Source organism: Chryseobacterium taklimakanense (assembly GCF_900187185.1).
Lineage (GTDB): Bacteria > Bacteroidota > Bacteroidia > Flavobacteriales > Weeksellaceae > Planobacterium > Planobacterium taklimakanense.
This window is the reverse complement of the sequence record NZ_LT906465.1, coordinates 2,187,149-2,244,819: the sequence shown is the minus strand read 5'-3', so window position 1 is coordinate 2,244,819 and position 57,671 is coordinate 2,187,149. Positions and strand designations below refer to the sequence as shown.

The 57,671-nt window shown below is 41.6% G+C and carries 48 protein-coding genes and 2 pseudogenes (2 of these 50 running past the window's edge); 32 read left to right on the top strand and 18 right to left on the bottom strand.

Annotated elements, in window-relative coordinates:
- The 4 genes in view from CKV81_RS10690 to CKV81_RS10675 are tightly spaced (at most 35 nt apart) and all read right to left on the bottom strand, a layout consistent with a single transcriptional unit that may run on beyond the window.
- Positions 1–94, bottom strand: the start of a protein-coding gene (locus CKV81_RS10690; RefSeq protein ID WP_095073110.1) for a DUF3408 domain-containing protein. 356 nt of this gene lie to the left of the window's left edge; the window shows 94 of its 450 coding nt (coding positions 1–94); its start codon is at positions 92–94; its stop codon lies beyond the left edge, outside the window.
- A gap of 4 nt (positions 95–98) precedes the next feature.
- Positions 99–866 (bottom strand): ParA family protein, encoded by a 768-nt coding sequence (locus tag CKV81_RS10685; RefSeq protein ID WP_095073108.1) that lies wholly within the window; start codon positions 864–866, stop codon positions 99–101.
- 35 nt (positions 867–901) lie between these two features.
- Positions 902–1,090 (bottom strand): hypothetical protein, encoded by a 189-nt coding sequence (locus CKV81_RS10680; protein ID WP_095073106.1) that lies wholly within the window; start codon positions 1,088–1,090, stop codon positions 902–904.
- Positions 1,081–1,272: a hypothetical protein gene (locus CKV81_RS10675; protein WP_157727409.1), complete on the bottom strand. Its 192-nt coding sequence runs from the start codon at positions 1,270–1,272 to the stop codon at positions 1,081–1,083. The genes CKV81_RS10680 and CKV81_RS10675 overlap by 10 nt, the downstream gene beginning before the upstream one ends.
- Positions 1,273–1,631: 359 nt before the next feature.
- On the opposite strand from CKV81_RS10675, the gene mobA reads away from it, so the two are divergent.
- From mobA to CKV81_RS10655, 4 genes are all read left to right on the top strand, one after another.
- Positions 1,632–2,063, top strand: coding sequence for a conjugal transfer protein MobA (gene mobA, locus CKV81_RS10670; protein WP_095073101.1), 432 nt, complete (start codon positions 1,632–1,634; stop codon positions 2,061–2,063).
- An 8-nt stretch (positions 2,064–2,071) separates the two neighbouring features.
- Positions 2,072–3,358: a conjugal transfer protein MobB gene (mobB, locus tag CKV81_RS10665; RefSeq protein ID WP_095073099.1), complete on the top strand. Its 1,287-nt coding sequence runs from the start codon at positions 2,072–2,074 to the stop codon at positions 3,356–3,358.
- 101 nt (positions 3,359–3,459) lie between these two features.
- Positions 3,460–5,460, top strand: a complete 2,001-nt coding sequence (gene mobC / locus CKV81_RS10660) for a conjugal transfer protein MobC (protein WP_095073097.1) — start codon at positions 3,460–3,462, stop codon at positions 5,458–5,460.
- 163 nt (positions 5,461–5,623) lie between these two features.
- Positions 5,624–6,841, top strand: a complete 1,218-nt coding sequence (locus CKV81_RS10655; RefSeq protein WP_059153755.1) for an IS4 family transposase — start codon at positions 5,624–5,626, stop codon at positions 6,839–6,841.
- Positions 6,842–6,913: 72 nt separating this feature from the next.
- Here CKV81_RS10655 and CKV81_RS10650 read toward each other — a convergent pair whose 3' ends face one another.
- On the bottom strand, positions 6,914–12,358 hold the full coding sequence (locus CKV81_RS10650) for an N-6 DNA methylase (RefSeq protein WP_095073096.1): 5,445 nt from the start codon (positions 12,356–12,358) through the stop codon (positions 6,914–6,916).
- The gene (locus CKV81_RS10645; RefSeq protein WP_027384299.1) at positions 12,345–12,782 is read right to left on the bottom strand and encodes a DUF1896 domain-containing protein; all 438 of its coding nucleotides are present in this window, start codon (positions 12,780–12,782) and stop codon (positions 12,345–12,347) included. The genes CKV81_RS10650 and CKV81_RS10645 overlap by 14 nt, the downstream gene beginning before the upstream one ends.
- Positions 12,783–12,967: 185 nt before the next feature.
- Between CKV81_RS10645 and CKV81_RS10640 the strand changes: the two genes are divergently transcribed.
- Complete coding sequence (locus CKV81_RS10640) at positions 12,968–15,097, top strand: DUF262 domain-containing protein (RefSeq protein WP_027384300.1); 2,130 nt, start codon at positions 12,968–12,970, stop codon at positions 15,095–15,097.
- Positions 15,098–15,116: 19 nt separating this feature from the next.
- Positions 15,117–15,875, top strand: coding sequence for a Swt1 family HEPN domain-containing protein (locus CKV81_RS10635; protein WP_027384301.1), 759 nt, complete (start codon positions 15,117–15,119; stop codon positions 15,873–15,875).
- Positions 15,876–15,904: 29 nt separating this feature from the next.
- On the opposite strand, the gene CKV81_RS10630 is transcribed toward CKV81_RS10635, so the two are convergent.
- The 6 genes from CKV81_RS10630 to CKV81_RS10605 all read right to left on the bottom strand — a co-directional run bounded on the left by CKV81_RS10630 (position 15,905) and on the right by CKV81_RS10605 (position 22,209).
- Complete coding sequence (locus CKV81_RS10630; protein ID WP_027384302.1) at positions 15,905–16,786, bottom strand: ORF6N domain-containing protein; 882 nt, start codon at positions 16,784–16,786, stop codon at positions 15,905–15,907.
- Positions 16,776–18,869, bottom strand: coding sequence for a type IA DNA topoisomerase (locus CKV81_RS10625; protein WP_027384303.1), 2,094 nt, complete (start codon positions 18,867–18,869; stop codon positions 16,776–16,778). Before CKV81_RS10625 ends, CKV81_RS10630 begins: the two co-directional genes overlap by 11 nt.
- Before the next feature lie 6 nt (positions 18,870–18,875).
- Positions 18,876–20,342, bottom strand: a complete 1,467-nt coding sequence (locus CKV81_RS10620) for a DUF3945 domain-containing protein (protein WP_027384304.1) — start codon at positions 20,340–20,342, stop codon at positions 18,876–18,878.
- 85 nt (positions 20,343–20,427) lie between these two features.
- Positions 20,428–20,736 (bottom strand): helix-turn-helix domain-containing protein, encoded by a 309-nt coding sequence (locus tag CKV81_RS10615; protein ID WP_002978404.1) that lies wholly within the window; start codon positions 20,734–20,736, stop codon positions 20,428–20,430.
- An 11-nt stretch (positions 20,737–20,747) separates the two neighbouring features.
- Positions 20,748–21,101 (bottom strand): helix-turn-helix domain-containing protein, encoded by a 354-nt coding sequence (locus CKV81_RS10610; RefSeq protein WP_027384305.1) that lies wholly within the window; start codon positions 21,099–21,101, stop codon positions 20,748–20,750.
- A gap of 262 nt (positions 21,102–21,363) precedes the next feature.
- The gene (locus CKV81_RS10605) at positions 21,364–22,209 is read right to left on the bottom strand and encodes an RteC domain-containing protein (RefSeq protein ID WP_095073094.1); all 846 of its coding nucleotides are present in this window, start codon (positions 22,207–22,209) and stop codon (positions 21,364–21,366) included.
- Between the two features lie 240 nt (positions 22,210–22,449).
- Between CKV81_RS10605 and CKV81_RS10600 the strand changes: the two genes are divergently transcribed.
- The 10 genes from CKV81_RS10600 (at position 22,450) to CKV81_RS10555 (ending at position 30,687) form a co-directional block, all read left to right on the top strand.
- The gene (locus CKV81_RS10600) at positions 22,450–23,013 is read left to right on the top strand and encodes a helix-turn-helix domain-containing protein (RefSeq protein ID WP_027384307.1); all 564 of its coding nucleotides are present in this window, start codon (positions 22,450–22,452) and stop codon (positions 23,011–23,013) included.
- Positions 23,014–23,103: 90 nt separating this feature from the next.
- Positions 23,104–25,515, top strand: a complete 2,412-nt coding sequence (locus CKV81_RS10595; RefSeq protein WP_027384308.1) for a heavy metal translocating P-type ATPase — start codon at positions 23,104–23,106, stop codon at positions 25,513–25,515.
- Between the two features lie 3 nt (positions 25,516–25,518).
- Positions 25,519–26,469, top strand: a complete 951-nt coding sequence (locus CKV81_RS10590) for a cation diffusion facilitator family transporter (protein ID WP_027384309.1) — start codon at positions 25,519–25,521, stop codon at positions 26,467–26,469.
- A 45-nt stretch (positions 26,470–26,514) separates the two neighbouring features.
- Positions 26,515–26,901 carry a hypothetical protein gene (locus CKV81_RS10585; protein ID WP_027384310.1) on the top strand — a complete coding sequence of 129 codons (387 nt, stop codon included), beginning with the start codon at positions 26,515–26,517 and terminating at the stop codon, positions 26,899–26,901.
- A 174-nt stretch (positions 26,902–27,075) separates the two neighbouring features.
- Positions 27,076–27,546 carry a hypothetical protein gene (locus CKV81_RS10580; RefSeq protein WP_027384311.1) on the top strand — a complete coding sequence of 157 codons (471 nt, stop codon included), beginning with the start codon at positions 27,076–27,078 and terminating at the stop codon, positions 27,544–27,546.
- Between the two features lie 68 nt (positions 27,547–27,614).
- Positions 27,615–27,953: a four-helix bundle copper-binding protein gene (locus tag CKV81_RS10575; RefSeq protein ID WP_027384312.1), complete on the top strand. Its 339-nt coding sequence runs from the start codon at positions 27,615–27,617 to the stop codon at positions 27,951–27,953.
- A gap of 169 nt (positions 27,954–28,122) precedes the next feature.
- Positions 28,123–28,632 carry a plastocyanin/azurin family copper-binding protein gene (locus CKV81_RS10570; protein ID WP_095073092.1) on the top strand — a complete coding sequence of 170 codons (510 nt, stop codon included), beginning with the start codon at positions 28,123–28,125 and terminating at the stop codon, positions 28,630–28,632.
- A gap of 107 nt (positions 28,633–28,739) precedes the next feature.
- Positions 28,740–28,982, top strand: coding sequence for a heavy-metal-associated domain-containing protein (locus CKV81_RS10565; protein ID WP_051230726.1), 243 nt, complete (start codon positions 28,740–28,742; stop codon positions 28,980–28,982).
- Between the two features lie 108 nt (positions 28,983–29,090).
- Positions 29,091–29,507 (top strand): helix-turn-helix domain-containing protein, encoded by a 417-nt coding sequence (locus CKV81_RS10560; protein ID WP_143095588.1) that lies wholly within the window; start codon positions 29,091–29,093, stop codon positions 29,505–29,507.
- A gap of 109 nt (positions 29,508–29,616) precedes the next feature.
- Positions 29,617–30,687 (top strand): flavin reductase family protein, encoded by a 1,071-nt coding sequence (locus CKV81_RS10555; RefSeq protein ID WP_095073090.1) that lies wholly within the window; start codon positions 29,617–29,619, stop codon positions 30,685–30,687.
- A gap of 63 nt (positions 30,688–30,750) precedes the next feature.
- On the opposite strand, the gene CKV81_RS10550 is transcribed toward CKV81_RS10555, so the two are convergent.
- Positions 30,751–31,062 (bottom strand): hypothetical protein, encoded by a 312-nt coding sequence (locus tag CKV81_RS10550; protein ID WP_027384315.1) that lies wholly within the window; start codon positions 31,060–31,062, stop codon positions 30,751–30,753.
- Between the two features lie 45 nt (positions 31,063–31,107).
- On the bottom strand, positions 31,108–31,374 hold the full coding sequence (locus CKV81_RS10545; protein ID WP_027384316.1) for a hypothetical protein: 267 nt from the start codon (positions 31,372–31,374) through the stop codon (positions 31,108–31,110).
- A gap of 206 nt (positions 31,375–31,580) precedes the next feature.
- Here CKV81_RS10545 and CKV81_RS10540 point away from each other — a divergent pair, with 206 nt between their 5' ends.
- The gene (locus CKV81_RS10540) at positions 31,581–32,135 is read left to right on the top strand and encodes a helix-turn-helix domain-containing protein (protein WP_027384317.1); all 555 of its coding nucleotides are present in this window, start codon (positions 31,581–31,583) and stop codon (positions 32,133–32,135) included.
- Positions 32,136–32,210: 75 nt separating this feature from the next.
- Here CKV81_RS10540 and CKV81_RS10535 read toward each other — a convergent pair whose 3' ends face one another.
- Positions 32,211–33,062 (bottom strand): AraC family transcriptional regulator, encoded by an 852-nt coding sequence (locus CKV81_RS10535; RefSeq protein ID WP_027384318.1) that lies wholly within the window; start codon positions 33,060–33,062, stop codon positions 32,211–32,213.
- Between the two features lie 172 nt (positions 33,063–33,234).
- Between CKV81_RS10535 and CKV81_RS10530 the strand changes: the two genes are divergently transcribed.
- Positions 33,235–33,507 carry an amino acid permease gene (locus CKV81_RS10530; RefSeq protein WP_157727408.1) on the top strand — a complete coding sequence of 91 codons (273 nt, stop codon included), beginning with the start codon at positions 33,235–33,237 and terminating at the stop codon, positions 33,505–33,507.
- Here the strand turns inward: CKV81_RS10530 and CKV81_RS10525 are convergent.
- A protein-coding gene (locus CKV81_RS10525) for an IS3 family transposase (RefSeq protein ID WP_407641666.1) occupies positions 33,504–34,666 on the bottom strand; the annotation gives its coding sequence in 2 pieces (ribosomal slippage) (positions 33,504–34,405 and positions 34,405–34,666; 1,164 coding nt in all). The two genes, CKV81_RS10530 and CKV81_RS10525, sit on opposite strands and share 4 nt — an antisense overlap.
- 133 nt (positions 34,667–34,799) lie before the next feature.
- On the opposite strand from CKV81_RS10525, the gene CKV81_RS10520 reads away from it, so the two are divergent.
- The 6 genes from CKV81_RS10520 (at position 34,800) to lpdA (CKV81_RS10495) (ending at position 43,086) form a co-directional block, all read left to right on the top strand.
- Positions 34,800–35,870, top strand: a complete 1,071-nt coding sequence (locus tag CKV81_RS10520; protein WP_051230732.1) for an efflux RND transporter periplasmic adaptor subunit — start codon at positions 34,800–34,802, stop codon at positions 35,868–35,870.
- 3 nt (positions 35,871–35,873) lie between these two features.
- On the top strand, positions 35,874–39,005 hold the full coding sequence (locus CKV81_RS10515; RefSeq protein WP_051230734.1) for an efflux RND transporter permease subunit: 3,132 nt from the start codon (positions 35,874–35,876) through the stop codon (positions 39,003–39,005).
- A gap of 9 nt (positions 39,006–39,014) precedes the next feature.
- On the top strand, positions 39,015–40,310 hold the full coding sequence (locus CKV81_RS10510; protein ID WP_027384321.1) for a TolC family protein: 1,296 nt from the start codon (positions 39,015–39,017) through the stop codon (positions 40,308–40,310).
- 100 nt (positions 40,311–40,410) lie between these two features.
- Positions 40,411–40,977, top strand: a complete 567-nt coding sequence (locus CKV81_RS10505) for a DUF2652 domain-containing protein (protein WP_027384322.1) — start codon at positions 40,411–40,413, stop codon at positions 40,975–40,977.
- Positions 40,978–41,092: 115 nt separating this feature from the next.
- Positions 41,093–41,518, top strand: a complete 426-nt coding sequence (locus CKV81_RS13715; protein WP_027384323.1) for a Fur family transcriptional regulator — start codon at positions 41,093–41,095, stop codon at positions 41,516–41,518.
- A gap of 164 nt (positions 41,519–41,682) precedes the next feature.
- The gene (gene lpdA, locus CKV81_RS10495) at positions 41,683–43,086 is read left to right on the top strand and encodes a dihydrolipoyl dehydrogenase (RefSeq protein ID WP_095073086.1); all 1,404 of its coding nucleotides are present in this window, start codon (positions 41,683–41,685) and stop codon (positions 43,084–43,086) included.
- Between the two features lie 114 nt (positions 43,087–43,200).
- Here lpdA (CKV81_RS10495) and CKV81_RS10490 read toward each other — a convergent pair whose 3' ends face one another.
- Positions 43,201–44,745 carry an IS1182 family transposase gene (locus tag CKV81_RS10490; RefSeq protein WP_095072002.1) on the bottom strand — a complete coding sequence of 515 codons (1,545 nt, stop codon included), beginning with the start codon at positions 44,743–44,745 and terminating at the stop codon, positions 43,201–43,203.
- Between the two features lie 152 nt (positions 44,746–44,897).
- Here CKV81_RS10490 and CKV81_RS10485 point away from each other — a divergent pair, with 152 nt between their 5' ends.
- The 3 genes and pseudogenes from CKV81_RS10485 to CKV81_RS10480 all read left to right on the top strand — a co-directional run.
- Positions 44,898–45,314, top strand: a complete 417-nt coding sequence (locus CKV81_RS10485) for a hypothetical protein (protein WP_027384325.1) — start codon at positions 44,898–44,900, stop codon at positions 45,312–45,314.
- Between the two features lie 193 nt (positions 45,315–45,507).
- Positions 45,508–45,810 (top strand): DUF6660 family protein, encoded by a 303-nt coding sequence (locus CKV81_RS13710; RefSeq protein ID WP_407641689.1) that lies wholly within the window; start codon positions 45,508–45,510, stop codon positions 45,808–45,810.
- Between the two features lie 120 nt (positions 45,811–45,930).
- Positions 45,931–46,686: pseudogene (locus CKV81_RS10480) on the top strand (efflux RND transporter permease subunit); the annotation flags it as partial.
- A gap of 50 nt (positions 46,687–46,736) precedes the next feature.
- Here CKV81_RS10480 and CKV81_RS10475 read toward each other — a convergent pair.
- Positions 46,737–47,954, bottom strand: coding sequence for an IS4 family transposase (locus tag CKV81_RS10475; protein WP_059153755.1), 1,218 nt, complete (start codon positions 47,952–47,954; stop codon positions 46,737–46,739).
- Between the two features lie 143 nt (positions 47,955–48,097).
- Between CKV81_RS10475 and CKV81_RS10470 the strand changes: the two are divergent.
- From CKV81_RS10470 to lpdA (CKV81_RS10450), 5 genes and pseudogenes are all read left to right on the top strand, one after another.
- Positions 48,098–51,646: pseudogene (locus CKV81_RS10470) on the top strand (CusA/CzcA family heavy metal efflux RND transporter); the annotation flags it as partial.
- 1 nt (position 51,647) lies between these two features.
- Positions 51,648–52,958, top strand: a complete 1,311-nt coding sequence (locus CKV81_RS10465; protein WP_027384837.1) for an efflux RND transporter periplasmic adaptor subunit — start codon at positions 51,648–51,650, stop codon at positions 52,956–52,958.
- 177 nt (positions 52,959–53,135) lie between these two features.
- Entirely contained in the window at positions 53,136–55,382 is a 2,247-nt protein-coding gene (locus tag CKV81_RS10460) for a heavy metal translocating P-type ATPase (protein ID WP_051230782.1), read from the top strand.
- A 65-nt stretch (positions 55,383–55,447) separates the two neighbouring features.
- A complete protein-coding gene (locus CKV81_RS10455) occupies positions 55,448–57,346 on the top strand; it encodes an Nramp family divalent metal transporter (protein WP_027384835.1) in 1,899 nt (632 codons plus the stop codon).
- Positions 57,347–57,367: 21 nt separating this feature from the next.
- Positions 57,368–57,671: the 5' end (the start) of a dihydrolipoyl dehydrogenase gene (gene lpdA / locus CKV81_RS10450; protein ID WP_034672041.1), read on the top strand. The gene runs 1,109 nt beyond the window's last position; only the first 304 of its 1,413 coding nucleotides appear in the window; its start codon is at positions 57,368–57,370; its stop codon lies off the right edge, out of view.

The window sequence follows — 57,671 nt, the reverse complement described above, 5'->3', positions numbered from 1 at the left end:
GCAAGCCGTCCTTTTTAACGCCGTCCACCATTAGGTTCATCATCAATTCCTCGTTAATGTCCGGCGTGACTTTCTTTTTATTGTCTTTTTCCATAGCACTACAATTGAATGATGTTTAAAAATTCGCTGATGAACAGGTCTAACTGGCAGGCTTTCATCAAACGCTCGTCAGGCGGCATTACGGTAGAACGGAAAACCGTTTTGCTGTCCGCTTCGCTTTCCTTGCGAAAACGGGTACTGTTCTTGATTTGGCTTTGCATCAGGCTTAATCCCAGTTGCTCAATAAGCTGATTGTACACATCGTATAGGGGTGTGCTTTCCCTGCCGTCCACCTGGTTCCAAAACAGGTTAATGGTCTGTATGGAAGTTTCACCCTTTTTCATAATTACGTCCTGTAAAAGCTGCGTGAAAATGAGCGTACTTTCCATTACCACACGGTCTGCTGTAATGGGCGTAAAGATGTGGTGCATACCTGCCAATGCTTTTAGGATGCCGGGCGTGTTCACAGTTCCGGGCAGGTCGAAGAACAGCACATCAACCGGAACGGGAGAAGTGTTTACAAATTCGTGCGCCGCATCGAGTACGCTATCCGCTTTGTGCTGCATAATGGGATAGGCTTTTTTGTTGATGGTGGTAAACTGCTTATACGCCAGTTTTTTCAAAGCCTCATTTTCCATTACCATTGCCAAATCACGGGTTTTCATTTTCATCAAACTGTGCTGCGGAAAATCCGCATCAAATACGGCTACGTTGTAGCCCAACCGATAGTGCATTGTGCTTGCAACAAGCGTAGTAAATGTGCTTTTGCCAACACCGCCTTTTTGAGAAGAAAAGGCGACAAACAGAGGTTTCTTTTTTGTGTCCATATTTTTAAAATTTAAAGTTTACATCTTATTGCTTCTCAGTCCTGCAGGCTTTCAGCCGTGCAGTCCTGATTTCGTGCTGTCTTTCTTGCAGGATAGCTATCAGGCTTGCCTGCGGGAATTACCGATTGCCTGCTTTCCTGCCGTACAGCAGCAATGCTTTCATTCAGGCATCTTATCAGGCGGGATTGCGTTCTTGCATTCTTTCCGTCCTGCATTATATCCATCCGGCAGGCGTGATTGTCTGATAGCAGGCTGTCACGCTTTCCGTCATTCCTGCGCTCTTGCTTTCTTGCATTCCTGCAATCTTGCAGGCAGGATAACCTGCCATCCTGAATGTGTGCCGTCTGCTCGTCCTGAAGTACGGGCTGTCTGCCTGCCTGCCAACATTCAGGGGCAAAGAACTCATCAAATTCATTCGGTTGTATAGCGGTGGCAGTGTTTGGCGTTCAGAGGCAGCATTTGGCACTGTGGTACAGTGCAACGCTATCGTAAACAGGGCTTTACTTTGTATTGTGATTTTTATTAACGGATTTATGCAAAAGTCTTTTGACATATCAGGACGTAACGGGAACGGCATTGAGCCGTTTTTCCCTGTTACATTCAATCCGTCCCGGAGGGCGGATTTTTGTGTTCACCGGAACACGGCAAGTTGTGTTTTGAGCATCTCGGAATGATTTCCGATGCTCAAAACAACTTGCCCTTTGCAGGGGGCAGAAAACACCTTCCGAAGTCAGGGTTTTGTATGGATTTTAAAATGGATTAGTGATGAACGATAACAACAAAAAGCAATTGAAAAAGACCGGACGCCGCCCTAAAGAAGACCCGGCGACAATCCGCTATACAATTTCCTTTAATGCGCAGGAACACTCCCGCTTTCTTGCTCTTTTTGATAAATCAGGTATGCAGGTAAAAGCGCATTTTATAACGTCCTGCATCTTTGACAAGACCATAAAGACCATTAAGATTGACAAGGGAACGGTTGATTTCTATATGCGGCTGACCTCTTTTCACAGCCAGTTCCGTTCCATTGGCGTGAACTATAACCAAATTGTAAAGCTGCTCTACAAGAATTTTTCCGAGAAAAAAGCCGCAGCATTTCTGTACAAACTGGAAAAACAGACGGCAGAAATGGCGGTGCTATGTCAAAAAATTATCCAAATAAGCGAGGAATTTGAAGCCAAACACCTGAAAAAATAGCGGTAGAAATGATAGCAAAAATTGGAAGAAGTGCAAATTTATACGGGGCGTTGGCGTACAATCAGCTTAAAGTAGAGAAAGAAAACGGACAGATTTTATTCGCCAATAAGATGATTGAAAACGCAAGCGGTCATTATTCTGTTGCACAATTAGCCCAGTCTTTTGCGCCTTACCTAATAGCCAACCGCAATACCGAGAAACATACTTTGCATATTTCGCTCAATCCTGACCCAAACGACAAGGTAAGTGATGATAAGTTTCGGGAAATGGCAGAACAGTATATGCGGGAAATGGGTTACGGCGAACAGCCTTTTGTCGTATTCAAACATACCGATATTGACCGCAGCCATATACATATTGTATCGGTTTGCGTGGACGAGCAGGGCAAAAAGATTTCGGACAAATTCGAGAAAATGCGGTCTATGAATGTATGCCGCGAACTGGAAAGTAATTACGGATTGATACCCGCAACGGATAAGGAGCGCAGCCAAACAGATAAGGTTTTCCGTCCGGTAGATTATCGGGCAGGCGATGTAAAAAGTCAAATCGCTTCAGTTGTTCGCCACCTGCCGAACTATTACCAATACCAAACGTTGGGCGAATACAATGCCCTGCTTTCCCTGTTCAATATTACCACCGAGAAAATCGAGGGCGAATTACAGGGAAAAATGCAGCAGGGCTTATTATATATTCCATTGAATGAAAAAGGCGAAAGAGCCGGGCATCCGTTCAAGGCTTCGCTGTTTGGAAAGAGCGCAGGGCTTCCGGCTTTGGAATTGCATTTTGCGAAATGCAAAACCGCTTTGAAAGATAGCCCAACTAAGCAAACACTAAAATCTGCTGTTACCATTGCCCTGAAAACCACGGGCAATGAGCAGGCTTTTAAGAAGCAATTAGTAGAACAGGGTATTAACGTAGTGGTACGCCGGAATGATACAGGGCGCATTTATGGTATCACATTTATTGACCACAATGCCAAAGCGGTTTGGAACGGTTCACGTTTGGCAACAGAACTTTCTGCCAACACCTTTAATGATTATTGGAACAATAACATCAAACCCGATATTAAGGAACCTATCGTTTCACAACCCAAACTATCCACATCAAATGATGCGGATCTTCCTGCGGAAGAACCACACCATTTGTTCGACTTCTTAACTACGGACAAACACGAAGACGGTTTGATTGAAGCACTGGGCGGCTTATTGCCCGAAGCCCAGGGCGAAGATTACGAAGAACAGGACTTTGCCAATAAGATGAAGAAGAAGCGCAAACGCCAAAGAGGTCAGCAATAATATTTAGCCAAACACTGCCACAGAACGCCAATGGCAACCACATTCTTAGAGCCACTCCATAGAGCCTTTAAATTCACGCCCGAACATTAAAACTTAAAATAATGCAGGGAGAAGACGATTTAAGAGGGCTTGCCAAGATAATGGCTTTTATGCGGGCAGTCAGTATTCTTTTGGTGCTGATGCACCTTTATTGGTTCTGCTACGGTTTCTTTTTAGAACGGAGTTGGACGTTGGAAGTAATCAACAAGATATTAGGCAATTTCGACCGGACGGCGGGCTTGTTTTCACACACCCTTTATACCAAAGCATTCGCTTTGGTTCTACTGGCTTTGAGTTGCTTAGGCACAAAAGGCGTAAAAAACGAGAAGATAACCTGGTCTAAAATTTACGTGGCTTTGGGCGTTGGGTTTGTGCTGTTTTTCCTGAACACCCCGTTGCTAAAACTACCTCCGGCAACAGGTACATTCCTTTATATGCTTACTATTTCATTAGGTTATATCGCTTTGCTGATGGCAGGCGTATGGATGAGCAGATTGCTGAAAAATAATTTAATGGACGATGTTTTCAATAACGAAAACGAGAGCTTTCAGCAAGAAACCAAGCTGATGGAAAATGAGTATTCCGTCAATCTACCCACCAAATTTTATTACAAAGACAAATGGAACAACGGTTGGATAAACATTGTAAATCCATTTAGGGCATCAATCGTTTTGGGTACTCCGGGTTCCGGTAAATCCTATGCAATCGTAAACAACTACATCAAGCAGCAGATTGAGAAAGGCTTTAGTATGTACATCTACGATTTCAAGTTCGACGACCTTTCCACCATTGCCTACAACCACTTACTAAAGCATCGGGATAAGTACAAGGTACAGCCGAAATTTTACGTGATAAATTTCGACGACCCACGCAAGAGCCACCGATGTAATCCACTCAATCCCGACTTTATGACTGACATTTCTGATGCTTACGAAGCGGCATATACCATAATGCTAAACCTTAACAGGTCGTGGATACAGAAGCAGGGCGATTTCTTCGTGGAAAGCCCAATTATTCTTTTAGCTGCCATTATTTGGTATCTGAAAATCTATGAGGATGGCAAGTATTGTACGTTCCCACACGCTATTGAATTACTGAATAAAAAGTATTCGGACGTATTCACTATTTTAACCTCATACCCCGATTTGGAAAATTATTTGTCGCCTTTTATGGATGCGTGGCAAGGCGGAGCGCAAGACCAGTTACAAGGTCAGATAGCATCGGCAAAAATTCCATTGTCAAGAATGATTAGCCCCCAACTGTACTGGGTAATGACAGGCGATGATTTTACGCTTGACATTAATAATCCTAAAGAGCCTAAAATTTTATGCGTGGGCAATAACCCCGACCGTCAAAATATCTATTCCGCAGCATTAGGTTTGTATAATTCGAGGATTGTAAAGCTGATTAATAAAAAAGGACAGTTAAAGAGTTCTGTTATCATAGATGAGTTGCCAACAATCTATTTCAGGGGACTGGATAACCTCATCGCAACGGCGAGAAGTAATAAGGTAGCGGTATGTTTAGGCTTTCAGGACTTTTCGCAATTAACGAGGGATTACGGCGACAAAGAGAGCAAGGTAATACAGAACACCGTCGGTAATATATTCAGTGGTCAGGTGGTTGGAGAAACGGCAAAAAGCCTTTCGGAACGCTTCGGTAAAGTGTTGCAGAAACGTCAGAGTATGACCATTAACCGCAATGATAAATCTACGTCTATCTCCACACAGTTAGACAGCCTTATTCCGGCTTCCAAAATTTCTACCCTTACACAAGGTATGTTTGTCGGTTCTGTATCGGATAACTTCGATGAGCGTATCGAGCAAAAGATTTTCCACGCCGAAATTGTGGTGGATAATGAAAAGGTAGCGGCTGAAACCAAAGCCTATCAGCAGATACCGCAAATCCTTTCTTTTGTAAATGAGCAAGGCGAGGACAAAATGAAACAGGAAATTGAGGGCAATTACAAACAGATAAAATCAGACATCCTGAATATTGTAGTCAGCGAAATGGAGCGCATCAAGAACGACCCGAACTTACAGCATTTGGTGCAGGAGGGATAAAAATAAAAGGGAGGTTTTAATGCTAGTCATGGTCGGAAGATTTTCTTCCGACTTTTTTGTTTTTATATGCGCAAAAAATAATTTTACAATTACCTGATAATCAAATAATTAACTTGTTTTTGTCGTTTAAATTTTGTATATTTATACTGATAATCAAACATTTATGTCAGTATTCAATGACCACAAAGTTTCCCTTAGTCAGGTTCTGGATTTCATTCCCGAGGCGCTTTTAAGCCATCTATCAGCGACCACCAATGTTGACCACTATAGTAAAGTGCTCCATGGGAGGAAAATGTTCTATCTGCTTTTATTCTGCGTCTTTGACAACGATAGATTGAGCCAGAGGACACTTGAGGACACTTTTAACAGCAGCGGCTTTAAGGCCCTGTTTGGATTGGGGGAAGAAGAAAAAGTTCGCAGGAGTTCTATCTCCGAGAGACTTTCCAAGATCGACCCCAGTTATTTCAAAGAAATCTATGAGCAGATGTATTTGCGGCTTGCGAAATCTTATAATAAAACGGAGATAGCCAAGTACAACCTGATACGAGTTGACAGCACTATTGTTGCCGATGCCTGCTCTAAGTTAAAAGAGGGGATTGACCAGAAAAGCGGCAAGAAATTAGTGAAATTCAGTTTTTCATTTGATGGCATCTTACCTTCGGGAGTAGAGGTATTTACAGGCCAGAAATACTCTTCCGAAGAGTCCGCACTCCCGGAAGCTGTTTTAAAACAAGTAAGAAAAGAAGAGCATCACGACAATGTTTATGTCATGGACAGGGGCCTGCAATCAACACGGTCAATGAAAGAATTTGAGGAAGGGTCTGTGAAATTCATCATTCGTTCGAAAGATAACAGAAAATTTGAAGAGATTGAATCATTTCTTGACGAGAAAGAATCTCCCAAATGGGATGATTGGGAAGTGCTGAAAGACAGCAAGGTAAAGCTTTACACTGGAAGCCCCGTCCAGAACAAACGGGGCAAACTGCATTACCGGCAAGAGAAAGTAGAAACCTTATTCCGTTTGGTGGTCATCAGGAACCAAAAAACGAACAAAGAATTCTGGTTTCTGACCAACGAATTTAAACTCTCTGCCAAGGAAATTTCTGATTATTACAGAAAGCGGTGGGACATTGAAGTGTTTTTCAGGTTCCTGAAACAGGAACTCAACCTAAGTCACCTGGTTTCAATGAACAAGAACGGGATTGAAGTGATGGTCTATATGACAATGATTGCAGCGATGCTTTTGTTGATCTACAAAAAAGCCAATAATCTGGGCTACAAAACCGCTAAAAGACGAATAGCCATGGAGCTCCGGGATATGATAACTGCTATTCTAATCATATTTGCAGGAGGCGACCCAGGTAAAGTTTTTAAAACATAAAAAATGGTCGGAATTTCTTCCGACCATGACTAGTTTTAATGCCTCCCTTTTTTATTGTCTATCCGTTCAGGCTTACAATACGCCACGGGGCATATGTACACCTTTTACACGCACAATGCTTTCCTGAACCTTTGGGGTTTTTTTCTGTTTTTCTGCCTGTTCCGCAGGTTCTTCTTTCGCTTCCGGCGTAATAGATAGCTGTATTTTCCTTTCTACGGCAGCCAGTTCCGTTTTGAGTTCGCTCAATCGGTTTTCCTTAGACCACGTACCATTAACGACCTCCTGAAGTATCGGTATATCCTTTTGGTAGTTGGCAATGTTTTCCTGTTCTTTTGCGATATACGACGGTAGCTTTTCCAATGCCCTCAAAAAGTTTAAAGAAGCGGTTTCCGGGTCTTTTGCAATTAGCCCGAAATTGTGGTTGTATTTAATGTTTCCCTCGCCCTGTATAAAAAATCGGTTTACCCGTATATCCGCTCCGTCTTTTTGCGACATTTCCGTTTTGACCAAAAGCTGAAATCCGTACAAACTGCCGATTTCCTGATAATCCCCGCCTGTACGGGATTTTTCTGCAATCTCATTGAGCTTTGCACCGACTTGTTTTGCATCAGCATTGGGCGATACGCCGTCCAACTGAACAGGGTTTACAATTCTGCCGTCCTGCCGTTTTTGTATGCGTTGCTGTAAATTATCCCAATCGGTTGTCATTCGGTTCAGGCGGGATTGGGCTTGGTTAAATTCTTCCGTATAGTTTTCCAGCTTGGATTTAGCACTGTACTTGGAGCGGTTGAACGCTTGCTTTTCGCTTTCCAATCCGGCAATCTGTTTTTCAACCCTCGCTTTGTCCAGCAGGTCTGTATTCCCCGACAGGATTGCCACATATTCCGAGAAATTCATTCCTGATTTTTCGTCTATACTACCCTCGTCAATGGTTCGTTTACCGAGCTTATTGGATTTTAATTGGTCGATAAAAAGCTGTTTGTTAAACAGCAGGTTGAATTTATAGCTATCCAGCGATTTTTCAACGGCATAGATGATAACATCTACTTTGTTATCGGCAAAATGCTTGGCGATTTCATTGCCCTTGCGGATTGCCCGACCGTCACGTTGCGCAAGGTCAGACGGTCGCCACGGCGTATCCAAATGATGAACGGCAACCGCTCTTTTCTGTGCATTCACCCCTGTACCGAGCATACTTGTTGAGCCGAACAGCACACGGATTTTGCCCTCGTTCATTCCCTTGATAAGTTCCTTGCGTTGCTTATCCGTTTTGGCTTCCTGAATAAACCGGATTTCGTTCGCAGGGATGTTGTGGTCTTCCACGAGCTTGCGTTTGATTTCCGAGTACACATTCCATTCGCCCGGCTTATAGGTTCCCAAATCCGAGAAAACGAACTGCGTTCCTTTCTGTGCGTTGAATTTGTTGTAGTATTTTGCAATATTACTGGCACAGTGAGAGGCTTTGTTGTCGGGATGGTCTTCATACATCCCGCTTACCATCCGCATATCCAACGACATCTTACGGGCGTAGTCCGTAGCGATGAGCATCTTTGCCTTTTCCTCTGATTTTGATAGCGGTGGTCTGCCGAGTAATTCCCCATTGCCTGTTTTGGCAAACTCCATTAAGTTTTGAATAAACTCCTTTTGGTCAGGTGTAGGCGGAATGTTATACAGGATTTCGTTTTTTTCAGGTCGGTCAATGCCTATATCCTTTGCGGTGCGGTAGTCCGTGATTTCAGAATAGAACTGCGCCAGTTCAGGCACTTTGATAAAGTACCGGAAACGCTCTTTTGCCACGATATTATTAGCGATAGAAAACTCGTAATCGGTCGTCTTTCTTGCGTAGATAGCCGCCCACGCATCAAAACAGTTAATGCCCTGTTTTTCCAATGCTCTTGGACGTAGATACTTAAACAGGAGGTACAATTCCGTTAAGGAGTTGCTTATCGTTGTTCCCGAAAGAAAGGTTGCTCCCATATCCGCATCAATGCGCTCCTGAATGGTACGGATGGCAAAAAGCAGGTTTAAGGCTTTCTGGCTGCCGTCCACATTTCCCAATCCGGCAACCCGGCTGTGGCGGGTATTGAATAGTAAGTTCTTGAATTGATGGCTTTCGTCGATAAACAAATGGTCGATGCCCATCATTTTAAAATCAACCACATCATCTTTGCGGTTTTCAATATCGTGTTGCAGGGTTTTGAGCTTGACTTCGAGATTGTCTTTTCGTTTGATAGCTCCGGCAAGCATACCCCTCGTTACTTCCGCACCCTCGGTCTGCATTGCATCAAGGTTTCGTTCTACATTATCCAGTTCTATTTTGAGGATTTCCTTTTGGATTTCGGGCGATTGGGGTATCATACCGAATTGGTCGTGAGTGAGGATAACGCAATCCCAATCATTGTTCTTAATATCCCCGAAAATCCGCAGGCGTTTTTGAGGTGTGAAATCCTCTTTTCCTGGAAACAGTATTTTGGCGTATGGATAGGCTGTCCGGTAGGCTTCGGCGATTTCGTGAACATTGCTTTTCAAACCGATAATCATTGGTTTGTGCGCCAACCCCAAACGCTTCATTTCCTGTGCGGCAGTACACATAACCAGCGTTTTGCCTGCACCTACTTCGTGGTCGCAGATAGCACCGTTGTTGAGCTTAATCATCCAAACGGTGTCCTTTTGGCTGGAATACAAATCCTCAATGCCTAATGCCTTGTGGTCAAGCCCCGGAAAGTCCTGATGGCTGCCGTCATAATCCGGTCGGACGAAACAGTTAAAGGTGTCGTTGTATTGGTCGGTCAGCCGGGTTTTAAATTCATCGCTTTGGGCGTATAGCCAGTCGGTAAAGGCGCTACGGATTTCATCAATCTTTGTGTTCGCCATTTGTATGGCTTCCATATCCCGTACCTTGACCTCTTGGTCATCTACGATTATTTTCTTGGTAATATCCGGTGTGGTATTGACGAGGGCGTGTTTGAGCAGGGCAATACCGTCAAACGTGCGGCTTTCCGCTTTGACGGCGTATTTTTCCCAAATGTGCATATTACCTTGACTACACTTTACCGAAAAATCATCGGCACTGTCGGAGTAATGAATGTGCACATCTGCATCGAACAGGTGCGAAGCAAAGCGGGCATACAGCCCGGTAGGTATCCACCGTTCGCCGAGGTTAAAATCCAGTTCCTCAAATTCAATCCGTCTTGGTCGGGCTTCCTCTAAAGCGGTAAGGCTTTCTTCGGCTTCGGTATCATCGGGATTGTTTTCGAGATAGGCTCTTACTTCGTTGGCTTTCTCAACCACGTTGCCCGCAATCCATCGTTCCGCTATTTCGTATTCCTGTTGTAGCGGGTTGTAGAACAACCGTCCTTGCAAGGCTTCTTTCAGCGTATCGGCAGGCAGGCTGCTGATTTCGGACATAAAATCCAAATCAACATTGCCGTACTTGTTCAGCGATGCCGCCAAAGCCTCTTCGGGATTGTCGGTTGCTAAGGTGGTGGTAGAAAAACTAACAGGGCGGCTGAAAATATCCGCTTTGTGTATGACACCGCCAATGATACGCTCCAGATACGGGATTTCCTTACCTGAGCTGTCTGTCTTTATCAGCTTGGTATTGTCGGCAGTATTGAGATTGCCATACTTTTTGGTAAAGGTATCGTACAGGCGGTTCAGGGTTTCCCGTTCTTCTTTGTGCTCGCTCTGCTTTTCCGCTTCTTTTTGGTACAGGTCGATATAGCAGTCCCTTACGGCAATATAGGCTTCAGCTCTTGCTTTCTGTGCCGATGGTAATTGCAACGGATGAAAGGTTGCCGTTGCTTTTTCTTTGTTTCTATCTACATCTTGCAGGTAACCGACCCAACCATTATCCACGACAAGGCAATCGTTACGGTGGAACCGTTGCACTTCGCCACTGTACGGCGCAGGTTCGGGAATGGTATTGATATTGGTATCAGGAACGGCAGACTTATCCGTCTGGCCATTCCCATTGCTTTGTGAAAAAAGGTCGCCGATTACTTCCTGACGTTTGCCGTTTATTTTGGGCGTATTCTTAGCAGTATCATTGGTTTTTGGCGGTATATACGTTTGCTGCATTGCGCCATTGAACAGGTCTGTTTGGCGACCTAATGCAGCTTTTCTTTTTCGTGGGCTTTGCCTTGTGCTCCGGGTGGCTCTTTTGGGTAAGGCAATGACGGCAATAGGTTCCCCCGCATTTTCAAACAGGTCAAAAATGCTAAGCTGCTTTAATTCCTGTGGGCTTTCCCGATGGATTACCGGAGTAGGTTCGGGCTGCGGTTGTTGCCGGATGGTTACAGGTTCTATAACCGGAGGTATTACGGGCGGTGGAAGCGGGATTTGTATTACAGGTTCATCGTTTTGTTCACCTTTGTATAAACCTACATTCAGGTGCTTTCCAAAATCTTCGGAAAGCATTTGTTTCAAATCTCTGGCAATCCCATCAATACCGCCTTTATGGGTATAGATTAAGGCAGGTTTTCCATATGGGTCTGTATCTACCTTGCTATCGGTATGCACAATTCTTTTGCTGTACTGAAAGAGCGCACTGCCAGGTGTATTGTATTCCGTTGGCAAACTTTGGCAAAACAGATCTTCCCTTTCGGTCAGACCTTGCTTCGCCAAATTCTTTTGCAGGATAATCAAGTCGCTGCCGACTTCCGTACCTGCATATTCGGTAAACAGGTTGTTAGGTAAGCGAACAACGGAAACCAAATTATTATCCTGCATTAACGCTCTGCGTATCGGCTCGTTCTTAGGGCTGTTTAGAATGCCTTGTGAAGTAATGAAAGCCAATATACCGCCATCACGGAGCATATCAGCCCCTTTCAGGAAAAAGTAATTGTGTATGCTTCGGGCTGCCTGTTCCTTTGCGCTGTTCCTGCTGCGGGAATAAGAAAGGTCAAATATGGAAGTATCGCCGAACGGGATATTACTGGCAACTACATCGTAGCTGTTTTGTTCCCTTTCGGGAATTTCCTCAAAACCACTTATACGGATATTGCTGTCGGTATAAAGCTGCTTTAAAATCTTGCCTGTCAGCAAGTCCTTTTCATAAGCCGTAATGGTTGCTTTTTGGTTTTCCGAAAAGGATTGAACGAATGAGCCGATACCTGCGGCGGGTTCGAGGAATTTATCAATTTGCAAACCGCTATCCCGCAAGACGGTGGAAATGACATCTATGACCTTTGGCGGCGTATAAAAAGCCGTGAGAACGGAGCTTTTTATACTATCTACATACCTGCGGTACTGCTTATCGTCTTCGGAATTTTCTTTGAGTAGTTGGTGGAGTTCCTGCGTAATCGGAAAAAGGTCGTGTTCCGTTTTTCTCCAGTTATTGATGTCAATTTCGTTTTCTACGGGGTTCAGAACGAATTTAAGACCGCCAAATCCGCTGTATTGCATCATTAGCAGTCTTTCGCCTACGGTGGCTTGCCGTTTCTCCTTTTCAAGTTTAAAAACAATTCGCAGGGCATCAATATTCTGTTGGAGATGGGAACGCTTACTGAAGCCCATTTTCTTCAATCCATATTGCGATGGTTCCTGTCAGTTCGGTATAGAGTAAATCGAACTCATACCCGTAGGCGAAATCATCGGTTAATTCATATCCCGCAAATACAGGTTCGCAAACAGGAAACATTTTCAGGGCGAACGGTCGCAGTTCCTCGTCTGCCATCAGGGTATCAAACTCATTGCATACCACTTTGAAAACCGTGTCGAATTTGGAGAAGTACAAGCCCTCAAAAAGTATGTAGTTGGCTATTTCATTACATTGCTCAACGGCGTTTCCCGAACGGAAAGCCCCCTCGTAAGCATTAGCAGCCCAGGAAGAACGTTGGTCGATAAATTTTTGGTCGTGCGCCTTTTCGGGGAAGCTGCTGTTTAATAATTCTTGCAGTCGTAATCTGAAATACGATAGGTCTTTTTGCTGTACATCCATACTGATTTTGTTTTAGAATTTTACTTAAATCCTAAAATTAGAAGCGGTAGCTAATGCCTATGAGAATGTTGCAGGGTTTGGCTTTGAAAGGCAGTGTTTGGCGTAAAACTAACTAATAATGAAGATTTTAATTTGTATTTTTGACCTTTAAAAAATTAACTATTTAAATAGCAGCTATCAATATAATGAATGAATTAGAACCCTTAAAGAGCATTTTTAAAGACAGGATATTTAAGATACCCGATTACCAGCGTGGCTACGCTTGGACAACAAGACAGTTAAAAGATTTTTGGGAAGATTTAGTAAATCTTCCTACCGATAGGTTTCACTATACAGGCTTACTCTCTTTGAAAAAGGTGGATAGAAATATCTGGTCTAATTGGAATGATGAACGATGGTTAATCGAAGACAGAGGCTTTAAACCTTTTCACATCGTTGACGGACAGCAACGATTGACAACATTTGTAATTTTCATACAAGCTATTTCTGAACAGCTAAAAGCTATACCTGAAAACAAGGACAAAAAAGATGAAGAGATTTACCTTGGTTCTTTTAGTTTAAAAGCGATTAAGGAAGAATACTTGGTTATAGAAAAGCCGCCTCAATTTATTGTTACGACATACAAATTTGGGTACGAAGTTGATAATCCAAGTTTTAAATATTTACGTCATAAGGTTTTTTTAGAGCCAAATAGCGGAACAATCCAAGAAACATTTTATACCCTCAATCTTGAAAATGCTAAACGCTTTTTCAAAGAAAATCTGCAAAACTATTTTGAGAAATACGGTCTAACTGAAATAGAAGCATTGTTCAAAAAAGTCACGCAAAACCTGATGTTTAATGTTTATGAAATAAGTGATGATTTTGATGTTTTTGTTGCATTTGAAACGATGAATAATCGTGGAAAGAAGCTATCAAATTTGGAGCTTCTTAAAAATCGACTGATATACTTAACAACTTTATACGATGAAAAAGAGTTAAAAAACGATGAACGAAATTCGCTGCGTGAAAAAATCAATGATGCTTGGAAAGAAGTTTATTATCAACTTGGGAGAAATAAAAAAAATCCGCTTAACGATGATGATTTTTTAGTGGCTCATTGGATAATGTATTTTCAATACACAAGAGAAAAAGGCGATGATTATATCAGGTTTTTGTTAGAGCAGAAATTCACACCACAAAATATTTATGCAAAAACGGAAGTAAGACTAAGTTCTTTACAAGAATTTGAAGAAGTGCGGGAGGATGACGACACTGACCAGGAAGAAGTCGAGGTAAATGGAGAAGAGGAAATAATAGTTATGCGTTCCCAGCTTTCTCCGAAAGAAATTGAAGATTATGTAAATAGCTTGAAAGCTGCTGCCGTTCATTGGTATAATACACACAATCCTATAAACAATCCTGACTTAACCGTTCAGGAAAGTCTATGGATAGACCGTTTGAACAGAATTGGTATAATTTATTTCCGTCCCCTTGTGACAGTAGTTTATTTACGTAAGGATATTACTTCAGATAAGAGAGTTCAGCTTTTCAGAGAAATCGAGCGGTTCATATTCATTACATTTAGGCTTAGTCGGGCGTTTTCAACATATAGGAATAGTGAATTTTACCGTGCAGCAAGGCAGTTGAGAAATGGAGAACTGACAATTGACAATATCATTCAACGATTGAATGACAGAATGAATTATTGCTTTTATACTCCAGAAAATTCTGACGCAACCTACTTTGATTATACTTATTTCCAAAAATTTATTGATAAGAAATTTAAAAGCGGAGGAGGTTTTTATTACTGGAATGGGCTTCGATATTTCCTGTATGAGTATGAAATGGACAAAGTAAGACAAAGAGGAAGCCAAAAGATTGATTGGAGGTTGTTTGTGAAAAGTGAAAAAGATAAAGTTTCCATAGAACATATTTATCCCCAAACCCCAACACATAAAAATTGGAAAGAAAGTTTCAAGATATACAAAAAAGCACAACAACCATTTTTTCAGGGAACTTTAGGTAACCTTTTACCATTATCACAAAGCATAAATTCAAGTTTACAAAACGATTGCTTTGATGATAAGAAAGAAGCAAAATATAATGATAGGAACGAAAAGATAAGACAAGGTTATTCTGACGGTTCTCATTCAGAAATTGAAGTTGCACGATATGAAACTTGGAACCCTGATACCATTCTTGAAAGAGGTAATAAGTTGTTGGAATTTATGGAAAAACGTTGGGACTTAAAATTTGAAGATGAAACTGCTAAGGCAGAATTATTATTTCTCGATTTTATGCTTCCAGAGCAAGAAAATAATGGAAAAGAATAACCGAAAAATATTTATATAAATGAGTTATACAGAAAATATTGAACGTTTAAAAATATTACTTACAGGAGCGTCCACAGATGTTACTATAACAAGTGAAAATGAGGCAGAATACAAAAGGTTGAAAAGTGAACTAAATAAATCTGCGAAGTTCCAAACTAACCAACCAAAGGAATTTAAAATTTGCGTTACACTTCAAGAATTTAGGAGGGAAATGCAAGCAAAAGGTGGGTATGCCGAACGAAGAAAACATATAAACGAAATATTCTATCCTCTAATTTCAGACGAAAATTCCCTACTCGATAGCATAGAGGAAATACAGCAAAATGTAAACTTTGGTCATTTAAACCTTTTGCCGCAAGACATACAACAAAAAGGACGAGAGATGTCAGAAGTCTATTTGTATTTATATTGTATTGAAAATTCTTTAAGAATATTTATTGATGAGATTATGAAGACTGAAACAATAAATATCCCCCGAAAAGTGCAAGACACCATAGATAAACTGAAGAAAAACGAACAAGAAAGTAAATATTTGCCAATTCGAGGTAATAGTGATTTATTTTACTGTGACTTTATTGAATTGGGCAAAATAATAGTTGGAAATTGGACAATTTTCGGGAAGTATTTCCCTAAGCAAAATGAACATTGGTTGAATGTTATGGTGGATGAATTGTACAAGATACGATGTTTGGTTGCTCATAATAGTTACGTTGGGAAAGATGAACGTGATGCACTAAAAGTTTATTATAAGAGTATCACAGCCCAATTACAGTTATAGTTTAAATTCAAACCCTCTGAAAAGAGGGTTTATTGTTGATTAAGTATTTGAAGCATCCTGCCGACTTCAATATCCATTCTCGAAAAGGCAAACCATTTTTTGCCCAGGTCTTTCAGTGATGCCCCGATGTGGTAGAGTTCCGCATTATCAATAATCAAAAAGCGGTCGTGGGCATCGGAAAAAAGCTCTATATCTATTGGGGGATATTGGCTGTTGTAGCGTTGTACATCCAACCGTAACTGGTTGCTGATGCTTTTGGTAAGGATAGTAGCGGTTACATTGTCTTTGCGTTTACCCAGTAAGGTAAGCACGGTATCATCCACATAATTATCAAGCAGGATAATGGAGCTTCCGGCACTGCGGACAATATCGGAAACAAAGGCATAGGCATCAAAAACCTGCCCGTTGTAGAAAATACCTTTTTCGCTGTGCAGCTTGTCGCTTTCCAGAGCCTTAAAAATCTCTTCAAATTTTTGGTCGGCTTCCAGTTGCTTCAATTCGATATTATCCAAACGATGAAACAAAGAAGCATTGCTGATGAGCATACGCCGCATTTCTACAAAGGCTTCCATTATCTCAACGCTCACTTTAACGGCTATATCCGAACGGAGTATCGCAGAAGCCATTGCCACGCCCTGTTCAGTAAAAACGTAGGGCAAATAACGTCTGCCGCCGTAATTTAAACTTGAGGTTCCAATTTGGAACCTCAAGTTTTCAACTTCCGCTTCGGTCAGTTGAAAGCAAAACGAAGCAGGAAAACGCTCGTTATTCCGTTTTACCGCTTTGTTCAGGTTCTTTGTTTCTACCTGATATAAGACAGCGAGGTCGCTGTCCAACATTACCTGTTTACCCCGGATGGTATGTATCAGGTTCCTGATTTCTTTAGGTACGATTGACGGCTTATTTTCCATTGCGCTTATTGCTTTTGTTTTTCTCAAACTCAAAGGAGCTTTCCGCATTTTCTTTCAGGACGATGTAAGCATCGAATTTCTTTCCGGCTTTGCTTGTCATTCCTTTGATTAAAGCCGTTTTGCCTTTAGTAACAAGGCTTGTAATATTGGCGATGCTGATTTGCGCACCGCAAACGGTACGGAACTGCACCCAGTTACACCCCTCATCAGGGCATTTCACAATCTTATCACGGATAATGAGTTGCTGACTTTTACATTTCGGACAAGTTAGTTTCGGCTGATTGGTATTGGCAATGGAGGTTTGCAGCAGTTCGTCGGTAATGGATTTCGCATAGGTTTCCATTTCCTGTTGGAACGTTCCGGCATCGGCTTCGCTGTTTTCGATTTTCTGCAATGCCAGTTCCCATTCGGCGGTCATTGCCACATCTGCAATCTTACGTTCTTTAACCAGTTCATACACCTGCAAACCTTTTTCCGTAGGAACTAAGGAACGCTTATCCCGTTGGATATAATTGCGGGTAAACAGGGTTTCGATAATGGCGGCTCTTGTAGCCGGAGTACCGATACCGATATTTTTCAGGGCTTTGCGTTCTTCCTCGTTTTCGATTTCCTTTCCGGCGGTTTCCATAGCCGACAAAAGCCCGGCTTCGGTATAAAGCACTGGCGGTTTGGTCTGCTTTTCCAAAAAGATAGCTTCCTTTATTTTGAGTTCGTCGCCTTTGTGCAGTTCGGGTAATTCCTGCACTGGCTCTTCGCCGTCCTCGGTAAAGCTGCCTTTGATGGAACGCCAACCCGCTTCCTGGATTTTACAGCCTTTTGCCGCAAAATCATAGTGCATTACCTGTAACGTTACGTCGGTTATTTCTTTTACACAGGCTTGTGATAGGGCTTCGAGCAGGCGAAGCGCAATCATATTGTAAATCTTGTCTTCGTCGGCATTCAATACTGACGGCACTTTGTCGGTAATCAATAAACCGTGATGGTCCGTTACACGGAGGTCATTCACGATGCGTTTATTGAACCGCCCCCATTTGATTTTGCTAAGGGCTTGCTTGCAGTCTTCCCGGTTCTGCAATGCCCGCACAAGATTGGGAATTTCTGCCCACATATCTTCGGGTATGTATTTGCTCCCGGTACGTGGGTACGTGATAAATTTCTTTTCGTACAGGCTTTGCGCAATATTCAGCGTTGCTTCAGCAGAGAGCTTTAGCCTTTTATTGGCTTCCTTTTGCAAACCTGTCAAATCGAAAAGCAAGGGCGGTTGTTCGGTAACGCTTTTGGTTTCTACCGAAGTAACGGTTGCGGTTCCGCTTCGCTGAATAGCTTTCAGGGTATCATCAGCAAACTGCTTTTCATCCCACTTGGTAGCGGAAATGCTTTTGAAGTCAACCTGTGCTTTGTTGTGCAGTAATTGTACCTGCCAGTATTTCTTAACCGTGAAATTCTTATTGTCGAGGTAGCGTTTGCATATCAACGCCAGTGTAGGCGTTTGCACTCTTCCGAGCGAATAAATACCGTTGCCTGCGGCGATGCTCAATGCCTGCGTAGCATTGATGCCTACGAGCCAGTCGGCACGGCTCCTGCCTTGTGCAGCCAGGTACAAGCCGTCAAATGCTTTTCCGTCTTTTAGGTTATCAAAGCCCTGCTTCATTGCCTTTTCGGTCAGCGAGCTAATCCAAAGGCGTTCAAAGGGCTTGTTGCATTTCAGGTATTCATAAATGTACCGAAATATCAATTCGCCCTCACGTCCTGCATCGGTTGCAACAATGATGCTGTTGCTTTGCTTAAAAAGCTGTTCAATGACTTTCAGTTGCTTTACTGCGCCTGCATCGGCGGTATAGCCTTTGTCTTTTTTGACCTTGCGAACGGTCAATAAAAACGGGTTGGGCAATATCGGTAAAGCGGCTTTATCAAATCCCGAAATGCCATAGTCTTCGGGCATTCCCAGTCCGATTAAATGACCGAATGCCCACGTAACAAAATAGCCGTTACCTGTCAGGTAGCCGTCCTTTTTTTCAGATGCCCCCAACAAGCCGGCTATCTCTCTTGCTACGCTTGGTTTTTCTGCAATGATTGTTTTCATACTGTATTACATTTTTCTGCCTTTGGATTTTGCAGGGTTTTGTTGCTTGTCCTGCTGTTCCTGCTGCTTATTATTTTTCGGTGTTTGCTGCCCGGATTTCAAAGGCTCCTGCACATTTTTGGTCGCTTCGTTGGTTTTGCCCTCTGAATTGACGGCGGTTTGTGTTTTATGGGCTTCGGCAGTTTCTACCCGTGCTTTATACTGACCGGGAAACTCAAATTTTGTCTTTCCGGTATCTTTGTCGAAAGTGATATAACCCTTATACGGTTGGTCTTTTTTATCTTTCAGTTCTACATAGATAGTTTGCCCGGCTTTGAACTTGTCATACTGCTCATTTTCCAGTTCTTTGCCCCTGAAAGTTTTCGGGGCTTCCTGGGGTTGGCTTTGCTGATTGGTCTGCTGATTGCCTTGTTGGGTGTTTTGCGCCTGCTGATTGCCATTGGTTCTGTCAAACAGAAACTCCACAAATCGTTTGTCCGCATTAAACTGAACCGTTGCAGAAAATTCCTTTCCTTTGGCAGAAGTCATACCCTCCAGATAAAGCGGCTTTCCCTCCATTAAGGTTTGCTTTTGCTCATCATTCAGTTTTACGCCTTTTATTTCATCGGGTATTTTGATGAAATCTGTACGCAATGCGGTAATGTCGTTGGTCAGCCTGTCGATACTGATAATGGACGGCATCAGTTCACCTGTTTTGGTATTGACCAAATTAACCACACGCCCCATATTGCCCGTTTCGAGCAGGTTTTTCTTATCCTCGTCCGTAAACTTGTGTCCGAACAATTCTAAATGCAGGGCAGGTTCTTTTTTGATACCGTGCATCGCCACGATAACATTGCCGTCCTGGTCTTGCTGTAAAGACAGGCGGGCATCGGTACGGAGAATAGAACCGCCGAGGTTAACGCCTATCGGTACAAGCTCATTGGTTTTGTAGCCTCGTAGCAAAGGGTCGAGCAGGTTTCTTTTTTCAAGATACTCCTTGCTTAGTCCGAGGTTTTTCATTGTGTCCCAATCAATCTGCTCCGGCTTGTAACGATATTCCGTTGCTTCCGTTGTGGTTTGTGCTGTTTCCATATTATTTTGATTTTCTTGTTTTTTATCAGGTTGTGTTTGCGCTTTCACTTCGTGCTCTTTCATCACTTTTTCACCCTCCGGTGTGGGCTTATCTACCTGCTTCTGCAATTCCTGCGCTTTTTCTATGGCGATGGGTGCAGGTACTTTGAAAAATGAAAAATTGGTGGGGTTCTTTAATTGGCTGAAAAAATTGGAGAAAAAGTTGGAAAAGAAATCTCCGCTTTTATCCACACGCATAAACTGGTTTTGATTTTTCTTCGTGGGGTCAACGGTTTCCATTTTCCCGTTTTCGTCGATACTCTTTACTGCCTGGATTTTCATTTTCTCTTTATCCAGTACGAGTAATATGTCCGAAAGCTGTTCGGGCATATCTTGTTTATTAGTTGTTTCTTCGCTCATAATCTGAAAATTTTAAAAATTCACTGTCGAATGTAAAGGAAGCCCGCACCGCATTGCACTATATGGCAGTCAGAGGCAGTGTTTGTCACTTATTGGCATCCAGTTTGGGCAAAGGCGGGTTAAAACTTTCCCTGATGAACTGGTGCACATCGGACAGCTTGTAATACAGTTTTCCACTGATAGTATAGTAAGGGAGCTTGCCGATGGAGCGATACCGTTGCAGGGAGCGGTTGCTGATTTTCAGCATTTGCAATAAGTCCTGATTGTCCAGTAATTCTTCTCCGTCTATGCTGTTGCGTTTCTTTTGTAAATCGTCTATGTGGTTGCCAAGAATGTCGAGCCTGTCCATTATGCGTTCCATCCACGCCACAAATTCCATTTTGTCGATGTTCATACCTTATACTTTTACTTATTACCTGATTTTAGCTTTCTGCCTTTTTCGATGTAGCTTTTTCCTTGCGCCATAAGCTGCTCCACGTATTCATCGGTGGTCTGCACGGCATTGGCGTTCAACATTTCCTTGATTGCGCCAATCGTATAGTAATACTGCCCGTACATTTTTGAAAAGGCTATCTGACCGTTGGTGCGCATACGCCACAATGTTTTTTCGCTGATGTGGAGGTACTGGCAGACTTCGTGATTGTTAAGCCACAAACTATCGTAGCTTGTATCTTCCAGTTTGAGGATGTATTCGCTGATGGCTTTCAACCGTTCGTTGAGGTGCTTCCACACTTCTTCGTCAACTGTTATAATATTCATAGCAATGATGTTAAATATTCACAGGACAAAATTCAGAAGTGTGGCAGTGTTTGTCTGCCAATGCTTACCAATTGAAAAAGCGGTTTTTTGAAAATTTTACAATTTGCCGGAAAACCTTATTAAATAAGGGTTTGAGCAGATTTGCCGATTTTCGGGGCAGGAAAATATGCCCGTTTGCCCATTGGCATATATGGGTAAGCGCAGGTACAAAAAAAGCAATACGGGAGGCGTATTGCTTTCAAATTCTTTGTTGACGGGTTGTTTATAAGTCCTTATCCATATATTCTTCCAATGACTGCTTCAACTGGTCTAAAAATAAGGTGCGGGAGCCTGCCCGGGTTTTCATCCGGTGGAATGCGTGATGCACATCGGTCAGTGAAATTCGGAACAAGACCTGCGAAATGGCTGTGAGCTTTCGGATGCCCACCTTACCACCCGAAATAGCACCCGATGCGTACAGGGCATACATCAACTCAATCAGGGCGTTTTTACTGTCCGTCCAGGATAGCTCTTTGATATCGTCTGTGTTTTGAAAAAAGGTATCGGGATTTTCTTCAGGGGTGATTTTAGTTAAAAGATAGGCATATAAAAGGTCATTAGCGATAATACGGGCTACTTTGTAATCATAATAGGTAGAGAATTGCGGGTCAATCTCAAAGACATAGCTACTAAGTCCATCAAGGTAATTTATCTGCCCACGCTTAAAGTATTCATTGTCCTTATCTACCCTGCCCGAACGGTAATATCTGTAAAAATGGGAATTGCAGATATGTTCACTAAATTCAATCTTTAATTCCGTGAGATGGGTAGAGAAATAGTTGTGATACATTTTCCCGTTGTTGACCGGACAGGCAGTTTCTATCCGGTAGAGCTTATTATAATAGATGAGTTTGCCCAGGATTTGCGGCTTGATCATTTTGAAGAACTCAATCTCTTTTTCTTCGTTGACAAATCCTGAACTTAAAACACATTCTTTTGATGAAATCAGTAGCTCCTGAAGAAAGACCGTCATTTGAAAAGCCTCTTCAATTAGCCCCGAGCACGTTACTGAAAATTTCCGTTCCTGCTCCTGAATTTCGGTAACAATAGTTCCTAATGACTTTCTCATAGTAGGGAGGATTATGTTATCAATATCAGTGTACCTTAGCAAATGTTATTAATAAACAGGGAATTAACAGCCAATATGACCCTACAATGGGAAAGATTTTGGTTATTTGTCCTTGTTTTTGCACCATAAAAATCCTTGACTGATCTACTTAGTCGCTCGTAATCAATAAATACTTAAATTTTAATCTTAAATTTGTCTTTGCGTATTTATGCAATAATATGAATTGTGATTTATTGAAATATGAGTACATTATTTATCAAAAATATGGTCTGCAACCGTTGCATTCTCGTAGTTCAGAATGAACTCGACAAGCTCGGCTTAAAAGCTAACAATATAAAACTGGGAGAAATTACCCTTGCGAAAGAATTAACCACTAAAGAGCGTGAAGCATTGGAACATGTTTTAGACCCTTTGGGCTTTGAGGTCATCGACGACAAAAAGAGCCGGATAATTGAAAAGATAAAAAACGTCATTATTGACCTGGTACACCATCAGGACAACGATGCGAAAACCAATCTTTCGGACGTATTGAGCGACCAATTGCACCACGATTACAATTACCTTTCTAACCTGTTTTCCGATATTGAGGGTACGACCATTGAGAAGTATTTTATCGCTCAGAAAGTCGAAAAGGTAAAAGAATTATTGGTTTATGATGAGCTGTCGTTAAGCGAGATTGCCGACCGTATGAATTATTCGAGCGTGGCGTATTTAAGCAACCAGTTCAAGAAAGTAACTGGGCTTACACCAAGCCATTTCAAGCAGATACGTGAGGACAAGCGCAAGCCACTGGATAAGGTTTAAGTAAATCTTACAAATCAAACCCAGAATTTCACAATAGAAGTCCCCTTTATTGTTGCCAACTTTGCATTATGAAAATAAAGCAATCGAGATATGGCAACCAATAAAGAAACAATTTACATCCCATTAGAGGATGTGGAAAGCGAGCACTGTGCATTAATCGTCGAAAAAGGACTGGCACAGGTAAAAGGCGTAGAAACCCACAAAGTAGAGCTAAATAACCGCAGGGCGGCTATTACCGTTAATGATAACGAGGTCGTAGGCGAAGCTGTAAAAGCAATCAAAGATTTAGGCTATGGCGTTCCTACCGTTAAAAAGACTTATCCTGTACTGGGTATGACCTGTGCATCTTGTGCAGGAAGTGCCGAAAGTATGGCAAAATATACTCCGGGCGTAGTTAGTGCCGAAGTGAATTACGGTACAGGAAACCTTAACGTTGAGTTCCTGCCGAATATAACCAGTTCCGAGCAAATCAGGAAAGCGGTACAGGACGGCGGTTACGACCTGTTGCTTGAAGACGAGAACAAGCAGCAGGAAACCTTAGAAGCCATCCACGCCGAAAAATTCAGAAAACTAAAAAACAAAACCATTTGGGCGGTAATCCTATCGCTCCCGGTAGTCATTATTGGTATGTTCTTTATGGATATGCCTTACGGTAATGAAATAATGTGGGCATTTTCCACTCCAGTAGTTTTATGGTTAGGTAAAGACTTTTTCATCAATGCGTGGAAGCAGGCGAAACACCGTTCTGCCAATATGGACACGTTGGTAGCATTGAGTACAGGTATCGCCTATATATTCAGTGTATTCAATATGCTGTTTATGGACTTTTGGCATCAAAGAGGTTTACACGCACACGTGTACTTTGAAGCGGCTGCCGTTATTATCGCATTCATCCTGTTAGGCAAGCTGTTGGAAGAAAAAGCCAAAGGCAATACCTCATCAGCCATTAAAAAGCTGATGGGCTTGCAGCCAAAAACGGTTATCGTGATTGAAGCGGACGGAACGGAAAGACAGAAAGCTATCGAAGATGTAAACGCAGGCGACATTATTTTGGTTAAGCCGGGCGAAAAAATTGCAGTAGATGGCATGGTCGTATCGGGTAACTCGTATGTAGATGAAAGTATGCTAAGCGGCGAACCTGTTCCGGTACTGAAAAAGGAAAACGAAAAGGTATTTGCAGGAACCATCAACCAAAAAGGTAGCTTCCAGTTCAAGGCGGTAAAAGTGGGCAAAGAAACAATGCTTGCCCAAATCATCAAAATGGTGCAGGATGCACAGGGAAGTAAAGCACCCGTACAAAAACTGGTGGATAAAATCGCAGGTATCTTCGTTCCGGTAGTAATGGGTATTGCTGTATTGACCTTTATCCTTTGGTTCTTCTTAGGAGGCGAAAACGGAGTGGTTCAGGGATTGTTAGCCGCAGTTACCGTATTGGTTATTGCTTGTCCTTGTGCTTTAGGTTTGGCAACACCGACCGCTATTATGGTGGGCGTTGGTAAAGGTGCTGAAAACGGCATTCTGATTAAAGATGCGGAAAGTCTGGAACTGGCGAAAAAAGTAAACGCTATCGTGCTGGATAAAACAGGTACGATTACCGAGGGAAGACCCCAGGTTACAGGCATACAATGGCTGAACAATGACGATGCGACCAAAGACGTTTTATTGAGCATCGAAAAGCAATCGGAGCACCCATTGGCGGAAGCCGTTGTAAAACATTTGGAGGGCGTTTCCACCACTGCATTATCAAACTTCGACAGTATTACGGGTAAAGGCGCAAAAGCCGATTACAACAACGATACTTACTATGTTGGTAATAAAAAGCTGTTAGCTGAAAACAACATTACCATTGCCGACCAACTGCAACAGCAGGCGGACGAATGGGGTACACAGTCTAAAACCGTTATATGGTTTGCAAACAGCAAACAGGCTCTTTCGGTAATCGCTATTTCCGATAAAATTAAAGAAACATCGGTAGCAGCTATCAAGGAAATGCAGGATATGGGCATCGACCTGTATATGCTTACCGGAGATAACGAAGCGACTGCCAAAGCCATTGCACAGCAGACAGGCATCGGGCACTACAAAGCCGAAGTATTGCCACAGCACAAAGCCGACTTTGTAAAAGAACTTCAAGCACAGGGCAAAGTGGTAGCGATGGTTGGGGATGGCATTAACGACAGTACCGCACTGGCAACAGCTGATGTAAGTATCGCAATGGGCAAAGGTTCGGATATCGCTATGGATGTGGCGAAAATGACCATCATTTCATCCGACCTTACCAAAATACCGCAGGCGATTAGATTGTCAAAACAGACCGTTGCGACTATCAAGCAAAACCTGTTTTGGGCGTTCATCTACAACCTTATCGGTATTCCAATTGCCGCAGGTATTCTTTATCCGATTAACGGTTTCTTATTGAACCCGATGATTGCAGGAGCAGCAATGGCGTTAAGTAGTGTAAGTGTTGTAAGCAACAGTTTACGCTTAAAATGGAAAAAATAAATTATGGAAAAAGAGCAAGGAAACGACCATTCTCATAGTACGAATAAGAAGACCTTAACGGTTAGTTTGGTCATTATTACGGTCTATATGGCAGTAGAGGTTATAGGTGGGTTAGTAACTAACAGCCTTGCCCTATTAGCCGATGCTGGACATATGTTGAGTGATGCAGTATCACTCTTCATCGCATTGATGGCATTTAAGTTCAGTAGTAAGGTAGCTGACTACGGAAAGACTTATGGTTACAAAAGATTTGAAATACTGGCAGCAGTCATTAACGGCGCAACGCTGATACTGATTTCAGGTTATATCATTTACGAGGCAATAGAACGCTTCCAGAACCCACCGGAAATTCAATCAAGCGGTATGCTGATTGTTGCATTCATTGGACTACTGGTCAATGTGCTTGTAGCTTGGATAATGATGCGGGGGTCTGATGTAAAAGAAAACCTCAATATGCGTGGAGCATACCTGCACGTCCTCAGTGATATGTTAGGGTCGGTTGGTGCTATCATCGCAGCCTTGCTGATTATGTTCTTTGGTTGGGGGTGGGCAGACCCGTTGGCAAGTATCATCGTTTCCATACTGGTTTTACGGAGCGGTTATTTAGTAACTAAATCATCGGTACACGTACTGATGGAGGGTACGCCGGAGAATGTAGAGGTGGAAAAGATGACAGAAAAAATTCTGAAAACAGAGGGTGTCAAAGGGATGCACGACCTTCATATATGGACAATAACAAGTGGTTTGAACGCCCTTACCTGCCATTTGGTCGTAGATGAAAAAATGAAGATTGAAGAAAGTGAAAAATTGCTCCGCAACATCGAGTATACTTTGGAAGATCTGAACATTCACCATGTCACTATCCAGTTGGAAACACCTGCTCACATGCACGATAATTCAATATTATGTAGTGTAAAAGCTGACCCATCAAGTCACGACAACCATAATCATTAATCAAATTCAATAAAATCAAGTTTTAATCTCTAAAAATAAATAAAAATGAAAGTGAACAAATTACTGATAGGTACATTCACCTCTTTAGCCATCTTTCTTACATCTTGTGGTGGCGATACCAAAACAGCAAAGGACGCTCATGTACACACCGATGGTGACGGACATAACCATGCTACAGAACAGGTTGATAAACCCGTTGAAAAAGTAGCACTCAAAGACAGAAATGAAAAAGGCGAACTAATTGATGCAGCAGGACACCTAATTACCGGCTGTCCTGGACATAAAGAAATGGTAGGTTCTCAGGGTGATATGTGTCCTAAGTGTGATTACATGACAATGATACCGATTACTTGGGATATTACTGGGGTTGATACCGTAAGAGTAACGACTTTAGCTGATTATAACCCACCTGCTGACAAGCTAAAAAAATAATGTAGAACTTAGCTTTATTGCGTTTGCTAAGCGGTAGTTTCTGAAAAAGGAGCTGCCGTTTTTTTATGACTTATCCGTAAAAATTACAAATCTTACAAGAAAAATCACACTTTCAAGCTCTTATCCTATAAGTAGATTTGTATATGGTCTAACTTTTATGGAGGGAATTTCCTAATGACAAACAACGATACACAGAATGCGAACCTTGTCCGCAGATCCATTGAAAACATAAGGGCGGTTTTAACGGAGAAGAACATACAGGACGTGAAAATATCCGACATTACATCGGTTGCTAAAATCTCCAGAAGCAAATTTTTCAGCTTCTTTGGTGGAATGAATACGCTGTTGGAACTGGTGTTGACCGAGGAACTGGTCAGGAGCTACGAACAGATTGCTTTGAGCATCAAAAATCAGGAGGAGAAAAAGAACTTAGAGGTAGAATTGAGCCTGCTCCGGATTATCTACATCAGGAAGAACCACATACTCTATAATTACTACAAAGTTTCGGAACTTTTACCGAGCCGATACGACGAATTGAAAGAAGCCCTAACCATTAAGGAACAAAATTTGCAGTCAGATATACTAAAAGAGCACGGCGTGGAACCCAACGGATTAAAATGGAAAAATGCTTTTAGCGTTTACTAAAGTTAACTTAAAAAGAACTAAACCGGGCTTCAAATGTTATAATTTAGTAATCACAAAAATTAAGAGATATGATACAGACAAAATTCCAATCGTGTATAGAAGCCTGCCTTAAATGTGTGGCTATCTGTAACCAATGTGCCATCGCTTGTTTAAACGAAGATGATGTTGCACACGTAAAAAAATGTATCCAGTTAGACCTGGAATGTGCAGCTATTTGCCAGGCGTCAGCAAACGTATTAAGTCTTGACGGTAAATTTAGCAAAGACATTTGCAAACTTTGTGCTGACATTTGCAACGCTTGTGCTGAAGAATGTGAAAAACACGCTGCAATGGGTATGGAGCATTGTAAAGAATGTGCAGAAGCGTGCAGAGCTTGTGCAAAGGCGTGTGAGGAAATGGCAGCGTAATACTGGCATTTTTTTTTGTTTAAAATTCAGAGGGTTCTTGCAACCCTCTTTTTTTGTGCCCTGTCCAATCAGTAAATATCACAAATCAAACACGGAAAAGCGTAATAAGGAAGTGGCCTTATGTGCTGAAATTTGCGCTATCAGATAACATATAAAATCTCAAATAGAAATGAAAAAGTTAGTGTTAGCATTGTCGGTAATCGCATTTACCGCCTGTAACAACAATCAGCAAAAAGAACAGACCACACAGGAGAGCAATCAGCCAGTAACAGAAGAAGCGGTTGCCCCAGCAGAAACAGGGAACGAAAATATAATTACCATTAGCGGTGGCGATGATATGAAGTTCGACAAAACCGAACTGAAAACCAAAGCAGGCGAAACAGTAAGGCTTATCCTGAAGCATATCGGTAAAGCACCAATTGAGGCAATGGGACACAATGTTGTCATTCTTGCACAGGGTACGGATTTCAACGCCTTTGCCAATGCTGCGATAGATGCTAAGGACAACGGCTACATACCTAAAGGAATGGAAAAAGCCGTTATTGCTAAAACGGATATGATTGGCGGTGGGCAAACCACGGAAATTACCTTTACGGCTCCGGCTAAGGGTTCATATGATTTTCTGTGTTCGTTTCCCGGCCATTACATCTATATGAAAGGCAAATTAATCGTAGAGTAATCCGGCGATTTCAAAATCAGTAAAAATCACAAATCTTACAAGGAATAGCGTAATAGTAACCATCCGTTTAATACGGAAATTTGTATAACAATAAAAATAAGTTCAAAATGAAAAATGTAGAATTAAGCATACCAGATATGCAAAGCGCACACTGCCAGTCAAGAGTAAACGGAGCAATCAAAGATATTGACGGCATTAAAGTTGAAAAATTGGAAGCAGGAAAATTATCTGTTTCGGTTGAAAACGACGAAGTAAAAGAAGAGTTGGTTGAGGCGATTGAAAAAGCAGGCTACAAAGTTGGCGGCGACGGCGATAAGGCTTCAAGTTGTTCAACAGGATGCTGCGGATAAGATTTGGGCAGTCCCGGAGCAAGTACGCCAGTGCTTCTCCGGGATTTTTTACCAAAGCCACTCCAGCGTATGAAACAGTTAATAACCTCGTTCCATAAATAAAAAGCAATGTTACAGAAACAAAATTCAAGCGACTGTTCGGAGATAATGACGAAAGTTTGCAATGTAGCAGACCGGATTATACAGAACCGATTGGACACAGGTACATCTGCACCGTTTGCCGTGCAGCTTACAAAAGAACTGAAAACGGATTATCAGCAGTTGAATAATCTGTTTCTCGTTGAATGCGATATGAGCCTTGAAATTATCTATATCAAGCGCATTATCGAAAAGGTAAAAGAGTTATTGGTGTACACCGAGCAATCGCTATCACAAATCGCAAAATCGTTAGGCTATCAGAAGCCTGCGGAACTATCAGAGCAATTAGCAACTTACACGGGATTAACGTCTGCCCATTTTAAGCAGATACGAAAAAACAAGCTCGAAATCATCAGAAGACAGCAGGAAAAGCAAAACGAACTATAATTGTCAGAACAGCAAACTTTTAAATAGAAGTCTTGATGAAACCTCGCTTTGTGTACAGAAGCAGAGGTTTTCTTTTTATCAGCAATGCAAGACAAGAAACTACCGAGGGATGAAGAAATACACGTGGCGAACACATAAAATTATACAGGAAACCGAAGATACCATTAGTATATACTTTGACACGGAGCAGCAGGCATTTAGCTACCTGCCCGGTCAATACCTTAACATCAGGCTTGCCATAAACGGCGAACAGCTCATACGTTCGTATTCGTTCAGTTCTGTGCCATCTGACGAATTTCCCGCCATTACCATTAAAAGGGTTACGGGCGGAAAGATGAGCAATTACATTTTAGATAATGCCGGACTAATAGAAGCCTGGGAAATAGAAGCCCCCTTTGGCAGCTTTGTTTTGGAAAAGCCCATAGCCGAGCATTCCCAAATTGTTTTGTTGGCGGGTGGTAGCGGTATTTCCCCGTTATACGCAATGCTGAAAAGCGTTGAGAACAGTAACCAAATTCCCTTACTGGTGTACAGCAACAAAACGCCGGAAGAAACCATATTTTGGAATGAACTGGAAACGATGCAGGCAGCACAAAAGCTGAATATTTGTTATTCCTTTACCGCCCCCGATTTTATTTCCACCAAAATCAACCACGTTGCAGGCAGGTTCAATTTGCTTGTATTGCGTTCGGTCATTAAAAGACTGGTTGGCGAGGTTGCGGCAGCCCATTATTACATCTGCGGACCCAATGGGCTGATGGATTTATACCGGGATGCCTTAACGGGTTTGAACATTCCCGAAGACCATATCCATTTGGAATACTTCGACCCGGTTCCGGTGGATGCGGGCGATTTGGAAACGGACGGTACTGTTAAAGATGTGATTGTAAACTATTACGAGGACAATTACGAGAACGACGAAAAGCAAACGTATGAATGTACATCGCTCATTGAGGTACAGCCGAAGCAATCGCTTTTGGATGCGATGAAAGCGCATCATATCAAAGTGGCGAGTTCCTGTAAGAACGGAACCTGCGGGGCTTGTTGGGCGGTGAAAACATATGGGGAAGTTCGGATGCTCCATAACGGCGCACTAACAGAACAGGATATTGCCGAGGGAATAATTTTGTTGTGCCAAAGCTACCCGATGAATGCGGATGTTTGTGTTACGGTACAGTAATATCCATATAGAAAAAGGGCAAAATTACAGCTTTATAGCTGCTGTTTTGCCCTTGTTGTTTTGTTAGTCTTTTTTAAGTGCCAGTTTGCGGAGCATTGCTGTACTCATACTATCCGTATAAGCCCCGTAAGCTGTAACCAAAATTCCTTTTAAACCGTCTTTCGAGGCAATTCCGTACACCGTTGCCTCATCGCTTGGGTTGCTTTCTCCCTCGTAGCGATAGACCTGTTCGATTTCAAATTCATCAACTGTATATTTGTTGCTGCCGCAGATTAAACAGTTCTCTTCGAGGTTGAAATCCACGTTATAGCCCTCGTTCCGTAGGTTCTGTATCGCTACCAAAACCGTAGCGTATTTGTACGTTACATTTGTCATAGTAATAGTCTTTTAAATTGCTGTTTATCACTCCCGGCTGTCCTGTCAGAAGTCCTCTTTTAGCAGGTCTTTGAGCTTCCGGTGCTGTATGCACAATTCGGCGTACATATTTTTTAGCCTGCTGTTTTCTGCGTTTAAATTTACTAATTCTGCAAGAATATCCATTCCTAAATCCTTGTATTTCTGTTTGAGTTCAAAAATGTTCGTGCCGTAAACGCCGTATTTCTCAAAAAGCTCCAGTCCGCTTTTGCCTGCGTTATAGTCTTTCAGCACCTTTAAAACTTGATGTTCGTTGCTTTTTTTATTCTTCATTTTTATACGGATGTTGTCTGTTACAAAATTCCGTAAGATGAACGGGTGTAGCTATGTACTTTTCCCTGTTTAGTTTATGATATTTAATGTTGCTGCACCGATTTTCATAAAATTTCACAAAACAAACCCGGAATATCATAATAGTATGTCGGTGGCAAATGCAGAATTTTGACCATTGAATAAAGGAACTTATACACTTTAGAACTATGACACTATTAATAAAAGGAATGGTGTGCAATAGATGTACGTATGTTCTTGAACAGGAATTGACAGCTTTGGGTTTTGAGGTTTTGGATGTAAAACTGGGTCAAGCCATCATAAAAGATACGGCAGACTTTTCGCACAAGTTGGGAGCAATCAAAACAATGCTGAAAAGCATCGGCTTGGAGCTGATGTACGACAAGAACCAAAAGATGATTAACAAGATAAAAGAGTTGGTGGAGAAAGGTATTACATTGCAACTGCAAAGCGGCACACCTACCAAATTCACAACCTTAATCAGTGGAAAGCTGCACAAGAACTACGATACATTGAGTGCCTTATTTTCTTCGGTAGAGGGAATAACACTCGAAAAGTACATCATTCATCGGAAGATTGAAAAGGTAAAACAGCTTTTGGTTGATACCGAAATGTCCCTGACCGAGATTGCCCACGTACTGGGGTACAGCAGTCAGGCTTACCTTTCCAACCAGTTGAAAAAGCACACGGGTTTTACATCTTCTCATTATAGAAATATTAAAGAAAAGGGAAGCCTAAAATAAAACTATCCAAATAAGAAAACGAGGTTAGAAAGAAATCATTAAATTCCAAAAGTTTAATCATTTATATTTAATGATTTACTCTAAGTGGTTGCTTTTAAGCCGATATTGATTGGCAGTAATACCGTAGTTTTTTTTAAAAATTTTATTAAGATGACTTTCATCGACAAAATTCATTTCATATGCTATTTCACTAATAGTAAGATCACTGTATTTTAATCTTGAAATTATGAGCTCAAGCTTGTATTTAATTATATAATTTTTTAAAGTATTGCCGGTTTGAGTTTTAAAGTATCGATTAATATAATCCGCTGATTTATTAAACTTTAGAGCCAAAGATTCTATTTTTAAAGAGTTTTTTTCATAAATATTCTGTTGTATATATGTATATATTTCATGAATAATACTTTTACTATTTACTAAGTTTGAATGATTTTGCATTGTATCATGTATGTTTCTCGCCAGCAGATTGAGTAGTAAAAAGACGATGTTTTGGACAATTATTTCTTGATAAGCGCCAGACCTATCCGCTTCACTAATTAGTTTTTTTATCAAAGCTTCAAAAATAATATTATCGTTCTCGTTTACTATACTTCCATGGATGTTGTGATGATTATGAAAAACAAATTCCAGATTTTTGAAAAAATCGCTAAGATTTAATTTTTCATTACGCCTACTAAAAGTACTTGAAAAAAAATTTGCTGTAAAATCAATGAAACAAAGCTTACAGCTATCAATTGTTTCAAATGCATGATACTCTTCTGGTGTTAAAAAGAATACATCTCCTTTAGTAAAACTGTATTTATTATTGTTTATAATATGAAGTCCACTACCCTCCAGCACAAATATTAATTCAAAAAAATGATGCTTGTGAATGGGGTTCTTTTGTTGAATTAATTCAATGACTTTTAATTCTATTTGCTTGTACATTCTTCAATTTTTTTCCATAAAAGTACTGAATATGGTCGGTATTTTACCTATTAAAGAGGTTTTGACATTGTTAATTTTGCGGACGAGGGATTATAATAATAAAAACTGGTAAAAATCTAAGAATAAGTCCTTCATACCTGTTCCACATAATTATGGCAATATCGTGAACAATTTGAAAACTAATACTAATAAGACCCTAAGTCAATTTGATATAACCATACTTGTTATAAGCTTTGTAATTGGAATGGGAATATTTGGAACGCCTGCACGTGTAGCAGCAGCAGCAGGATCGCCAGCTATATTTTTTAGTGTATGGATATTTTTTGGTTTTGTATCACTGTGTGGTGCTCTTGCTTTTGCAGAAATAGGTCTGCGGTTCACAGAGATGGGAGGTTTTTACAAAATATTTGCAAAAGCTTATCATCCCTCTGTAATCTTCCCTTAGCTAGCTACATTCAAAACTAAAAAATTCCAATCAGATTTGCTATTGCTATCCTGTTGGAATGTGGGAAACTCAGAGAGTTTTCCATATTTCAACAGGAACTCTGTCGGCGTTAACTGCCCCAATGAGGAATGGGGTCTTTCATTGTTGTACATCCATGCCCATGCATCTGCGTATTTTCTTATCTCGGGCAAGCTGTCAAACATATAGCTATCCAGTACATCTTGCCTGAATGTCCTATTGAACCGTTCAATCAAACTGTTCTGTGTAGGCTTGCCCGGTTGGATAAATTCCCATTGTATACCGTTCTGCTCACACCATCCCCGCATAGCCTCAGCAACAAACTCAGGACCATTATCAGAACGGATCTTGTCGGGTTTGCCTCGCCACTCCAATAGTTTTTCCAGTTCTCGGATTACTCGTTGTGCAGGCAGGCTGGTGTCCACCGTAATAGAAAGAGCCTCCCGGCTGAAATCATCGATGACGTTTAGTGTACGGATCGTTTTCCCACTGGCCAGCGTATCGTGCATGAAATCAAGGCTCCAGGTGATGTTCGGTCCAACAGGACACAGTAGTGGTGCTTTTACCCGAGCAGGAAGACGCTTCTTGCGCTTATTTCGAAGATTTAATCGCATGGCGGTGTATATTCTATAAACACGTTTGTGGTTCCACATATATTGTAACTTTCTAAGACGGTGGTACATCATCCAGAAGCCCCATGTGCGGTGCAGATCGGCCAGCTTTGAAAGCTGCTCGATGACTTCTGTATCATCTCTGCGCTTTGCACGGTAATAAAAAACAGATGTACTGATATTAAATACGGTACAGGCCTGCCGTAGGCTCATCCCAAAATCTTCACGGGCATAACCTACAAGCTCACGCTTTTCGGCAGGCCCTAGAGCTTTTTTTCGATAACGTCTTTTAACACCGTGATCTGAAGGGTCTGCTCGGCAACGATCTTTTTATATTGGGCCAGCTCCTTTTCCATTTCCCGGAGTTGTTTGAGCTGAGATACTTCCATACCAGAGTATTTGCTCTTCCATGAATAGAATGTACCTTGGCTAATACCATGTTCCCGGCAGATATCGGAAACCGATTGTCCCGACTCCTGCTGTGATAAAATCTTGATGATCTGCGATTCGCTGAACTTACTTTTTTTCATTGTCCCTAAATTATAAAACTACATTAATAATCGTAGCGGTTTTTAGGGAAGATTACACAACCAAGTTCCCAAAACCTATGGGCAATTTTGTTGTCGAGCAGAGCATACATACAAAAAATAAAAAATTATTACAATGAGAGCATACAAAATAGGACTGTTATCCATCTTGGTTGCGGGAGTAGGAATAGTACAGAGTTGCAAGCAAAAAGAAGAAAAACAGCTAAAAGATGAGCCTCCGGTAGTAACCGTAGCCACTATCAACAGTTCGGAAACCGAGCAATCCGTTTCCTATTCGGGTTCCATTGTACCCGACAATATGACCACCGTAAGTTTTGCCGTTCCCGGCACGATTAACAGCGTGGGTGTGAATGAGGGGCAGCGTGTGAGCAAAGGACAGTTCCTTGCAAGCATTGATGCCACCGAGTATGAAGCTGCATTGCAGATTGCCAATGCGAGTTTAGACCAGAGCCAGGATGCATTCAGGAGATTTGATGAACTGTACAAAAAAGGAAGTTTCCCCGAAAAGGATTACATCGACATCAAAACAAAAGTAGCGCAGGCAGAAGCCAACAAAAAAATCAACCGCAAGCGCATTGCAGACAGTCGCTTACATTCACCTACCAACGGCATTATAACTGTGAAAACAGCCGAAGTTGGCGGTATGGCAGCACCTGGCGTTCCTGCCTTTACCATCGTAAAAACGGACATGGTATATGCACAGTTTTCAGTACCGGAAAGCGAAATCGGAAGCTTTAAACAAGGGATGCAGGTAGATGTGAACATTCCTACACTGCAACGTGATTTCAAGGGTAAAATAACCATTATTAATCCCGTAGCGGACGAAATATCCAAAGCATTTACTCTTAAAGTTCGCTTGGACAATCCGGGCGGTGTCCTGATGCCGGGAATGATTACCGAAGTGCTTGCAGGAGTACCGGTAAAGGTTAAGCAGGTGCGTGTACCGCTTACTGCCATTGTGAACAATGTTGATAAAATCCCTCACGTTTACGTGGTAGATAAAAATAACATTGCCAAGTTAACAAGGGTCAGCGTTGGTAAAATTGCAGGCGACGACATCATCATAACAGATGGGCTAAATGAAAGCCAAACTATTATCCTTACCGGACAGAACAACGTGAAAGATGGTAAGAAAGTTAAAGCGCAAACTACATCGGTAACAGCATCAGCCCCAAAATCTGAATAATTTATGAAAAGAAAGATAAACCTCATTGAAGCGGCAATGAAATTTCCGCAAGTACCGATAGCGATTACTGTTATTATGGTGCTTGCCGGGCTGATTTCATTGATGACGATGCCGAGAAGTGAAGACCCCCGTGTAACAGTTAGACAGGGGCTTGTTGTGGCTTTCTATCCCGGAGCCGACGAAGAGCAGATAGAGAAAGAAGTAACCGACAAACTGGAACAATACCTGTTCGGTTTCGAGGAAATCAAAAAAGAAAAAACCCATTCGGAAAGTAAGCCCGGACAGGTGGTTGTAACGGTAGAATTGCAGGACTATGTAAAGGACACCAAAAAATTCTGGAATACCTTGCAGCACGGCTTGGATGCCAATATGCCTTTAGCATTGCCACGGGGTGTACAGGGACCGTATGTGAACAGCGATTTCGGCGATGTGGTCGTTCAGATGATTGCCGTATCAGCCCCCGGTCGTTCTTACGCCCAGTTGGAAAACTATTTGGATGAATTGGAAGACGGCATTAAGACGATACCGTCCGTTTCCAAAATCAAGCGTTACGGCGGTCAGAAGCAGCAGGTATTTATTACCCTGCGTGAAGATGTATTGAAGCAGTACGGTTTCGGTATCAACGAAATCACGAACACATTAAGCCAACAGAATGTTACTATTCCCAGTGGCGATATTGAAATTGACAAAAACCGTTTCCTGATTTTCACGGATGCACAGTATCAGAATGAAAATGAAATCGGGAACCTGATTGTATATAGCTCCCCGCAGGGCGGCAATATCCGTTTGCGTGATATAGCCAACATCGAGAGAAGATACGAAGACCTGAAAAGCAAAATTACCGTTTCAGGAAACGATGTAATGATGCTGACGGTAGAAATGCAGCCCGGACAGAACATTGTCGATTTGGGTAATGCGCTGACACAGAAAGTTGCTGAAGTAAAAGAAATCCTGCCATCAGATGTGCAGGTCAACACCATTGTTGACCAACCCAAAGTAGTTGATATGAACTTGGGGCATTTCTTTATCGAGTTCGGTATTGCCATTGCTGCCGTTATCTTGGTAGTAATGCTACTGCTGCCGTTCAGGGTTGCCACCATTTCAGCCATTGCAGCACCCGTTACCATTGCCGTAACATTCGCTATCCTCAACTTGTTGGGTATCGAAATGCACCAGGTTAGTTTGGCGGCAATGATTATCGTACTGGGGATGGTGGTCGATGATGCCATTATCGTAGTGGATAACTACATCGAGAAAGTGGACGAAAAAATACCGTCGTGGACTGCCGCTTGGCAGAGTGCCACACAGTTAATGGTTCCTATTTTCACGGCTACGCTTACCATTGTCCTATCGTTCCTGCCTTTGGCATTTACGCTTACCGGGCTTACAAGGGAGTTTGTGCAATGGATACCGATTACCGTAAGCATCGCTTTGGCGGTTTCGTTCTTGGTAGCCTTGTTCCTTACACCGTATATGTGTTACCACTTCCTGAAAAAAGGATTGAAGAAGCACGATGATAAGCCGAAAAAACGCAATTTCTTAGACTGGATGCAGGACGGTTTCGACCGTGCAATCGAGTTCTGTATGAAATGGCAGAAAACTACATTGGTAGCAGGTTTGGTTATCTTTTTCCTTTCTTTCGTGGTTGGCAGTCAGGTTAAAACCGAGTTTTTCCCTATCGTGGAAAGAAACCAGTTCAACCTTGAATTGTGGATGGATAACGGTACGAACATCCACGAAACCGAAGCAGCCGTTAAGAAGATAGAAAAGGAAATTGCAGGCGATAAACGCATTGTAAACACCGCAAGTTTTATCGGTACAAGCTCGCCCCGTTTCTACTCCACCTATGCACCTGAGCACCCACGGGAAAACTTTGCGCAGGTATTCATCAATACCACAAACAAAGATGCGACGGCAGAAATGATAGACGAGTATGTACAGAAATTTAATAACTACCTACCGAACGGTTATGTACGGGTTAGGCAGCTTAGTAAGAAGCAGCAGCCCGCACCGATTGAGATCCGTGTGATTGGCAAGGATATGACCGAGCAGAAAAAAGTGGCAAAACAGGTTGCCGCATTACTGGAAAACACCAAAGGATCTAACTGGGTACGCACCGATTATCAGAATGATTATGTAGGGCTGAAAGCCGTGGTTAAAGAAGATGTAGCGCTGCGTTTGGGCGTTACCAAAGCACAGATAGCACAGGCATTGGGAGCTAAGATAAAAGGCTACCCCGTATCGCAGATGTGGGAGGGTAATAAAGCCATTGATATTGTATTGCGTACAGACGAAAGCGACAGGGAAAATCTGGATGCTTTGGGCAATATGTACATCAACTCAACATTCGGTGCTAAGGTTCCTTTAAAGCAGGTGGTAGATTTACAACCGTCCTGGCATACCGGGGCTATTGTACACCGCAACGGGTTAAGAACCTTAACCGTTTCTTCTGAAGCACAGTTGGGCAGAAAACCCGCAGAAGTATTTGCAGAGGTACAGCCTAAAATTGACAGCCTGAAACTGCCGAAAGGCATTAAGATAGCCTACGGCGGCGAATATGAAGACGGACTGGAAAGCGGTCCAAAAATGGGAAAGGCTTTTATGATAAGTTTCGTGCTCATCTTCCTTGTTCTGTTATTCCAGTTCAAGCGTGTGGGTAAAGTATTCATTGTGCTGGCTTCGTTCCCGTTGAGTTTACTGGGTGCAATGTTAGGCTTGTTCCTGACAGGTTATGAGTTCGGGTTTATGGCAATCATCGGTATTACTGCCTTACTGGGTATAGTAGTTCGTAACGGGATTATCCTTGTGGACTATGCAGATGAACTGGTAAGGGAGCACGGGCACAGCATCAGGGAAGCAGCCCTGTTTGCAGCTAAACGAAGAATGCGACCAATCTTCCTTACTTCAATGGCGGCAGCAATCGGTTTGATACCGTTAATGGCGAGTGGTTCGCCGGAATGGGGACCGATTTCAAGTACCATTTCAATCGGTATTCTGGTATCAATGATTACCACATTGTTTATCGTTCCGGTACTGTATTACAGGTTCGTAAAACCACCTAAAAACAAACAGTTGGATGAGCAGCACGAGCGCAAAGCTGATACCGATGTTCACCACCAAAAATATTTATCATAAAAAGGCATTATGTTACAGAAAAGATATAAAACAGTCATAAAGGTTTTTATATGCGGTTTCGCTCTTTTGCAGGGAACAAACAACCTCTTTGCACAGCAGCAGCTAACCCTTGCGCAAAGCAAAGAACTGGCATTAAAAAAAAATAACAGGATAGGCAAAGCCAAAGAAGACGTAATTGCCACCCAATCCGACAAGCTGATTGCGGATGTGGCAGGCAGGCCGAAACTGGATGCTTCGGCGACCGCCTTTTACTTTGGCGAGCCATTAAACACTATGCTGCCTGAATATGGGTTTGCACCAATGGTCAGCGTTACACAGCCGATTTACACAGGCGGTAAGATTAAGTACGGCAAGCAGATGGCAGAAACCAATATACAGATGAGCAACGCTCAACAGCGATTGGTAGAAGACGAAGTATTACTGGCTACCGAAACCGCTTACTGGCTTATGGTACAGGCTAAGGAAGAAATCAAATTGGAACAACAGGTTAAAAAACAACTGGCTTCTCATTACACATTTCTTAACAACCAGTTTGAGGCAGGATTGATTTACAAAAACGATGTATTGCGGGCAAAGGTGCTACAGAACGAAAACGAAGCCCGTTTGCAGGCTGCGGAGAACAAGCTCATCTTAGCAAAAAGAAGATTGAGCCAATTAATCGGGATGGAAGACCCCACTGGTATAGACATAATCGATACATTGAGTACGGGGGACTTTTCTAAGCAGAGCATCTTGGAGGCTCCAGATGCAAACCGTCCGGAAATTGAGTTGGCAACCAATAGCATTAAAATGAGCGAGCTTACCAAAAGTATGCTCAAAGCCGACCAGAAACCATCGGTAGGTTTGTCGCTGAACGGAATGGCTGCCTTTGGAAAAGAGGGCATCAACTTTGGCGACCCGACTAAAAACCATATGCTTACATACTTCGGTATGTTGAGCGTTAAAATCCCGGTTTTCGATTGGGGCAGCAGAAAGGAAAAAGTAAAACAGCAGGAAGCTAATATACGTTCGGCTGAATACGGACTGAAAGAACTGAAAAGTCAAATCACTGTGGAGATCGAGCAGGCAATGCTTAACCTGCAATTGCAGGCTAACAATATTGATTTGATGCAGGCATCATTAATTGAAGCTGACGAAAACCTTAAATTGAGCAATGACCGCTTTAAAGCCGGAACCATTACCGGGGAAGATGTGCTTAGAGCTGAAACACTTTGGCAAAGAGCATACAGCAATATGTTAGATGCGAAAGTACTTTACAAAATTGCTGAAGCTGTTTATCATAAAACCATTGGTCAGATGAAATAGCTTTTTTTTAAATTAGTTAATGCTATGGGAATTGATAATACTCAAAATGTAGGGGCATTAAAAAAGCCCCTGCTTTTTTAATTAATATTAAGATGTAATAATGAAAGAACTTTACTCCAGTGAAGAAAAGGGTTTGTTAATGATACCTGACATATCGGGCTTTACAGATTTCGTTATCAAATCAAATATGTTTGTTGGCAAATACATAACAGAAAGTTTACTTAAAACAATAATGGACAGCAATATTCTTTGTATGGAAATTTCGGAAATAGAGGGTGATGCCATACTGTTTTATAAGTACAAAAACCTACCCACATTTGAGGAAACTTTGGTACAAATAGAACACACATACAAAGATTTTCAAAAAGAGCTACAACGCTTATCTAAACAATTAGCAATTGAAATCCCGCTTTCTCTGAAGACAATCGTCCACTACGGCAATTTTGCTAAATATCAAATTGGCACTTTTGAAAAGCTTTATGGTGCACCTGTTGTGGAAGCACATAAAATGCTAAAAAATCATATTGCTGAATATCCTCCTTACGCTTTGTTTTCTGACGCATTTTTGAAAGCAAATTTCAAAGAGCCTGAACAATCAACTGTTGAATACGACAATTGTGAAGACTGTAAATATTTGCCTGAAATTGGTTACATACATTACCTATAAAGTACAAACAGTAAATATCACAAATCTATCAAAGGAAATTACAATACTTATACAAAAGAACATTTCTAATTTTACAATAGACTTAAATTCAGTAACAAATACTGATAGAAGTAAAATGAAAAGTTTAGAAGAAAAATTATTGAAAAGGGGCATAAAACCCACTTCGGTTAGGCTGTTAATCTTTACAACAATGTCTGGCTTACAAAAGGCTTTCAGCCTGACTGATTTGGAAACCGAGTTAGAAACCGTCAATAAATCTACTATTTTCAGGACATTGAGCCTATTCCATGAAAATTTGCTTATCCATAGTATTGATGACGGCTCAGGATCTATAAAGTATTCTATTTGCAGTGACACCTGTATGTGTACGGTTGGCGAGCTACACGTCCATTTCAATTGTAACCGCTGTAAGAATACGTATTGTCTTGAAAGTATTTCAATACCAGCAATTCAGCTCCCAGAAAAATTTCTTTTGGACAGTGTGAATTTCGTAATGAAAGGTATTTGTAAAGATTGCTCAAGGTTCGTTAAAACAAAATAATCATTTTCATTTTTAATTAAATTTTGAAGCAGCCCTTACCAAATAGGGTTGCTTTAAATTTGCAACCATGTTCCAAAAATTTACTAATAAATTTAGAGAATAAATTATCGAATTAACACTTTCGATATTATAGAAATACTAATATAAAATTAAAAATAAAACCTATGGAAAGTCAATTTGATGTAATTATCATTGGTTCAGGACCGGGAGGTTACGTCACAGCAATACGTTGTGCACAATTGGGATTAAAAACCGCAATAATAGAAAAGTATTCCGTACTTGGAGGTACTTGTCTGAATGTTGGATGTATTCCATCAAAGGCTATGCTGGATAGCTCTGAACGATACCATGAAATAAAGTATAGCAGTGTAAATCACGGTATTGATGTGGACAATACGAGGGTTGATTTAAAAAGAATGATTGCCCGAAAAGCAGACGTGGTTTCCAAAATCAACGGAGGAGTAAGCTACTTGATGAAAAAAAATAAAGTAGAGGTTTTCCAGGGCGTAGGTTCTTTTAAAAATAAGAATACCATCTTGATAAAGTCTGAAACCGCAGAAGAAACCATTACCGGGGCAAACGTAATTATTGCAACAGGCTCAAAACCGGCCTCGCTTCCCGGAATTGATATTGACAAAAAACGGATTATCAGTTCAACAGAAGCTTTGAACTTAAAGGAAATTCCCAAACACCTTGTTGTAGTTGGAGGCGGCGTTATCGGTATGGAATTAGGGTCAGTTTATGGAAGATTGGGAAGCAAAATTACCGTAATAGAGTATGCAGGGAGCATTCTCGCTAATATGGATAAAAAAATGGGGGCAGAACTTCAAAAATCACTAAAGAAAAATTTAGATTTTGAATTTTTACTTGGTTATAAGGTAACGGGAGCAACCAATACCGGTGATAGTATTGCTGTAACTGCTGAAGACAAAAATGGTGATATTGTCACATTGGAAAGCGATTATTGTTTAGTGGCAATTGGAAGAAAACCCTATACTACAGGATTAGGATTAGATAAAGTAGGAATTGAACTCAATTCGAGAGGACAGATTTCTACAGATAAAAATATGGAAACAAATGTAAAAGGAATTTATGCCATCGGCGATGTGGTAGAGGGACCAATGTTAGCACACAAAGCATCGGAAGAGGGTATCGTTGTAGCTGAAATTATTGCAGGACAAAAACCACATATTAATTACAATACTATTCCAAGCATTGTTTACACCAGTCCAGAGGTCGCCAGTGTTGGTAAGACCGAAGAAGAATTGAAAACTTCAGGAATAAAATATAAAGTTGGTCAGTTCCCTTTTTCTGCATCTGGAAGAGCCATTACCAGTGGTAAAACTGAGGGCGTGGCAAAAGTGTTAGCAGATGCAAAGACAGATGAAATTTTAGGTTTCCATATAATTGGAGAGCGAGCTTCTGATTTGATTGGAGAAGCTACGGTTTCAATGGCATATAGGGCAGCTGCTGAAGATATAGCCCGCATTTCTCACGGGCATCCGACTTACTATGAAAACCTGCGTGAAGCTTGTCTTGACGTCGAGAAAATTGCAATCCATATATGATTAAGCTTGAAAATATAACTTTTTAAAAGAATCCGTCTCACAATAAAAATTGAGGCGGATTTTTTATTGCAGTTCCAATCTTCAATGTTTTGGAAAAAGAAAAAGTTGTCTTCTTTAGGCAACTTTCTTTCTTAAATTGTGTGCTAATGCGTGCAATCCGAACTCCAATTCTACTTTTTTCAGACCTTTCAGGGTAAACCGCTTAAAATTGTTGCAATGTTTCAGATGTGCAAACACGGGTTCTACTTCAACTGAGCGTTGTCTGCGTTTTTTAATGCCTTCTTGGCTGTTTAAGAGTTCCCTGATTTTCTCTTTGTACTGCTCCAGATGATGGTTTCGCTCTACACTGCGATTTTCTTTGGAACTGTGACAAACGCCTCTGATTGGGCATCCATCACAGTTTTTAGCCTGATAATGCGAGAGTTTCTGAGGGTAACCGGTCTTGGTTTTCCGAGTGCTTTCGTGTGTTTTTTCCATCTTTTGACCCATCGGACAGACGTAATAATCTTCTTCTTGGCTGTAGTGCAGATTTTCTTTGCTGAATGTTTTGTGTTTCGCCTGATAATGGGCATCCTGCTCTTTGTCGAAGGTGTTGTATTTTACATAAGGTGTAATATTGTTCTGTTCCAGCAATTCATAGTTCTGCTCGCTCCCATAACCTGCATCGGCAGTGAGTTCTTCTAATTCAGCCAATCTTTTTTCCCCATAGAGTTCCTCAAAATTTTTAAGATGATGCTCCAGGGTATTGAAGTCATTGGTCTGCTGATGAATGGTATAATTGACGATGATTTGATTCTCGGTAGAAATTTGTGCATTGTAGGCGGGTTTAAGTTGTCCGTTCTGCATGTGATCATCCTTCATTCTCATAAAAGTGGCGTCTTCATCCGTCTTGCTGTAAGAGTTTCTTTCTTTTAAAATCGCTTCCTGAGCTTCGTATTTATCGAGGTTTTTCTCAAAATTATTTTTAATGTAATTCAGCTTGGCTTTAGCTTTTTTGTCGGAATCGGTCTTGCCGTCGCTGCCTTTCAATTTGGCATTGATATTTGCTACGGTTTGCTGGATCTTTTCTTTGCTGATTTCTTTAAACTCAGGCGGCTCAGGGTCTTTGTCTTCCTCTCTTGCAACGCTTTGGGCGTATTTCCAAAGATCTTCCAATTGGCGGAGCATTTTTTCTTTATTGGTTTTAATGGCGTTTGCCCAAACAAAAGTGTAGCGGTTTGCCTGTGCTTCGATTTTCGTTCCATCCACAAAAACCTGTCTCAAACTCACCAAGCCTTCCTCTGCCAAAAGCAAAACTACTTGCGAGAAAATATCCTTGAAAGCCGCTTCCAGCTTATTGCTCCGGAAGCGGTTCACGGTATTGTGATCCACAATGCTCATGTTGGAAAGCCACATAAAATTGATATTTTCCCGAAGCGCTTTTTCTATCTTCCGGGAGGAATAAATATTATTCATGTACGCAAAAACCATCACTTTGAGCATCATCACGGGATGATAACTGGGATTTCCTTCTTTGCTGTAGGCTTTTAGAAGCGGATCTATATTAATCCTCTCCAAAATATCATTGACAATCCGAACAGGGTGATTTTCGGGAATCAATTCCTCAAAACTATAAGGAAACAGCACCAGCTGATTTTGGTTATAATGCTTGAAATTCATAAACAACTATCTGATTATCAATGATAAATATACAAAAATCCTAAATAATAACCAAAAAAAATCCGCCTCAGTTGTGAGACGGATTCTTTACATTTGCAACCAGGTTCCTAAAATCTACTGATAAATTTGCTGTGTAAATAAAACTTATTACAATGGCAAATAGAAATATTCATACCAGAAGTACCGACACGGCTTACAGAAGCGACCATCCGTTTGAAGTGATTGCATTTGAATGTGCCGTACCCGAAAAAGAAACAGTGGTTACTTACACGGCGGCATTACAATCTCATTCTGTACATCCAATAGCAGGCAGCATTATTAAATTTTTACCACGGATTAATTTGTCTGATTTCAAAATCGAAAAGTTTGAAGCAATACCTGGTTACGGTATCAAAGGTTTCGTAGACGGACACGAAATTATCATAGGCAATTTGGCTCTTATGAAATTGTACGATTTCTATTATGATGAAAGTTTGGACGAATTGCAAGAACCGGTAATAATCGTTATGATTGACGATAGATATTCCGGTTGTTTTATAATGATGGATAATTCAGCCGGATTGATATAGAAGACGAAAGAATTGTAGAGAACAATAAACATAATCAGCAAAGACATATATTTCAAACAGAACAAGTTTATCAGTATAGCAAATCTCATCATAATTGTATTTAGTAAATTCCCTAATTAATCTAATAGTTATTAACGGTATTGAAGTTTAAAATTTAACTGTGAAATTCTTAACATTCATATTTAGTGTCTATATGCTCGGAATGGCAATACTTCCTTGCAGTGATGCTTATTACCGATGTGCCACCAATAATGTATCAGACAGTGTAAATGTTTTGGAACATAACCACAAAACTGAACACAAAGATTTTTGCAGCCCTTTTTGTAGCTGCCAATGTTGCGGTACAATTAATGGAGTTACACTGGATTTTAGGCTACCTGAAATCAATGAACTTGAGTTTCAGTCCACTGATAAAAGAAAAGTCCCTTTAAGAAATATATATATCTTATCCCAATATAACGGGAACATATGGCAACCGCCTAAGATTAATGTTTAAGTAATAACTGCTTAATTCTTTCACAGCGTTTCGATGAAACCGTCTGTATCGTATTTATATGCTGTCATTTTTAGAAAATGGCATCATGCAAGTTTGTATAAACATTAATCATAAATTCAAATGTTAGATAGTATAATTAAATTCAGCATCAAGAACAAAATCGTCATTGGTATAATGACATTGGTTCTTATCATTTGGGGCGTATGGAGTGCCACCAAATTGCCGATAGATGCCGTACCGGATATTACCAATAATCAGGTACAGATTATTACTGCCTGTCCTACACTGGCGGGTCAGGAAGTGGAACAGTTGGTTACGTTTCCGATTGAACAGAGCATCGCCAACATTCCCGATTTAGAAGAAACAAGAAGTATATCCCGTTTCGGGCTTTCGGTGGTTACGGTAGTGTTCAAAGAAAATGTGGACATCTACTTTGCAAGGCAGTTGGTCAATGAAAAACTGAAAGAAGCCGAAGAAAAAATCCCGAAAGGTATCGGCACGCCTGAACTGGCTCCGGTTAGTACAGGGCTTGGAGAAGTCTATCAGTACATCATCCACCCCAAAAAAGGCAGCGAGCATAAATACAATGCCAAAGATCTGCGTACAATGCAGGATTGGATTGTTGCCCGTCAGTTGTACGGCACACCGGGCATTGCCGAAGTAAACAGCTTTGGCGGGGAATTAAAACAATACGAGGTTGCGGTAAACCCCGACCGATTAAGAGCAATGGGCGTAAGCATTCCCGATATATTTAACGCACTCGAACAAAACAATCAGAATACGGGCGGTGCGTATATCGACAAAAAACCGAACGCTTATTTTATCCGTGGTGTGGGCTTAGCTACAACTTTGGAAGACATTAAAAACATTCCCGTAAAAATCACGGGCCATACCTAGTCATGGTCGGAAGAAATTCCGACCATTTTTTATGTTTTAAAAACTTTACCTGGGTCGCCTCCTGCAAATATGATTAGAATAGCAGTTATCATATCCCGGAGCTCCATGGCTATTCGTCTTTTAGCGGTTTTGTAGCCCAGATTATTGGCTTTTTTGTAGATCAACAAAAGCATCGCTGCAATCATTGTCATATAGACCATCACTTCAATCCCGTTCTTGTTCATTGAAACCAGGTGACTTAGGTTGAGTTCCTGTTTCAGGAACCTGAAAAACACTTCAATGTCCCACCGCTTTCTGTAATAATCAGAAATTTCCTTGGCAGAGAGTTTAAATTCGTTGGTCAGAAACCAGAATTCTTTGTTCGTTTTTTGGTTCCTGATGACCACCAAACGGAATAAGGTTTCTACTTTCTCTTGCCGGTAATGCAGTTTGCCCCGTTTGTTCTGGACGGGGCTTCCAGTGTAAAGCTTTACCTTGCTGTCTTTCAGCACTTCCCAATCATCCCATTTGGGAGATTCTTTCTCGTCAAGAAATGATTCAATCTCTTCAAATTTTCTGTTATCTTTCGAACGAATGATGAATTTCACAGACCCTTCCTCAAATTCTTTCATTGACCGTGTTGATTGCAGGCCCCTGTCCATGACATAAACATTGTCGTGATGCTCTTCTTTTCTTACTTGTTTTAAAACAGCTTCCGGGAGTGCGGACTCTTCGGAAGAGTATTTCTGGCCTGTAAATACCTCTACTCCCGAAGGTAAGATGCCATCAAATGAAAAACTGAATTTCACTAATTTCTTGCCGCTTTTCTGGTCAATCCCCTCTTTTAACTTAGAGCAGGCATCGGCAACAATAGTGCTGTCAACTCGTATCAGGTTGTACTTGGCTATCTCCGTTTTATTATAAGATTTCGCAAGCCGCAAATACATCTGCTCATAGATTTCTTTGAAATAACTGGGGTCGATCTTGGAAAGTCTCTCGGAGATAGAACTCCTGCGAACTTTTTCTTCTTCCCCCAATCCAAACAGGGCCTTAAAGCCGCTGCTGTTAAAAGTGTCCTCAAGTGTCCTCTGGCTCAATCTATCGTTGTCAAAGACGCAGAATAAAAGCAGATAGAACATTTTCCTCCCATGGAGCACTTTACTATAGTGGTCAACATTGGTGGTCGCTGATAGATGGCTTAAAAGCGCCTCGGGAATGAAATCCAGAACCTGACTAAGGGAAACTTTGTGGTCATTGAATACTGACATAAATGTTTGATTATCAGTATAAATATACAAAATTTAAACGACAAAAACAAGTTAATTATTTGATTATCAGGTAATTGTAAAATTATTTTTTGCGCATATAAAAACAAAAAAGTCGGAAGAAAATCTTCCGACCATGACTAGGCCATACCCCTATTTTTATTAAAGACGTAGCAGATGTGCGCTACGGTAGTGCGGTGCGTTATGGCGCACTGACCTACAACGGCGAAGTAGATGCCGTGGGTGGTGTGGTTATGATGCTAAAAGGCGAAAACAGTAACGAGGTCGTAAAACGGATAAAAGAGAAATTACCGACCATTCAGAAATCTTTACCGGAAGATGTAACCATCGAGCCGTATTTAGACCGTACTGAATTAGTAGGCAGGGCAATGGGCACAGTGGAAAAGAACTTGATTGAGGGGGCTTTGATTGTAATTTTTGTGCTTGTTCTGTTCTTGGGCAACCTAAGAGCCGGACTAATCGTAGCATCTGCCATTCCATTAGCGATGCTGTTCGCATTGGGAATGATGAACGTATTTGGCGTTAGTGCCAACCTGATGAGCTTGGGAGCTATTGACTTCGGTTTGATTGTGGACGGAGCCGTTATTGTGGTGGAAGCAACCCTGCACCATTTGGGCTTGCGGAAATCCACCAATAAACTGACCCAAAGCGAAATGGACGAAGAAGTATTTTTGTCCGCTTCCAAAATCAGGACAAGTGCCGCATTCGGCGAAATCATTATCCTTATAGTATATATTCCAATCCTGACTTTAGTAGGTGTTGAGGGCAAAATGTTCACACCGATGGCGCAAACCGTAGGCTTTGCCATTTTCGGCGCATTGATTTTATCCCTGACCTATATCCCGATGATGTGTGCATTATTCCTGCCGAAAAAAGGACACGACAAGCCCAATTTCAGCGACAAGTTTATGGCAAAGCTGCAAGGCTTCTACCAACCTTTGTTGCAGAAAGCAATCAGGGTAAAATATTGGTTGGTGGGCATTACCACTGCTGTATTTGTAGTTACCGTTATCCTGTTCAGCAGAATGGGCGGCGAGTTCATCCCGCAGTTGCAGGAGGGAGATTTTGCCTTTCACTGTATTTTACCGCAGGGAAGTTCGCTCAACCAAAGTATAGAAACGTCGATGCAAGCATCCCGTATCCTTAAAGAATTTGACGAGGTTAAAATGGTGGTCGGAAAGACTGGAGCCGCCGAAGTACCTACCGACCCGATGCCGCCTGAAGCTACGGATATGATGATTATTCTTAAACCACAGGACGAATGGAAAAACAAGAAAAGCTACAACGAGTTAGGCGATGAAATGATGGAAAAGCTGTCCGTTATTCCGGGCGTTTTCTTCGAGAAGAACCAACCGATACAGATGCGTTTCAACGAGCTGATGACAGGTATTCGTCAGGATGTCGCCGTAAAGATTTTCGGGGAAAATATGGATACGTTGAGCGTGTACGCCAATAAGGTTAGCGAAGTGGTACAGCAGGTACAAGGCGCCACACCGCCACAGGTGGAAAAAGTAAATGGTCTGCCACAGATCAACATCGACTACGACCGTACCCGAATGGCTAATTACGGGTTGACGATACAACAGGTAAACGATATTGTAAGCACTGCATTTGCAGGTAAAGCCGCAGGTGTTATTTATGAGAACGAAAGACAGTTTGACCTGGTCGTTCGTTTAGATAGTGTACACCGAAGTAGCATCGAAGACGTAAGGAATTTGATGATACCAACTAATACAGGCTATCAAATACCATTATCACAGGTTGCTGAGATCAACTACAAATTAGATGCTGCGCAAATCAGCCGGGAAGCTGGGAAACGACGCATTGTTATTGGATTTAACGTAGCCGGACGTGATGTACAAAGTGTCGTTTCTGACATTCAGCAGCAACTTTCCGAAAAAGTGAAATTACCCACAGGTTACTATTTTACCTACGGTGGTCAGTTTGAAAACCTAAAAAAAGCCAGTAACCGCCTTATGATTGCCGTACCTGTATCACTGTTATTGATTTTCGCATTGCTTTATTTCACATTCCGTTCATTTAAGCAGGCAAGTCTGATTTTTACTGCTATCCCGATGAGTGCCATCGGTGGCGTCTTTGCTTTAATGCTTCGGGGAATGCCTTTCAGTATCAGTGCAGGTATCGGCTTTATCGCTTTGTTCGGCGTAGCCGTATTGAACGGTATCGTATTGATAGGCACATTCAACCAACTGAAAAAAGACGGTTGGGATGATGTCATTAAACGAACAATCGAGGGTACGAAAATCAGGTTACGTCCAGTATTGATGACGGCAACAGTGGCATCACTGGGGTTCCTACCTATGGCAATCAGCACCAGCGCTGGGGCAGAGGTACAAAAACCATTGGCTACGGTAGTAATTGGAGGATTAGTAACCGCTACATTCCTTACACTATTTGTACTGCCATTGCTCTATATCATATTCAATTCTAAATTTAATTTAAAAAGTAGTAAAAGTGTGAAAACAACCGTAATCGTTCTCTTACTGGGCATCGGTGGTATGACCACTGCAAATGCTCAGGAAAGGATAAACATAGATAATGCTATCAATACCGCATTGCAAAGCAATGGACAGGTTAACGTCAATAAGTCGGAGATTGATGCGGCTAAATACAATGTAAAGACCGCTAACGATATACCAATGACACAGGTATTTGTAGAAAATGAAGATTTAAGACCATCGGACAAAACGGGTATATGGAAAATCGGACTTACGCAAAGTATTGCGTGGCCCGGCTTATATGCTGCCCGCAAGGACTATTTAAAAGCACAGCTTAAATATTCCGAATTGAATACAGAGGTTATGAATGCAAATATTAGGAAAGACGTTAGAACGGCTTATTACCAGTTGTGGTTTTTGCAGGATAAAAACCTATTGCTGAAAAGCCTTGACAGCATTTATACAAACCTCTTCAATACAACGCAGGTTCGGGTTAGAACGGGCGACGTGGCAAAGCTCGACCAGATTGCTGCAGATGCCCAACTCAAACAGCTAAAAGCCTACGTGGAGCAGAACAATAAGGAAATCGTAATACAGCAGCAACAGTTAATGGTATTACTCAACCGTAATGAATGGATGCTCCCGGTAGATGAGCCGTTGCAGAAATTGGAAACAGGCTTGTATGATGAAAATAATGTGCACCCAATATTGCAGTTGCAGCAACAAAATGTAAGCGTTGCAGCGGCAAATATCAAAGTACAGAAGAACAGCAACCTGCCCGAATTTTCAGCAAGGGTATTCAGCCAGAGATTGTACGGCGTTTCAGATCCTTTTACGGGCTTTTCGGTTTCAATAGGTTTCCCGTTATTTGGCGCAGGGGCATATAAAAACAAAGTGAATGTAGCCAACAAGGAAAAGGAAGTACAGGAAAACCTATTGTCTTACCAAACGCAGGTAATGGCAACGGACAAGAAATCTGCCATCGCCGAAATGGAAAAGAATATGGCTTTGTTGAGCTTCTATGAAACATCGGGACTGCAACAGGCAAGGGATATTACCGAAGCGGCATCACAAAGCTACCGTTCGGGAGAAATCAGCTTTGCGGAGCTAAGCCAGTTCTTAACGCAGGCAATCAATATCCGCCAGAATTATCTGGACGTTCTGAACAGCTACAATCAATCATCAATTCAATACAATTACCTTAATAACAAATAAGATGAAAAATATATCGAAAATGTTTTTGGCAGCACTCTTTGCAGTTTCCCTGACCGCCTGCGGAGATAGTCAGAAAAAGGAAAGCGAAGACGGTCATAACCACGATCCCAAAACGGAAGAAAAAGCCGATACAGGGCACGGGGACGAGCACGGAGCCGAAGAGGGTTCCGCAACCGTTGCGGCACTTACGCCCGAGCAGATTGAAGCCGTAGGCATCAAATACGGTGTCGTGGAAATGAAAGAACTAACCGCCACCATTAAGGCGAATGGTATTTTAAGTTTACCCAACAGTAGCAAGGCAAACGCTACCTCTTTATACGGTGGCGTAATAAAGTCTATTAATGTGCAGATTGGGGATTATGTGCGCAAAGGACAGGTTATTGCCACCATTGCCAACCCGCAGTTTATCCAGTTGCAGGAAGAATACCTGACCATCAACAGCAAAATAACTTTTGCCGAACAGGAAATGCAAAGACAAAAGGAATTGAACACGGGCAATGCCGGAGCATTGAAAAACCTGCAAAACGCCACCGCCGAACTCAATGCGTTGAGAACACGGAAATCCTCTTTGCATCAGCAGATACAGCTAATGGGCATCAATCCAAATTCGGTCAGCAACAGCTCCCTTAAATCCTCGTTGGTGGTTACAAGCCCCATTAGCGGAGCTATCAGCAATGTGTACGGCAAAATCGGTAGCTATGTAGATGTTTCTTCGCCCGTGGCTGAAATAGTAGATAATAGTTCCCTGCATTTGCATTTGAACGTATTTGAAAAAGATTTGCCTATGATGAAAGCCGGGCAAACCATACATTTTACGTTGACCAATAACCCGGTAAACGAGTATGATGCGGTTATTTACGGTATCGGTTCCGCATTTGAAAACGATAGCAAGACCATTCCGGTACACGCCCGTGTAAAAGGCAATGTAAAAGGGCTGATTGACGGTATGAACATCACGGCAATCGTTAGCTTGGACAATGTGCTCTCCCCGTCAGTGCCGAATGATGCCATTGTAGATGCGGATGGCAAAAAATACATCTTTGTCATTACCGACAAAAAGCCGCAGGAAGCTGAAGAAGAAGAGGGACATGGCGGGCACGACCACGGCGATGAAAAAACAGCACATAAAGAGGAAGCGGCGAACACGGTAAATTTTGAAAAAATTGAAGTAGTAGCAGGCGTTTCCGAAATGGGATATACTGTTATAACTCCTGTAAATGAAGTTACCAAAGAAGCAAGAATAGTCATAAAAGGTGCATTTTTTATTAATGCTAAATTATCAGGTGGTGGCGGGCATGCCCATGCACATTAATAGATTTTCACTTTACTGATAGGTTGTCCTTCCTAACAACCTATCAGTTAAAATATTGCTTTAAATCAGATGATTACTTAATCTTTTTCATTCATTAAAGTTATTTGCATTTGCAACCAGGTTCCCAAAAGCTAAGGGTAATTTTGTTTTGTAAATAACACTAAACAATTAAAAAATATGTCAAAAATATGTTGTAGTACAGATAATAATCTGAACCTTGTAAAGAAAAAAGAGCACAAGCACAAATACGACAGTCATGGAAATCAGTTGTGTTGCGTCACAGAAGAAAAAGTTCATGAAAAAGCGGGAACAAAAGACCTGTTAAAAGACACAAACCATCAACAAAATGATGGGCATGGACATGGCGGAGCAAATTGTGGTGAGGATGACACTGGTGATTGTAAGGATGACGAAGACCATCACGGACACGACCATAGCGAACACGGTCATAAACACGACCATAAGAAAAAGGATAATCATGATCACGGGCACGACCACGGACACGATCACGGGCATGGACACGACCACGGTGACCACGACCACAGCCACGATATAGAGGGTAAAACGGCTTTTCAGCTATTTACACCCTCCGGTATTTCTTTGATTTTATTGCTGATTGCCATCGGGTTTGACAATTATTTTCCACAAGACTGGTTTACGGGTTGGGTAAGAATTGCCTGGTATGTTATTGCTTATGTACCCGTAGGTTTACCAGTAATCAAGGAAGCAATTGAAAGTATTCGTTTTAAGGATTTTTACTCGGAGTTCTTTTTAATGAGTATTGCTACCGTAGGTGCATTTGCTATAGGGGAATATCCTGAAGCGGTCGCAGTAATGTTATTCTACTCCGTAGGTGAGGTATTCCAGACGCTTGCGGTATCAAGAGCTAAAGGTAATATTAAAGCTCTTTTAGACCAACGCCCTGATGAGGTTACGATTTTGAAAGATGGCAAACCTGTTATCATTAAAGCTGAAGACGCAAACATTGGTGATATTATCCAGTTAAAGCCAGGGGAAAAATTAGGTTTAGATGGTGAACTTGTTTCGGAAAGTGCTTCATTCAACACAGCAGCACTAACAGGTGAAAGTAAACCAGACACAAAGGGCAAAGGTGAAACTGTATTGGCAGGTATGATTAATTTGAATACGGTAAGCCAGATAAGAGTAACAACAGACTATTCGGATAGTAAGTTGAGTAAGATTTTAGAACTTGTGCAGGATGCTACATCACAAAAAGCACCAACGGAATTATTTATCCGTAAATTTTCTAAGGTATATACACCAATAGTGGTATATCTATCTATCGCCATTACATTGCTGCCAATACTTTTTGTAGAAAATTATATCTTCAGCGAATGGCTGTATAGAGCTTTAGTATTCTTGGTTATCTCTTGTCCTTGCGCATTAGTTATTTCTATTCCCTTAGGTTACTTTGGAGGTATCGGGGCAGCGAGCCGTAACGGTATCTTATTCAAAGGTTCTAATTTCCTGGATATCCTTGCAAAAGTTCAGAATGTGGTAATGGATAAAACGGGAACATTAACCGAGGGAGTTTTTAAAGTACAGGAAGTGTTTATCAAACCTGAATATAACAAAGACGAAATACTAAACCTTGTTAACGTACTGGAAAGCCAAAGCACCCACCCTGTAGCAACAGCAATCCACAACTATTGGGGTGAAGTTGATACAAAAGTTAGCTTGGAAAATGTAGAAGAAATTGCGGGTCACGGTCTTAAAGCCACGGTCAATGGCAAAGAGCTATTAGCAGGGAATTTTAAATTGCTTGATAAATTCAATATAAGTCACGATGCTGATACAGCAAACATTGTATATACTGTTATTGCAATCGGCTATGGAGGTAAGTTTGTAGGTTATCTGACGATTTCTGACAGCATTAAAGTAGATGCTAAAATAGCGGTAGACAAACTGCATAAAATGGGCGTCAGAGCCACTATGCTAAGTGGCGATAAAAGTACGGTAGTACAACACGTTGCAGAGCAATTAGGAATTGACAGTGCTTATGGTGACTTATTGCCCGAAGACAAAGTGAACAAAGTAAAGGATATTAAATCCCGTAACGGTAGTGTAGCCTTTGTGGGCGACGGCGTGAACGATGCTCCTGTGATCGCATTGAGTGATGCAGGTATTGCAATGGGCGGTTTGGGAAGTGATGCAGCTATTGAAACTGCTGATGTAGTTATACAAGACGATATGCCGTCAAAAATACCAATGGCTATCAATATAGGCAAGCAAACAAAGAAAATCGTTTATCAAAATATTGTCCTTGCATTCGGAGTTAAGGCAATTGTATTAATTCTTGGTGCAGGAGGACTGGCAACAATGTGGGAAGCAGTATTTGCTGATGTGGGTGTAGCCTTATTAGCTATTCTGAATGCCGTGCGAATACAAAGAATGAAATTTTAATTGTTAGGTTGTTGAACTGCCGCCGGATTAATCTTGCGGCAGTTTTTATAAATACGTTTTTTCTAATGGCTAAAAATCAATCACAGGCTTCGTTAAGTGAAGTACACAGTTCCGTAGATACTACAGTTCCGGGCAAATCACGTTGGCGGAGGGTACTGGCGTTTTTCGGACCCGCTTATCTTGTTAGTGTCGGATATATGGACCCCGGCAACTGGGCAACGGGTTTAGCAGGTGGTAGCCAGTTCGGATATTCCCTACTATGGGTTTTGGTAATGAGCAGCATTATGGGTTTATTACTCCAGAGCTTATCCGCGAGGCTGGGCATTGTCCGAAATCGAGATTTGGCACAGGCAAACAGGGAAACTTACCCAAAGAAAATTAATTTTGTACTTTACATTCTTGCAGAGATTGCCATTGTAGCAACAGATCTTGCAGAAATTTTGGGAATGGCAATCGGTTTGCAACTACTCACCGGAATGCCTTTGATATGGGGCGTTGCCATCACAGCATTAGATACATTTCTACTGATGACCCTGCAAAAATGGGGAATGCGCAAGCTCGAAGCCTTCATTATTGGGTTGATATTCGTAATCGGTATGTCATTTCTGGTGCAGATATTAGTTGCAGATCCCAATACTGGGGAAATCGCTTCAGGGCTCATACCGCACATTCAGAACGACACGGCGCTGTATATTGCTATCGGTATCATAGGAGCAACGGTAATGCCCCACAATTTGTACCTGCATTCTGCATTAGTGCAAACACGAAAATTTAACCGGGACGATGCGAGCATCAAAAAAGCAATTAAACTGAATTTTTGGGATAGTGCCATTGCCTTAAATATGGCATTGCTTGTCAATGCCGCAATATTAATCCTTGCTGCAACAGTGTTTTATAAAACAGGGCGTTCTGATGTAGCGGAGCTAAAGCAGGCTTATGAATTGTTGCCACAGCATTTGGGCAGCGATTTTACCGCCAAACTCTTTGCTGTGGCTCTTATAGCCGCAGGACAAAGTAGCACCATTACGGGAACGCTTGCAGGTCAAATTGTAATGGAGGGTTATTTGCGGTTCCGAATGAACCCCTTATTACGCAGGCTCATCACAAGGTTGCTTGCTATAGTTCCGGCAGCTTTGGTAATCCTCATTAACGGGGAGGGAAAGGTAGATAGCTTGCTTATCTTTAGCCAGGTGGTATTGAGTATGCAGTTGGGTTTTGCGGTTATCCCGCTCATCCATTTTGTAAGTGATAAAAAGACTATGGGCAAGTTTGCCATTAAGCCACTGATAAAAATTTCCGCTTGGTTTATTACTATATTACTGGTTTACCTCAATTCAAAACTGTTGGTAGAGGAAGCGATAAATTTCTTTGACACTTCGGGCAATATCATCTGGAAAGGGTTGATAATTTTAGGAGGGATTGGTTTTGTAATCCTGATGGCTTATACCACGTTATACCCCTTGTTCAGCAGAAAGGCGTTTTGTGAAATTACGCCACACGACAAGCCGGAGCCTTTACAGCTACAACCATTCGTGCCGTACCGGAATATTGCGCTTACGGTGGATTTTAAAACCCTTGACCATAAGGTTATCAACCACGCCATTACGCAGGGCGGTAAAGACAGTAGGTACACGCTCATTCATATCGTGGAGAGTGTGGCATCCGCATCGCACTTTCACGACAGTACCGACGAGGAAACGCTAAAGGACAGGGAATTTTTGGACGAATATGCAAAGCAGTTACAGGACAACGGGTATTTTGCTGAAGCAAAACTGGGCTTTGGAAAAACCGCCGATGCCATTGCCGAAATTGTCAATCAGTCCGATGCTGAACTGGTGGTTATGGGTGCACACGGTCATAAGGGATTGAAAGATTTATTGTACGGCGCAACCATAAATCAGGTACGGCATTTGGTAAAAATTCCGGTACTGATTGTCAAAAACGAGGGAGAACAAAAACATTAACTCAATTAAATAATAGGTATTATGAATTATGATGTAATTTTTTTAGGCAGCGGTCCCGGAGGGTATGTTGCTGCCATTAGAGCCGCACAACTGGGGTTGAAAACAGCCATCGTAGAACGGGAAAGCCTGGGCGGTATTTGCCTTAATTGGGGCTGCATTCCCGCCAAAGCACTGATGAAATCGGCAGAAGTTTTTGAATACCTGATGCACGCACAAAACTACGGCGCAAAAGTTTCAGGTGTAGAAGCCGACTTTGAGGCAATTATAAAGCGAAGCCGTGGTGTGGCAGATAAAATGAGCAAAGGCGTTCAATTCCTCATGAAAA

What these genes read in the sequence shown, in the direction of transcription:
- CKV81_RS10685 (WP_095073108.1), bottom strand. Translation starts at nt 866, where the DNA reads ATGGACACAAAAAAGAAACCTCTGTTTGTCGCCTTTTCTTCTCAAAAA.
- CKV81_RS10680 (WP_095073106.1), bottom strand. Translation starts at nt 1,090, where the DNA reads ATGGATATAATGCAGGACGGAAAGAATGCAAGAACGCAATCCCGCCTG.
- CKV81_RS10675 (WP_157727409.1), bottom strand. Translation starts at nt 1,272, where the DNA reads ATGAGTTCTTTGCCCCTGAATGTTGGCAGGCAGGCAGACAGCCCGTAC.
- mobA (WP_095073101.1), top strand. Translation starts at nt 1,632, where the DNA reads ATGAACGATAACAACAAAAAGCAATTGAAAAAGACCGGACGCCGCCCT.
- mobB (WP_095073099.1), top strand. Translation starts at nt 2,072, where the DNA reads ATGATAGCAAAAATTGGAAGAAGTGCAAATTTATACGGGGCGTTGGCG.
- mobC (WP_095073097.1), top strand. Translation starts at nt 3,460, where the DNA reads ATGCAGGGAGAAGACGATTTAAGAGGGCTTGCCAAGATAATGGCTTTT.
- CKV81_RS10655 (WP_059153755.1), top strand. Translation starts at nt 5,624, where the DNA reads ATGTCAGTATTCAATGACCACAAAGTTTCCCTTAGTCAGGTTCTGGAT.
- CKV81_RS10650 (WP_095073096.1), bottom strand. Translation starts at nt 12,358, where the DNA reads ATGGGCTTCAGTAAGCGTTCCCATCTCCAACAGAATATTGATGCCCTG.
- CKV81_RS10645 (WP_027384299.1), bottom strand. Translation starts at nt 12,782, where the DNA reads ATGGATGTACAGCAAAAAGACCTATCGTATTTCAGATTACGACTGCAA.
- CKV81_RS10640 (WP_027384300.1), top strand. Translation starts at nt 12,968, where the DNA reads ATGAATGAATTAGAACCCTTAAAGAGCATTTTTAAAGACAGGATATTT.
- CKV81_RS10635 (WP_027384301.1), top strand. Translation starts at nt 15,117, where the DNA reads ATGAGTTATACAGAAAATATTGAACGTTTAAAAATATTACTTACAGGA.
- CKV81_RS10630 (WP_027384302.1), bottom strand. Translation starts at nt 16,786, where the DNA reads ATGGAAAATAAGCCGTCAATCGTACCTAAAGAAATCAGGAACCTGATA.
- CKV81_RS10625 (WP_027384303.1), bottom strand. Translation starts at nt 18,869, where the DNA reads ATGAAAACAATCATTGCAGAAAAACCAAGCGTAGCAAGAGAGATAGCC.
- CKV81_RS10620 (WP_027384304.1), bottom strand. Translation starts at nt 20,342, where the DNA reads ATGAGCGAAGAAACAACTAATAAACAAGATATGCCCGAACAGCTTTCG.
- CKV81_RS10615 (WP_002978404.1), bottom strand. Translation starts at nt 20,736, where the DNA reads ATGAACATCGACAAAATGGAATTTGTGGCGTGGATGGAACGCATAATG.
- CKV81_RS10610 (WP_027384305.1), bottom strand. Translation starts at nt 21,101, where the DNA reads ATGAATATTATAACAGTTGACGAAGAAGTGTGGAAGCACCTCAACGAA.
- CKV81_RS10605 (WP_095073094.1), bottom strand. Translation starts at nt 22,209, where the DNA reads ATGAGAAAGTCATTAGGAACTATTGTTACCGAAATTCAGGAGCAGGAA.
- CKV81_RS10600 (WP_027384307.1), top strand. Translation starts at nt 22,450, where the DNA reads ATGAGTACATTATTTATCAAAAATATGGTCTGCAACCGTTGCATTCTC.
- CKV81_RS10595 (WP_027384308.1), top strand. Translation starts at nt 23,104, where the DNA reads ATGGCAACCAATAAAGAAACAATTTACATCCCATTAGAGGATGTGGAA.
- CKV81_RS10590 (WP_027384309.1), top strand. Translation starts at nt 25,519, where the DNA reads ATGGAAAAAGAGCAAGGAAACGACCATTCTCATAGTACGAATAAGAAG.
- CKV81_RS10585 (WP_027384310.1), top strand. Translation starts at nt 26,515, where the DNA reads ATGAAAGTGAACAAATTACTGATAGGTACATTCACCTCTTTAGCCATC.
- CKV81_RS10580 (WP_027384311.1), top strand. Translation starts at nt 27,076, where the DNA reads ATGACAAACAACGATACACAGAATGCGAACCTTGTCCGCAGATCCATT.
- CKV81_RS10575 (WP_027384312.1), top strand. Translation starts at nt 27,615, where the DNA reads ATGATACAGACAAAATTCCAATCGTGTATAGAAGCCTGCCTTAAATGT.
- CKV81_RS10570 (WP_095073092.1), top strand. Translation starts at nt 28,123, where the DNA reads ATGAAAAAGTTAGTGTTAGCATTGTCGGTAATCGCATTTACCGCCTGT.
- CKV81_RS10565 (WP_051230726.1), top strand. Translation starts at nt 28,740, where the DNA reads ATGAAAAATGTAGAATTAAGCATACCAGATATGCAAAGCGCACACTGC.
- CKV81_RS10560 (WP_143095588.1), top strand. Translation starts at nt 29,091, where the DNA reads ATGTTACAGAAACAAAATTCAAGCGACTGTTCGGAGATAATGACGAAA.
- CKV81_RS10555 (WP_095073090.1), top strand. Translation starts at nt 29,617, where the DNA reads ATGAAGAAATACACGTGGCGAACACATAAAATTATACAGGAAACCGAA.
- CKV81_RS10550 (WP_027384315.1), bottom strand. Translation starts at nt 31,062, where the DNA reads ATGACAAATGTAACGTACAAATACGCTACGGTTTTGGTAGCGATACAG.
- CKV81_RS10545 (WP_027384316.1), bottom strand. Translation starts at nt 31,374, where the DNA reads ATGAAGAATAAAAAAAGCAACGAACATCAAGTTTTAAAGGTGCTGAAA.
- CKV81_RS10540 (WP_027384317.1), top strand. Translation starts at nt 31,581, where the DNA reads ATGACACTATTAATAAAAGGAATGGTGTGCAATAGATGTACGTATGTT.
- CKV81_RS10535 (WP_027384318.1), bottom strand. Translation starts at nt 33,062, where the DNA reads ATGTACAAGCAAATAGAATTAAAAGTCATTGAATTAATTCAACAAAAG.
- CKV81_RS10520 (WP_051230732.1), top strand. Translation starts at nt 34,800, where the DNA reads ATGAGAGCATACAAAATAGGACTGTTATCCATCTTGGTTGCGGGAGTA.
- CKV81_RS10515 (WP_051230734.1), top strand. Translation starts at nt 35,874, where the DNA reads ATGAAAAGAAAGATAAACCTCATTGAAGCGGCAATGAAATTTCCGCAA.
- CKV81_RS10510 (WP_027384321.1), top strand. Translation starts at nt 39,015, where the DNA reads ATGTTACAGAAAAGATATAAAACAGTCATAAAGGTTTTTATATGCGGT.
- CKV81_RS10505 (WP_027384322.1), top strand. Translation starts at nt 40,411, where the DNA reads ATGAAAGAACTTTACTCCAGTGAAGAAAAGGGTTTGTTAATGATACCT.
- CKV81_RS13715 (WP_027384323.1), top strand. Translation starts at nt 41,093, where the DNA reads ATGAAAAGTTTAGAAGAAAAATTATTGAAAAGGGGCATAAAACCCACT.
- lpdA (WP_095073086.1), top strand. Translation starts at nt 41,683, where the DNA reads ATGGAAAGTCAATTTGATGTAATTATCATTGGTTCAGGACCGGGAGGT.
- CKV81_RS10490 (WP_095072002.1), bottom strand. Translation starts at nt 44,745, where the DNA reads ATGAATTTCAAGCATTATAACCAAAATCAGCTGGTGCTGTTTCCTTAT.
- CKV81_RS10485 (WP_027384325.1), top strand. Translation starts at nt 44,898, where the DNA reads ATGGCAAATAGAAATATTCATACCAGAAGTACCGACACGGCTTACAGA.
- CKV81_RS13710 (WP_407641689.1), top strand. Translation starts at nt 45,508, where the DNA reads ATGCTCGGAATGGCAATACTTCCTTGCAGTGATGCTTATTACCGATGT.
- CKV81_RS10475 (WP_059153755.1), bottom strand. Translation starts at nt 47,954, where the DNA reads ATGTCAGTATTCAATGACCACAAAGTTTCCCTTAGTCAGGTTCTGGAT.
- CKV81_RS10465 (WP_027384837.1), top strand. Translation starts at nt 51,648, where the DNA reads ATGAAAAATATATCGAAAATGTTTTTGGCAGCACTCTTTGCAGTTTCC.
- CKV81_RS10460 (WP_051230782.1), top strand. Translation starts at nt 53,136, where the DNA reads ATGTCAAAAATATGTTGTAGTACAGATAATAATCTGAACCTTGTAAAG.
- CKV81_RS10455 (WP_027384835.1), top strand. Translation starts at nt 55,448, where the DNA reads ATGGCTAAAAATCAATCACAGGCTTCGTTAAGTGAAGTACACAGTTCC.